The organism is Kitasatospora sp. NPDC001159 (assembly GCF_053598235.1).
Map to the genome: position 1 here is coordinate 1 of NZ_JBSFJV010000056.1, position 55,768 is coordinate 55,768.

The 55,768-nt window shown below is 72.9% G+C and carries 51 protein-coding genes and 2 pseudogenes; 24 read left to right on the top strand and 29 right to left on the bottom strand.

All coding sequences use genetic code 11. From position 1 onward, the window contains the following. Positions 1-396: 396 nt before the first annotated feature. On the top strand, positions 397-774 hold the full coding sequence (locus ACWC9T_RS25640; RefSeq protein WP_449823389.1) for a hypothetical protein: 378 nt from the start codon (positions 397-399) through the stop codon (positions 772-774). A 7-nt stretch (positions 775-781) separates the two neighbouring features. On the opposite strand, the gene ACWC9T_RS25645 is transcribed toward ACWC9T_RS25640, so the two are convergent. The 5 genes from ACWC9T_RS25645 to sigK all read right to left on the bottom strand — a co-directional run bounded on the left by ACWC9T_RS25645 (position 782) and on the right by sigK (position 5,862). After that, positions 782-994, bottom strand: a complete 213-nt coding sequence (locus tag ACWC9T_RS25645; RefSeq protein ID WP_449823390.1) for a hypothetical protein — start codon at positions 992-994, stop codon at positions 782-784. Between the two features lie 211 nt (positions 995-1,205). Next, a complete protein-coding gene (locus ACWC9T_RS25650) occupies positions 1,206-2,525 on the bottom strand; it encodes a cryptochrome/photolyase family protein (RefSeq protein ID WP_449823391.1) in 1,320 nt (439 codons plus the stop codon). Between the two features lie 182 nt (positions 2,526-2,707). Continuing rightward, the gene (locus tag ACWC9T_RS25655) at positions 2,708-4,201 is read right to left on the bottom strand and encodes an SDR family oxidoreductase (RefSeq protein WP_449823392.1); all 1,494 of its coding nucleotides are present in this window, start codon (positions 4,199-4,201) and stop codon (positions 2,708-2,710) included. Positions 4,202-4,291: 90 nt separating this feature from the next. Next, positions 4,292-5,272 (bottom strand): MerR family transcriptional regulator, encoded by a 981-nt coding sequence (locus ACWC9T_RS25660; RefSeq protein WP_449823393.1) that lies wholly within the window; start codon positions 5,270-5,272, stop codon positions 4,292-4,294. Further along, positions 5,269-5,862: an ECF RNA polymerase sigma factor SigK gene (gene sigK, locus ACWC9T_RS25665; RefSeq protein ID WP_449823439.1), complete on the bottom strand. Its 594-nt coding sequence runs from the start codon at positions 5,860-5,862 to the stop codon at positions 5,269-5,271. The genes ACWC9T_RS25660 and sigK overlap by 4 nt, the downstream gene beginning before the upstream one ends. A 327-nt stretch (positions 5,863-6,189) precedes the next feature. Here sigK and ACWC9T_RS25670 point away from each other — a divergent pair, with 327 nt between their 5' ends. The 7 genes from ACWC9T_RS25670 to ACWC9T_RS25700 all read left to right on the top strand — a co-directional run bounded on the left by ACWC9T_RS25670 (position 6,190) and on the right by ACWC9T_RS25700 (position 12,140). Then, positions 6,190-7,740: an MFS transporter gene (locus tag ACWC9T_RS25670; RefSeq protein ID WP_449823394.1), complete on the top strand. Its 1,551-nt coding sequence runs from the start codon at positions 6,190-6,192 to the stop codon at positions 7,738-7,740. Positions 7,741-7,873: 133 nt separating this feature from the next. Then, a complete protein-coding gene (locus ACWC9T_RS25675) occupies positions 7,874-8,023 on the top strand; it encodes a hypothetical protein (protein WP_449823395.1) in 150 nt (49 codons plus the stop codon). 99 nt (positions 8,024-8,122) lie between these two features. Next, a complete protein-coding gene (locus tag ACWC9T_RS25680; protein WP_449823396.1) occupies positions 8,123-8,512 on the top strand; it encodes an SCO5389 family protein in 390 nt (129 codons plus the stop codon). A gap of 195 nt (positions 8,513-8,707) precedes the next feature. Next, complete coding sequence (locus ACWC9T_RS25685) at positions 8,708-9,748, top strand: LLM class flavin-dependent oxidoreductase (RefSeq protein WP_449823397.1); 1,041 nt, start codon at positions 8,708-8,710, stop codon at positions 9,746-9,748. A gap of 62 nt (positions 9,749-9,810) precedes the next feature. Next, positions 9,811-10,533 carry a hypothetical protein gene (locus tag ACWC9T_RS25690; RefSeq protein WP_449823398.1) on the top strand — a complete coding sequence of 241 codons (723 nt, stop codon included), beginning with the start codon at positions 9,811-9,813 and terminating at the stop codon, positions 10,531-10,533. 79 nt (positions 10,534-10,612) lie between these two features. Then, complete coding sequence (locus tag ACWC9T_RS25695; RefSeq protein ID WP_449823399.1) at positions 10,613-11,107, top strand: hypothetical protein; 495 nt, start codon at positions 10,613-10,615, stop codon at positions 11,105-11,107. A 25-nt stretch (positions 11,108-11,132) separates the two neighbouring features. Further along, entirely contained in the window at positions 11,133-12,140 is a 1,008-nt protein-coding gene (locus tag ACWC9T_RS25700; RefSeq protein ID WP_449823400.1) for an NADP-dependent oxidoreductase, read from the top strand. 161 nt (positions 12,141-12,301) lie between these two features. On the opposite strand, the gene ACWC9T_RS25705 is transcribed toward ACWC9T_RS25700, so the two are convergent. The 3 genes from ACWC9T_RS25705 to ACWC9T_RS25715 all read right to left on the bottom strand — a co-directional run bounded on the left by ACWC9T_RS25705 (position 12,302) and on the right by ACWC9T_RS25715 (position 15,850). Next, positions 12,302-14,377 carry a HEAT repeat domain-containing protein gene (locus ACWC9T_RS25705; RefSeq protein ID WP_449823401.1) on the bottom strand — a complete coding sequence of 692 codons (2,076 nt, stop codon included), beginning with the start codon at positions 14,375-14,377 and terminating at the stop codon, positions 12,302-12,304. Between the two features lie 229 nt (positions 14,378-14,606). Beyond that, complete coding sequence (locus ACWC9T_RS25710) at positions 14,607-15,191, bottom strand: hypothetical protein (protein WP_449823402.1); 585 nt, start codon at positions 15,189-15,191, stop codon at positions 14,607-14,609. An 86-nt stretch (positions 15,192-15,277) separates the two neighbouring features. Further along, positions 15,278-15,850, bottom strand: coding sequence for a TetR/AcrR family transcriptional regulator (locus ACWC9T_RS25715; RefSeq protein WP_449823403.1), 573 nt, complete (start codon positions 15,848-15,850; stop codon positions 15,278-15,280). A gap of 143 nt (positions 15,851-15,993) precedes the next feature. Here ACWC9T_RS25715 and ACWC9T_RS25720 point away from each other — a divergent pair, with 143 nt between their 5' ends. Further along, on the top strand, positions 15,994-16,731 hold the full coding sequence (locus ACWC9T_RS25720) for an SDR family oxidoreductase (protein WP_449823404.1): 738 nt from the start codon (positions 15,994-15,996) through the stop codon (positions 16,729-16,731). A 209-nt stretch (positions 16,732-16,940) separates the two neighbouring features. Here ACWC9T_RS25720 and ACWC9T_RS25725 read toward each other — a convergent pair whose 3' ends face one another. Then, complete coding sequence (locus ACWC9T_RS25725) at positions 16,941-17,720, bottom strand: class I SAM-dependent methyltransferase (RefSeq protein WP_449823405.1); 780 nt, start codon at positions 17,718-17,720, stop codon at positions 16,941-16,943. Between the two features lie 248 nt (positions 17,721-17,968). On the opposite strand from ACWC9T_RS25725, the gene ACWC9T_RS25730 reads away from it, so the two are divergent. After that, positions 17,969-18,685: a hypothetical protein gene (locus ACWC9T_RS25730; RefSeq protein WP_449823406.1), complete on the top strand. Its 717-nt coding sequence runs from the start codon at positions 17,969-17,971 to the stop codon at positions 18,683-18,685. Between the two features lie 91 nt (positions 18,686-18,776). On the opposite strand, the pseudogene ACWC9T_RS25735 reads toward ACWC9T_RS25730, so the two are convergent. The 3 genes and pseudogenes from ACWC9T_RS25735 to ACWC9T_RS25745 form a co-directional block, all read right to left on the bottom strand. Further along, positions 18,777-19,011 (bottom strand): annotated as a pseudogene (locus ACWC9T_RS25735) (DNA-binding response regulator); the annotation flags it as partial. A 551-nt stretch (positions 19,012-19,562) separates the two neighbouring features. Next, on the bottom strand, positions 19,563-20,099 hold the full coding sequence (locus ACWC9T_RS25740; RefSeq protein WP_449823407.1) for an N-acetyltransferase family protein: 537 nt from the start codon (positions 20,097-20,099) through the stop codon (positions 19,563-19,565). 4 nt (positions 20,100-20,103) lie between these two features. Next, positions 20,104-21,039, bottom strand: a complete 936-nt coding sequence (locus ACWC9T_RS25745; protein ID WP_449823408.1) for a class I SAM-dependent methyltransferase — start codon at positions 21,037-21,039, stop codon at positions 20,104-20,106. Positions 21,040-21,553: 514 nt separating this feature from the next. Here ACWC9T_RS25745 and ACWC9T_RS25750 point away from each other — a divergent pair. The 5 genes from ACWC9T_RS25750 (at position 21,554) to ACWC9T_RS25770 (ending at position 26,034) form a co-directional block, all read left to right on the top strand. Next, positions 21,554-23,107: an ATP-binding protein gene (locus tag ACWC9T_RS25750; RefSeq protein WP_449823409.1), complete on the top strand. Its 1,554-nt coding sequence runs from the start codon at positions 21,554-21,556 to the stop codon at positions 23,105-23,107. A 17-nt stretch (positions 23,108-23,124) separates the two neighbouring features. Beyond that, entirely contained in the window at positions 23,125-23,511 is a 387-nt protein-coding gene (locus ACWC9T_RS25755) for a roadblock/LC7 domain-containing protein (RefSeq protein WP_449823410.1), read from the top strand. Positions 23,512-23,574: 63 nt separating this feature from the next. Continuing rightward, positions 23,575-23,934 (top strand): DUF742 domain-containing protein, encoded by a 360-nt coding sequence (locus ACWC9T_RS25760; RefSeq protein ID WP_449823411.1) that lies wholly within the window; start codon positions 23,575-23,577, stop codon positions 23,932-23,934. After that, positions 23,915-24,532: a GTP-binding protein gene (locus ACWC9T_RS25765; RefSeq protein ID WP_449823412.1), complete on the top strand. Its 618-nt coding sequence runs from the start codon at positions 23,915-23,917 to the stop codon at positions 24,530-24,532. The genes ACWC9T_RS25760 and ACWC9T_RS25765 overlap by 20 nt, the downstream gene beginning before the upstream one ends. Before the next feature lie 41 nt (positions 24,533-24,573). Then, positions 24,574-26,034, top strand: a complete 1,461-nt coding sequence (locus ACWC9T_RS25770; RefSeq protein ID WP_449823413.1) for a cytochrome P450 — start codon at positions 24,574-24,576, stop codon at positions 26,032-26,034. 47 nt (positions 26,035-26,081) lie between these two features. On the opposite strand, the gene ACWC9T_RS25775 is transcribed toward ACWC9T_RS25770, so the two are convergent. Continuing rightward, positions 26,082-27,725, bottom strand: a complete 1,644-nt coding sequence (locus ACWC9T_RS25775; protein WP_449823414.1) for a purple acid phosphatase family protein — start codon at positions 27,723-27,725, stop codon at positions 26,082-26,084. Between the two features lie 234 nt (positions 27,726-27,959). Next, positions 27,960-28,601: a DUF4360 domain-containing protein gene (locus ACWC9T_RS25780; protein ID WP_449823415.1), complete on the bottom strand. Its 642-nt coding sequence runs from the start codon at positions 28,599-28,601 to the stop codon at positions 27,960-27,962. A 257-nt stretch (positions 28,602-28,858) separates the two neighbouring features. Here ACWC9T_RS25780 and ACWC9T_RS25785 point away from each other — a divergent pair, with 257 nt between their 5' ends. Next, positions 28,859-30,040: a CapA family protein gene (locus ACWC9T_RS25785; protein ID WP_449823416.1), complete on the top strand. Its 1,182-nt coding sequence runs from the start codon at positions 28,859-28,861 to the stop codon at positions 30,038-30,040. A gap of 64 nt (positions 30,041-30,104) precedes the next feature. Here ACWC9T_RS25785 and ACWC9T_RS25790 read toward each other — a convergent pair whose 3' ends face one another. Continuing rightward, positions 30,105-30,953, bottom strand: a complete 849-nt coding sequence (locus ACWC9T_RS25790) for an SAM-dependent methyltransferase (RefSeq protein WP_449823417.1) — start codon at positions 30,951-30,953, stop codon at positions 30,105-30,107. Between the two features lie 59 nt (positions 30,954-31,012). After that, complete coding sequence (locus ACWC9T_RS25795) at positions 31,013-32,371, bottom strand: MFS transporter (RefSeq protein WP_449823418.1); 1,359 nt, start codon at positions 32,369-32,371, stop codon at positions 31,013-31,015. 146 nt (positions 32,372-32,517) lie between these two features. On the opposite strand from ACWC9T_RS25795, the gene ACWC9T_RS25800 reads away from it, so the two are divergent. Both ACWC9T_RS25800 and ACWC9T_RS25805 read left to right on the top strand, forming a co-directional pair. Then, entirely contained in the window at positions 32,518-34,143 is a 1,626-nt protein-coding gene (locus ACWC9T_RS25800; protein ID WP_449823419.1) for an alpha/beta hydrolase, read from the top strand. A 93-nt stretch (positions 34,144-34,236) separates the two neighbouring features. Next, positions 34,237-36,816 (top strand): SCO7613 C-terminal domain-containing membrane protein, encoded by a 2,580-nt coding sequence (locus tag ACWC9T_RS25805; RefSeq protein WP_449823420.1) that lies wholly within the window; start codon positions 34,237-34,239, stop codon positions 36,814-36,816. 537 nt (positions 36,817-37,353) lie between these two features. On the opposite strand, the gene ACWC9T_RS25810 is transcribed toward ACWC9T_RS25805, so the two are convergent. The 5 genes from ACWC9T_RS25810 to ACWC9T_RS25830 form a co-directional block, all read right to left on the bottom strand. Then, a complete protein-coding gene (locus ACWC9T_RS25810) occupies positions 37,354-37,884 on the bottom strand; it encodes a hypothetical protein (protein ID WP_449823421.1) in 531 nt (176 codons plus the stop codon). An 80-nt stretch (positions 37,885-37,964) separates the two neighbouring features. Then, the gene (locus ACWC9T_RS25815) at positions 37,965-38,315 is read right to left on the bottom strand and encodes a 5-carboxymethyl-2-hydroxymuconate Delta-isomerase (protein ID WP_449823422.1); all 351 of its coding nucleotides are present in this window, start codon (positions 38,313-38,315) and stop codon (positions 37,965-37,967) included. 138 nt (positions 38,316-38,453) lie between these two features. Beyond that, the gene (locus tag ACWC9T_RS25820) at positions 38,454-38,855 is read right to left on the bottom strand and encodes a ribonuclease domain-containing protein (RefSeq protein ID WP_449823423.1); all 402 of its coding nucleotides are present in this window, start codon (positions 38,853-38,855) and stop codon (positions 38,454-38,456) included. Positions 38,856-38,963: 108 nt separating this feature from the next. Further along, a complete protein-coding gene (locus ACWC9T_RS25825) occupies positions 38,964-40,079 on the bottom strand; it encodes a DUF6183 family protein (protein WP_449823424.1) in 1,116 nt (371 codons plus the stop codon). Positions 40,080-40,119: 40 nt separating this feature from the next. Next, positions 40,120-41,190, bottom strand: coding sequence for a phosphatidylinositol-specific phospholipase C domain-containing protein (locus tag ACWC9T_RS25830; RefSeq protein WP_449823425.1), 1,071 nt, complete (start codon positions 41,188-41,190; stop codon positions 40,120-40,122). Between the two features lie 257 nt (positions 41,191-41,447). Between ACWC9T_RS25830 and ACWC9T_RS25835 the strand changes: the two genes are divergently transcribed. Beyond that, positions 41,448-42,098, top strand: a complete 651-nt coding sequence (locus ACWC9T_RS25835; RefSeq protein ID WP_449823426.1) for a dihydrofolate reductase family protein — start codon at positions 41,448-41,450, stop codon at positions 42,096-42,098. A gap of 72 nt (positions 42,099-42,170) precedes the next feature. Here ACWC9T_RS25835 and ACWC9T_RS25840 read toward each other — a convergent pair whose 3' ends face one another. Both ACWC9T_RS25840 and ACWC9T_RS25845 read right to left on the bottom strand, forming a co-directional pair. Beyond that, on the bottom strand, positions 42,171-43,049 hold the full coding sequence (locus ACWC9T_RS25840) for a geranyl diphosphate 2-C-methyltransferase (RefSeq protein WP_449823427.1): 879 nt from the start codon (positions 43,047-43,049) through the stop codon (positions 42,171-42,173). A gap of 60 nt (positions 43,050-43,109) precedes the next feature. After that, positions 43,110-44,327, bottom strand: a complete 1,218-nt coding sequence (locus tag ACWC9T_RS25845) for a family 2 encapsulin nanocompartment cargo protein terpene cyclase (protein WP_449823428.1) — start codon at positions 44,325-44,327, stop codon at positions 43,110-43,112. Positions 44,328-44,880: 553 nt separating this feature from the next. Between ACWC9T_RS25845 and ACWC9T_RS25850 the strand changes: the two genes are divergently transcribed. Beyond that, positions 44,881-46,206 (top strand): radical SAM protein, encoded by a 1,326-nt coding sequence (locus ACWC9T_RS25850; protein ID WP_449823429.1) that lies wholly within the window; start codon positions 44,881-44,883, stop codon positions 46,204-46,206. 95 nt (positions 46,207-46,301) lie between these two features. Here the strand turns inward: ACWC9T_RS25850 and ACWC9T_RS25855 are convergent, their stop codons facing one another. After that, entirely contained in the window at positions 46,302-47,105 is an 804-nt protein-coding gene (locus ACWC9T_RS25855; protein ID WP_449823430.1) for a thioesterase family protein, read from the bottom strand. A 300-nt stretch (positions 47,106-47,405) separates the two neighbouring features. On the opposite strand from ACWC9T_RS25855, the gene ACWC9T_RS25860 reads away from it, so the two are divergent. The 3 genes from ACWC9T_RS25860 (at position 47,406) to ACWC9T_RS25870 (ending at position 50,438) form a co-directional block, all read left to right on the top strand. Beyond that, on the top strand, positions 47,406-48,953 hold the full coding sequence (locus tag ACWC9T_RS25860; RefSeq protein WP_449823431.1) for a Na+/H+ antiporter: 1,548 nt from the start codon (positions 47,406-47,408) through the stop codon (positions 48,951-48,953). 107 nt (positions 48,954-49,060) lie between these two features. Continuing rightward, a complete protein-coding gene (locus ACWC9T_RS25865; protein WP_449823432.1) occupies positions 49,061-49,789 on the top strand; it encodes a hypothetical protein in 729 nt (242 codons plus the stop codon). A gap of 76 nt (positions 49,790-49,865) precedes the next feature. Next, positions 49,866-50,438 (top strand): hypothetical protein, encoded by a 573-nt coding sequence (locus tag ACWC9T_RS25870; protein ID WP_449823433.1) that lies wholly within the window; start codon positions 49,866-49,868, stop codon positions 50,436-50,438. Positions 50,439-50,513: 75 nt separating this feature from the next. On the opposite strand, the gene ACWC9T_RS25875 is transcribed toward ACWC9T_RS25870, so the two are convergent. Further along, positions 50,514-51,398, bottom strand: coding sequence for a winged helix-turn-helix transcriptional regulator (locus tag ACWC9T_RS25875; RefSeq protein WP_449823434.1), 885 nt, complete (start codon positions 51,396-51,398; stop codon positions 50,514-50,516). Positions 51,399-51,468: 70 nt separating this feature from the next. Between ACWC9T_RS25875 and ACWC9T_RS25880 the strand changes: the two genes are divergently transcribed. After that, complete coding sequence (locus tag ACWC9T_RS25880) at positions 51,469-52,743, top strand: MFS transporter (protein ID WP_449823435.1); 1,275 nt, start codon at positions 51,469-51,471, stop codon at positions 52,741-52,743. 21 nt (positions 52,744-52,764) lie between these two features. Here the strand turns inward: ACWC9T_RS25880 and ACWC9T_RS25885 are convergent. The 4 genes and pseudogenes from ACWC9T_RS25885 to ACWC9T_RS25900 form a co-directional block, all read right to left on the bottom strand. Continuing rightward, positions 52,765-53,133, bottom strand: a pseudogene (locus tag ACWC9T_RS25885) (transcriptional regulator); the annotation flags it as partial. Between the two features lie 39 nt (positions 53,134-53,172). After that, entirely contained in the window at positions 53,173-53,883 is a 711-nt protein-coding gene (locus ACWC9T_RS25890) for a hypothetical protein (protein ID WP_449823436.1), read from the bottom strand. A gap of 152 nt (positions 53,884-54,035) precedes the next feature. Further along, the gene (locus tag ACWC9T_RS25895; protein ID WP_449823437.1) at positions 54,036-54,830 is read right to left on the bottom strand and encodes a hypothetical protein; all 795 of its coding nucleotides are present in this window, start codon (positions 54,828-54,830) and stop codon (positions 54,036-54,038) included. Positions 54,831-55,342: 512 nt separating this feature from the next. Next, positions 55,343-55,597 carry a hypothetical protein gene (locus ACWC9T_RS25900; RefSeq protein ID WP_449823438.1) on the bottom strand — a complete coding sequence of 85 codons (255 nt, stop codon included), beginning with the start codon at positions 55,595-55,597 and terminating at the stop codon, positions 55,343-55,345. Between the last annotated feature and the right edge of the window lie 171 nt (positions 55,598-55,768).

A 55,768-nucleotide genomic window follows, 5' to 3' on the forward strand; every position in this document is an offset into this window, starting at 1 on the left:
TGCAACCCCGCCAGCGCCGCCTTCCACTCCTCGACCTGCCCCACCCCAAGATCAACCACTCGCCAAGTCAACCATGATCAAGTGCGGTTGCAGTACTAGGTCCGGGCCCCGGATGGGTGGTGGGGATGGCGGGGGCGGGCACGGTGTTTGAGAGTGGAGGAGCAGGCAGTCGCCTGCGGCGGTGTGACCGGCGTGTTCCCGAGTGCGGTTGTCGTGCTGGGGCCCGGTGGCCGTCTCCTGACTGGTGGCCGTCTCCCGATGTGCCTCGTGGAAGAGTGGAAGGGTTTGGCAATGAGAAGGTATTCACCCCGCGCTGTGCGCGTAGGTGTGGTTTGCGCTGTGTTGGGAGGGGTTCTGGCTTCCGCTGTACCAGCCGTCGCCGCCCCAGCCGGGCACATGATCGTTGGCGCCGCAGCGCAGGCAGAGGCACTGCCTGCTCCCGAAAATGGTGTCGCCGCGGTCCCGGCAGGTGACACGGGCTCCAGCACACGCAACATCAGTAGCACCCCGAGCGCCGCTGCCACCGTCCGCGCCACCGAGGACGCCTTCTACGCCGTTGCCCGTGCCGCGAACGTCGCCCACCATGCGGCCCTCGACGCGGCCTACTTCACGTACGACTACGGCTACTACGGCGGCGGCGGCTACTACGCCGATGACGCCTACTACGCCATTGCCCGCGCCGTGAGGGTCGCCCACCGTGCGGCCGTCGAAGCAGCAGCCTACGCCGGGGCCACAGGTAAAGCCCTCTGCCCTGCTGGACAGTCCACGTGCTGACCTTCCCTTAGAACAGGGGAACGGCGATGGGGAGCCTGGTCGGGGTGGAGCCGGCCAATCGCGCTTCGGGGAAGGCCACTCTGATTGGAGTCAGGCGACTCCTTGCGAGGCGGGGAGTGTTGGCCGCCATCACCTTGGAGTAGATCACCGGCCACTCGTCGGTGTCCCAGCCGTGCTCGGTCATGTCCGGCCAGGCGCCCGTCGCGACGTCGATGTCCACCGCGCGCAGGACCTCGACGTCGACGCCCTCGCGTTCCGTGATCCCGGTGCTGACGTCGATCAGGCCCTGGTGTGGCTGCGTTCCGGGGAGCGCTTGAGGGTGCAGTTGATGGCCAGGGCCCGTAGGTCGCGGTAGGTCGTGGCGGGGGTGTCGCCGGGCGTCATGTGCTTCCGTTCGTGTCGTTCGGCGGGGTTCGGGCGGGCGGACGGGTTCAGTCCAGCGCCCGGGCACGGCGGAGCCGGACCGTCAGGGCGTCCGGGGCGATGATCGGGTCCGGGTAGTCGGGGGCGAGCAGCCAGGGGCGGTGGACGGCCGGTCCGGGCAGGTGGGCGAGTTCCGGCAGCCACCGGCGCACATAGGTCCCGTCGGGGTCGTAACGGTCGGCCTGGCGCAGCGGATTGAGGATCCGGTTGGGCCTGGTGTCGGTGCCGGTGCCGGCGACCCACTGCCAGTTGAGCTGGTTGTTGGCGACGTCGCCGTCGACCAGCAGGGACAGGAAGTGGGCGGCGCCGATCCGCCAGTCCAGGTAGAGGGTCTTGGCGAGGAAGCTCGCCGTAAGAAGGCGGGCCCGGTTGTGCATCCAGCCCTCGTGGGCGAGCTGACGCATCCCGGCGTCGATGATCGGGTAGCCGGTGCGGCCCTGGCGCCAGGCTTCGGCCTCGTGCTCGTCGTGGTGCCAGTGGTCGTCCCTGGTGCGGTAGTCGCGGTGCGCGGCGTCGGGGCGGGCGGCGAGGACCTGGTGGTGGAAGTCGCGCCAGGCGAGCTGCCGCACGAACGCCTGCGCCCCGGTGCTGCCGCGCTGGAGGGCACGGGCCGTCAGCTCCGCGGGCGACAGGCACCCGAAGTGCAGATACGGGGAGAGCCGGGAGGTCGAGTCGGCTGCCAGGTCGTCGTGCACCTCGGCGTACTCGTCGACGTCCCAGCGGCGCCACCGCGCCCGGGCCGCAACCTCGCCGCCGCGGGGCAGGCCCGGCGAGAAGGGGCCGCTGACGACCAGGTTCTCGCTGCCGATGCCGCTCGGCGTGCGGATGACCCGGGGCGCGTCCAGCACCGTCCGGTGGGGAGTCTGCAGCCAGGCGCGGTGGTAGGGGGTGAAGATCGCGTAGTGGTCACGGCCGACCGGGGTGATCCGGCCCGGTGGGACCACCGTCACGGAGGCGTCGTGGACGTGCAGGCGGTCGCCGAACAGGGCGAGCAACCGTTCCTCGCGCCGCCGGGCGAAGCCGCTCACCCCGGCGGCGACATGCACCGTCACGGCCCTGGTCTCGGCGGCGACCCGGGCGGTCTGCTCGGCGGTTCCGCCGCGGCGTACGGTCAGCCGGGAGCCGGTGCGGCGCAGCGAGGCGTCCAGGTCGGCGAGGCAGTCGGCCAGGAAGGCCTGCCGGTTGGGCGCGGCGAAGCCCGCCGCCTCGACAGCGGGATCGACGACGAACAGAGGCACCACCTGGTCGGACGCGGTGCAAGCGGCGTGCAGGACGGGGTTGTCGTGCAGGCGCAGGTCCTGGCTGAACAAGGCGATCGAGACGGTCATGGGCGGGTCCTTCGCTGGTCCGGGCCGCACCGCGGCCCGCGCTGCTCTGCACCGAGCCTTCGGAGCCGACCGCACCGCGGATTGGTCCGGGTACGGGCAAGGACCCGAGGCAAGGAGCGTGCGGCAAGGACGCGTGCGGCCAGGGTGCGAAGGGTGTCGTTGCCGTGCCGGGCCCGTGCGGCTCACGCCGCCTGATGTGCGCGTTCCGTGATGTTGCGCGCCATGGCGTCGAACACCAGGGCGTGGAAGGGTGCCAGCGACCACCAGTAGGCGTGGCCGGCCAGTCCGTGCGGGTGGAACAGGGCGCGTTGGCGGTAGCGCGCGCCGCCGTCACCATCGGCGGTGACCCCCAGTTCGAGCCAGGCCAGGCCCGGCAGGCGCATCTCGGCCCGCAGGCGCAGCAGGCGTCCGGGCTCGATCTCCTCCACCCGCCAGAAGTCGAGGACGTCGCCGACCCGTAGCCGGTCGCGGTCGCGCCGGCCCCGGCGGAGGCCGGCGCCGCCGGCCAGGCGGTCGAGGGTGCCGCGCAACGCCCAGGCGAACGGGAGGGAGTACCAGCCGTTCTCGCCACCGAGGCCCTCGACGACCCGCCACACGGCGGCGGGATCGGCTGCCACCCGACGTTCACGGAGGTCCTGGTAGAGGCTGCCGCCGGCCCACGCAGGGTCGGTGGGCAGCGGGTCGCTGGGGGCTCCGGGGAGTGAGGCGGAGGACCAGCGGGTGGTGACCCGGGCCTCGCGGATGCAGCGCAGCGCGAGTTCGACTGCGCGGTCGAATCCGGTCAGCCCCGCTGGCGGGTCGGGGATCCAGCGGGCGATGTCGTGCTCGCCGCACACCACCTCGTGCCGCAGGGACTCCACCAGCGGGCGGGCGAGCGGGCCGGGGACGGGGGTGACCAGGCCGACCCAGTGGCTGGACAGGGCCGGGGACAGCACGGGCACGGGCACGATCAGCCGTCTGGGCAGGCCGGCCGCCCTCGCGTAGCGCTGCATCATCAGCCGGTAGGTCAGGACGTCCGGTCCGCCGATGTCGAAGGCCCGGTTGACCTGCGGCGGCAGGGCGGCGGCACCGACGAGGTAGCGGAGCACGTCGCGGACGGCGATGGGCTGGATGCGGGTGTTGACCCAGCGGGGGGTGACCATGACGGGCAGGCGTTCGGTCAGGTAGCGGAGCATCTCGAAGGAGACGGAGCCGGAGCCGATGATGACGGCGGCCCTCAGTTCGGCGGTGGGCACGCCGCCGGCGCGCAGGACGCGGCCGACCTCCGCCCGCGAGCGCAGGTGCGGCGACAGCTCGGCTTCGGGCACTCCGGCGGGCACCAGCCCGCTGAGGTAGACGATCCGGCCCACCCGGGACTGCGCGGCCGCCCGCGCGAAGGACCGGGCGGCGCGTCTGTCGGTGTCCTCGAAGCCGGGCCCGGTGCCGAGGGAGTGGACCAGGTAGTAGGCGATCTCAACGCCCTCGAAGGCGCCGTCCAGGGTCGCGGGCCGGGTGACGTCGCCGGTGGCCACCTCCACCTCGGCGCGCCACGGCTGGTCGCGCAGCCGCCCGGGGTCTCGGGCCAGACAACGCACCCGGTGTCCGGCGGAGAGCAGTTCGGGTACCAGTCGTCCACCGATGTAGCCGGTGGCTCCGGTGACCAGGCAGCGCTGCCCGGTACGGGCTCGCTCGTCCACCTTCCGCTCCTTCCGTGCGGCGGGGGTGTCCCCGCGCTCCGCCGGGCGGGGGCGCCCCGTATTCGGAGCGGGCGGGGACCGGGATTGGGTTCAGCGGAGCAGGTCCTCCAGCTGGTCGAGGGCGGTGGCGAGGTCGCGGGGCCGCAGTGCGCCGGGCGGCCAGCGGGAGCCGGACCACCCCGGTCCGGCGGCCAGGACGACGGGGCGGGTGTGCGCGCCGTGCGGGCCCCAGGTGATGCGGGCGACGCGTGCGGCCAGGGCCCGGTCGGCGGTGCGGGCGACCTGGGACCAGAGCAGGACGGCGGGCGGGCCGGTGCGGCGGACCGCCTCGACGAGCGCTTCGGGCGGCAGGGCGGGGCCGAACATGCGGAACGGCAGGCCGCGGCTGGCGAGCCCCGCGGCGACCGCCTCCAGTGGGAGGGCGTGCAGTTCGGTGGGCATGCCGGCGAGCAGCGCGGCCGGACCGCGTGCCGGGTCCGGCTGGTCGGCTGCCCGGCGCAGGGCGGCAGCGACGTGCCAGGACAGCAGGTGCTCCACCTCCACGTAGCGTTCGCCCTCGGCCGCCCATTTGCGCCCGGCTGCCCGCAGCGCCGGGGTCATGACCTCCGTCCAGGCGATGACCGGGCCGAGGTCCTCGACGCTGCGGCGCAGGATGCGTGCGACTTCGGGGGCGTCCAGGCGTACGGAGGCCCGGGCCAGTCCCCGGCACTCGGGGCGGACGGTGCCCACGGCGAGGGTGTGGCCGCCGGAACCGGGCGCCGCCCCGACGCCGGCCGGGGGCGTGTCCGGGGAGGCGGCCAGAGCGCTGCGGGCGGCTTCGGCCGGCGTCACCCCGCGGCCGGTGAGACGGCACATCTCCTCCAGGACAGCCACGTCGTGCGACTCCCACCGACGGTGCCGCCCGGGGGCATGGTGGGCCGGGCCGATGCCGTAACGGCGTTCCCAGGAACGGATGGTGGTGGGTGAGACCCCGAGCCGGCGGGCCAGGGCCCCGGTGGTCAGTCCGGGCTGAGCGGGCGCGGTCGGAGCGTTCGGGCCGGTCGGACTGTTCGGGGAGGTCGGGGCGGTCACGGCCGCGAGCCTACGACCTGGCGGCGGGGCCCGGCCCGCTGACGCGCGTACGGGCGGGGCGGCGCCTCGGGGATGTCGCCGAGTTGGTCGCGTAGGCGCAGCAGGCCGTCGCGGATGCGGGTCTTGACGGTACCCAGGGGTGCTCCGATCACAGCGGCCGCCTGGGCCTGGGTGCAGCCCCCGAAGTAGACCAGCAGCAGGCACTCGCGCTGGACGTCGGTCAGTGCGGCCAGGGCCCGCCGGACGCGGTCGCGGTCGAGGCTGCCCTCGACCCGGTCGGCGACCTCGTCGAATTCCGGGGTGTAGGCGCGCACGGCGACGGTGCGGTCGCGGTCGGCCGCGGCCTGGGCGGAGCGGACGCGGTCGACCGCGCGCCGGTGGGCCAGGGTGAGCATCCAGGGCAGGACTTCGCCGCGCTCGGGGCGGTAGCGCGGGGCTTCCCGCCACACCTGCCAGAACGTCTCCTGGACGACCTCCTCGGCCTGCGCGTGGTCGCGCAGCACGCGCAGGATCACCCCCAGGACGGCGCCGGCGGTGGCGCTGTAGAGGGCCTCGAAGGCCGGTTCGTCGGCGCGGGCGACGCGGGCCATCAGCGCACGCAGCCGGGCCCGCCCGCCGTCGGCGTTCTCGGGGACGGTGGGCCGGGCGAGCGGCCGGTCGGTGGTTGCCTGCACAATTCGACCGTCGCGCAGCCGCGGCACGGAGGCCACTCGCATCGTTTTCGCAGCGTTTCCTCAGCTGGTGGCCGCTGCGAGAGGGCGCCGCGGCCCGTACCTTGGAGCGATTGTCCGGAAATCACCGCTTGTCCGTAATGAACGGTTGTGTTCACTATCTCCCGGGACTACCGTCAGTGATGGTGCACGAACCCGTCCGTTGCCCAGCCCGTCATTCGCTCCCGAGCCATTGGGGAACCTGCCATGGCCACCTCGCGCGCCCTGGCCACGGCTCCGCCCGCGACCGCACGTCGGGGCCAGCACCCAGGGATTGCCCTCACCGTCATCGCGGCCACCCAGCTCATGGTCGTTCTCGACATCACGATCGTGAACATCGCGCTGCCCCACATTCAGCAGGCGCTGAAGTTCAACACCACCGACCTGTCCTGGGTCATCAACGCCTACACGCTGACCTTCGGCGGCCTGCTGCTGCTCGGCGGGCGGGCGGGCGACATCCTCGGCCGCCGGCGGGTGTTCATCGTCGGCGTCCTGGTCTTCGGCCTCGCCTCGCTGCTCGGCGGGGTCGCGCAGAACTCCGCCTGGCTGCTGGCCGCGCGGGCCCTGCAGGGAGTCGGCGGAGCGATCGCCTCGCCGACCGCGCTGGCGCTGATCGCCACCAACTTCAGGGAGGGCCCCGAGCGCAACCGGGCCTTCGGGGTCTTCTCCGCCGTCGCGGGCGCGGGCGGCGCGATCGGCGTGCTGCTCGGCGGCATGCTGACCTCCTGGCTGTCCTGGCGCTGGGTGTTCTTCGTCAACGTGCCGATCGGCATCGCGATCGCCCTACTGGCGCCGCTGTACATCAACGAGTCCGAACGCCACCCCGGGCACTTCGACCTGACCGGCGCGTTCACCGCCACGGCGGGCATGGTCTCACTGGTGTATGGGTTCATCCGCACCTCCGACCACGGCTGGACCGACCCCGTCACCCTGACCGCCTTCGGCCTCGCGCTGGTGCTGCTGGCGGCGTTCGTGGCGAACGAGCGGCGCGCACGGCAGCCGATCACGCCCCTCCACCTGCTGCGCGACCGCAACCGCTCCGGCGCGTACGGGCTGATGCTCTGCGTGGCCGCAACGATGTTCAGCATCTTCTTCTTCATCACCCTGTTCCTGCAGGAGATCCTCGGCTTCAGCCCACTGCGGGCTGGCTTCGCCTTCCTCCCGATCAGCGTGGCCGTCATCGCCGCCGCCCAGTTCGCCGCCCGCAACCAACTGCGCTTCGGACCCAAGCCGTTCCTGGCCACCGGCTCGGTCCTGGTCCTCGCCGGAGTCACCTGGGCGAGCCGGATCGACATCAACAACACCTACGCGCCCGGCATCCTCGGGCCGACGCTGCTGTTCGGCTTCGGGATGGGCTCGATCTTCGTGCCGGTGATACTCACCGTCGTATCCCAGGTCGCCACACACGAGACCGGCGCGGCCACCGGCATGCTCAACACCACCCAGCAGGTGGGCGGTTCACTGGGCCTGTCGATCCTGGTCACGGTGTACGGCACGGCCAGCCGCAACGAGGCCCAGCAGCAGGTCGGGAAGTTCCTCCAGCAGGCCACCCCGCAGCAGGCCCTCCAGTTCAAGGCGACCGGCAAGCTGCCCGCACCGTACTCCTCGGAGGTGCTGGTGCACGGCATCTCCCGCGCCTTCCAGACGGGCCTCGTCTTCGCAGCAATGGCTGTCGTCATCACGATGTTTGTGATCAGAGTCCGCACGTTGCCGGCTCCCATCGGCCGGTCAGAGCACGATGCGGAAAGAGACGCGTAGTCCGGTCTTCCGCCTCCGTCTCGATCTCGGGGCGCCCAAGCCAGGCGGAACCTGGCCGTGGACCTGAAGGACGCCGGCTGCCGGGCACGGTTCCTGATCCGCGCGGGACGGGAAGTACCCGCAAGCGTTCGACGTGATCCTCGCCGACGCCGGGATCGAGACCGTGCTCACCGGCGTCAGCCTGGTGTTCGCGGCGCCCGCGGTGGTGACCGCGGCGTCCGTCATCGAGGGTCCGCGGCAACCGGTGCCGCCGCACGTCAGCCCTTCGGGGGGCGGCACTTGACAGGTCGTCGGTCATCCAGGAGAGTCCTTATGCAAATGGTTTTCATCTTCGCTAATTACCCCCAGTGCGCACCAGCACGCTCCGCGAAAGAGGACACCCATGTCGCTCAACGTCTCCCCCGCCCTCCTCGACCAGGCCCGCACCGGCCACGTGAACGAGGCCGACTTCCTCGACACCGTCCGCAGCTCACTCCCTTACGCCTACCAGGTCGTCGCCGGGCTCAGCACCGAACTGGCCGCCGGAGAAGCCGAGTTCACCACCGACAACACCACGCCCAGCGACGAGGAGCGCGCCCAGCTGCTGCGCGCGCTGGCCAGCAACGCCATCCGGGGCAGCCTGGAGGACCACTTCGGGGTCAAGCTCGCCTTCGTCAACTGCCACCGCGTCGGCGCCTTCCGGCCCGGCGCCGAGGACAGCGAGGCGTACCGCGAGTTCACCTCGCTGCACAACCAGATCCGCAACCAGAGCCCGGAGCTGCGCAGCTGCTGAGCCCCCGGCGGTCACGGCGGGCCCCCGCCCCACCGGCGGGGGCCCGCCCCGCGCGGCCCGGTGTAACGCCCCGTTGCAGTCCGGTGTCCGGGTCGCGCGTCGATCTTGTGGCACCGCGCACGGTCTGCGTACGTTCGACGGGCACCACCCGACCGGCCCTCCCCGGGCCGCCCGATCCCACGCGGAGCCGCCACCATGCCGCCCTCCTCCCGCCCGCTGCAAAAACTCGGCTTCCTGACCATCGGGCTCTTCGACGAGGCCGACCCGCGCCGGGGCCACGAGTCCACCCTGGAGCTGATCACCCTCGGCGAGCAGCTCGGCTTCGACAGCACCTGGCTGCGCCACCGCCACCTCCAGTACGGGATCTCCTCCCCCGTCGCCGTCCTCGCCGCCGCCACCCAACGCACCAGCCGCATCCAACTCGGCACCGCCGTCACCCCGCTCGGCTGGGAGAACCCGTTGCGCCTCGCCGAGGACCTCGCCACCGTCGACCTGCTCTCCGGCGGCCGGCTCAACCCCGGCTTCAGCGTCGGCCCGCCCGTCCACTACGAGCAGGTGCGCGGCGCCCTCTACCCCGACACCGGCGAGGACGAGGACTTCGGCTACCGCCGGGCCGAACGGCTGCTCGCCCTGGTCCGCGGCGAGGACGCCTCCGACTTCGCCGGCACCGAGGGCATCGAGGAGTACTCGCGCCGGGTCCAGCCGCACTCCCCCGGCCTGGCCGACCGACTCTGGTACGGCGCCGGCAGCCTGCGCTCGGCACGGTGGGCCGGCGAGCAGGGGCTCAACCTGCTCACCAGCAGCGTGGTCAAGCCCGAACAGACGGACTCCGCACCGGACTTCGCCGAGATCCAGGCCGAGCAGATCCGCACCTTCCGCGCCCTGCACCCTGACGGCGAACGCGCCCGGGTCTCCCAGGGGCTGGTGCTCATCCCCACCGACAGCGCGACCCCCGAGCAGCGGGCCAAGTACCAGGCCTACGCCCTTGCCCGCACCCCGCGCGCCCTCACCCCGCAGGGCCCGAACCGGCTGCTCTTCGCGCCCGACCTGGTCGGCAACTCCGAGGAGCTCGTCGAGCGGCTGTACGCCCACGCCGGGTTCCGGGAGGTGGACGAGGTCGCCGTCGCACTGCCGTTCACCTTCGAGCACGAGGACTACGTGCAGATCCTCACCGACCTCGCCGCTCGACTCGGGCCCGCCCTCGGGTGGGCACCGTCAGCAGTCGGGCAGGGCTGAGCGGCTGACCCGTCGGTGCGGCGGAGGGGAGCCGCACCGGCGGGTCCCCTACCGTCGCGGGCATGCATCTGTTGCGTCCGCCGGAGACGCTCCACGACACCCCCGGTACCCGGCTGAGCCACGGCGGGCTGCTGGACACCCCGGCGGGGCTGTTCACCGTGCTGGCCCTGGAACACCGCCCGGTGCCACCGGTCGCCGGGGCCGCCCTGCCCTGGCTGGTCTACCTCACCCTGCCGGGGAACTCCCATGGCATCCTCGCCCTGCCCGACATCCGCAACGACCGCGAGTACGGCGTCGAGTTCGTGATCTGCCGGTTCGGACCGGTGTCCGACCGGGACGGCCTGGCGCTGGTGATCCGGCACGCCTTCCTGCCGCGCCAGGTAGGACTGTTCCTGGACGCCCCGGCCGTGCCGTCGGTGCAGGCCGTGCTGCTCGCCGAACCCGCCGGGATCGGCGCGGCCGGGTCGGGGGGCGTGCGGGTCTGGCACAGCGGCGTCCTGCAGGTCGGCGGCCTGCTGCACACCCACCTGGAGGCCACCGCCGAGCGCCCCGGGCTGCTGGCCGGGCCCGACTGGGACGTCTCCCCGAACAGGCCCCCCGGCACCCCGCGGCCGATGGAGGTCCGGGCCGAGCCCGTCGGCAGCTACCGGGGCGGCACCGGTCAGACGGGCGAGCAGCACTCCGGCGTCGACGCACTGCTCACCGTCCCCGAGTCCGACCTGCGGCTCAGCTGGACCTGCCACCCGCTCGGAATCACCAGCACCTCGGTGATTCCCGTGAGTTGATCCGCAACCGGTCCGGTCGCCGTCGCGTCCCGAGCGGATGCCAACGGCCGAACGGCCGGACAACACTCCGGGGCAAACCATGACCGGGCCGCACGGCGCCGTCCCCGTACCACCGCCCCTGCAGCCCTGCCCGAACTGCGGGCTCGCCGACCACGTCCTCAGTGTTCCGGCCATCTACCGCTCCGGGCGGACCACCGAGACCGTCCGGTCCCGCAGCCACGACCATCGCAGCGAGACCCGCGTGGCCGTCAGCGACCTCGCCCGAGCACTGGCCCCGGCCCCGGACCGGCAGCCGGGACGCGTGCCGATCGTCCTGGGCGTCTTCGCCCTCTTGGGGGCCCTCGCGGCATTCCTCCTCGCCACCGGCGAGGACCAGTTCGAGGCCCACCGGGTCCGGCTCTCCGGCGAAACCGTCTCCGACGACTCCTCCTCCAACGTCGCAACGGGTCTGGACGGCCAGCGTGGAAGCGGCCGCCGCAGCGGCGCCGCCGCTACGCGTGGTCGACGGGGAGCCCCGACAAGGCCTGGTCAGATGACTAAGCGCTTGCTTACACTCGACTCCTTGCCCTGCTGAACCCGAGTACGCCCCAGGAGACGCCATGACCGGAGTGAACCGCCAGATCCGCCTTGCCCACCGGCCGGTCGGGGAGGTCCGGGCGGAGGACTGGGCGCACGGCGAGGAGCCCGTGGGCGTACCAGGCGACCGCGAGTTCCTGGGCCGGACCCGGTACATCTCGCTCGACCCGGCCATGCGGGGCTGGCTGGATGACCGCCCCTCGTACCTGCCACCGGTGGGCCTCGACGAGGTGATGCGCGCCAACTCGGTGGTCGAGGTCGTCGCGTCCAACCACCAGAAGTTCCAGGTCGGCGACCATGTCGTGGGCGCCTTCGGCGTCCAGGAGTACGCGGTGTCGGACGGCAAGGGAGCGCTCAAGGTGGATCCCGCGCTCGCGCCGCTGTCGACCTACCTCGGGGCGCTCGGGATGCCCGGGATGACGGCCTACTTCGGGCTGCTGGAGGTCGGGGCGCTCAAGGAGGGCGAGACCGTGGTGGTCTCCGGCGCCGCCGGGGCCGTCGGCACCCTGGTCGGGCAGATCGCCAAGGTCAAGGGCTGCCGGGTGGTCGGGATCGCGGGCGGGCCGGAGAAGTGCGCGCTGCTGACCGACGAGCTCGGCTTCGACGCGGCGATCGACTACCGGGCCGAGGACGTCCGCAAGGCGCTGCGCACCCACGCCCCGGACGGCATCGACGTCTACTTCGACAACGTCGGCGGCCCGATCCTGGACGCCGCGCTGACCCGTCTGGCGATGCACGCCCGGGTGGTGATTTGCGGCGCGATCAGCCAGTACAACAACGAGAGCGCCGTGCAGGGCCCGTCCAACTACCTATCGCTGCTGGTGCGGCGGGCCCGCATGGAGGGCTTCGTGGTCTTCGACTACGTCCGCCAGTACCCGACGGCGGCCGCCGAGATCGCGGACTGGATCGGCGACGGCCGGATCAAGGTCAAGGAGCACCTGGTCGAGGGCACCGTGGACGACTTCCCGGAGACCCTCGGGATGCTGTTCCGCGGCGAGAACACCGGCAAGCTGGTGCTGCGCCTGGCGTGAGAACTCGGCGCCGCCCTCCAGGAGGGTTCGCACGGTGGCGGCGTCCCCGGCGGTGACGGCTTCGGTCAGCTCCATCCGGCGCACGCCATCCGGGAACGGGCCGGGACGGCGATCGATCGATCGATCAATCGACCGATCGATCGATCGCTTCGGCCCACCTTTCAGATGCCGGCCAGGACAGCTCGCAGCCGCTCGTCCTCGCGGATGATGCCGTTCGCGAGGACGTAGGTCACGAGGCGCCGGTCCCCCTCCGCGAGTTCGGCGACGCGCAGCCGCTGGTGGGTGCTCAGGGCGGTGGCGCCGAGCGTCCGGAGGGCCTCGCAGGCGCCCTCGACGTCCGCTCCGGTTTCGGCGGCGTGGAGGGCCGCCTCGGCGAGCCGGCCGAGGTCGACGGTGTCGGGGTCGGCGACGTCCAGCAGGGCGAGGGCGGCGGCGGGAGCCTTCTCCGGGTCGGCGAGCAGGTGTTCCAGACGCGGGACCAGGGGCCGGGCGGCCGCGCCGAGGCGCCTGGTCGCGCGGAGCGTACGGACGACGGTCCAGCGGTACCAGAGCTGGTTTCCGGCTGTGCGGTCCAGGACGGAGGCGAGGATCGTGACGGCCTCCTCGGCGTCGCCGTCGATCTGCCAGAGGGCGGTGGCGATCGCGATGTCGAGGTCCAGCTGCGGGGTGGTCGGCTCGGCGTCCTCGCTGACCGCCGCGCGCAGCGCGGGGAGCAGCCCCGCGGCGACCGCGCCCAGGTCGGCGGCGGCCTGGGCCGCCTCGACGGCGTCACGCGGAACGGCCAGTCCCTCGGTGGCGGCGCGGAGCAGGACGTCAGTCTCGCCGGTGAGGTTGTGGTGGGCGCGGGCCGCGAGGAACCCGGTGGCGGCCCGCAGTACGGTGCCGGCCCGCTCGCGGTCGGCCTGCGGACTGTCGGCGGCGACGGCCGCGATGGCGGAGGCCGCGTACTCGAAGCGCGGCAGTACGGCGAACAGCTCGGGCAGGGCGGCGGCGGCCTGGGGGCCCCACTGGCGCAGGAGGTGGACGAGGTCGGCGGTCTCGTTGCTGCCGAGCCCGTCGACGGCCAGCCGCTCCCGGACGGCGGCGAGCAGCTCCGGGTCGCAGGGGAAGGCGGGGGCGTGGAAGCCGCCCGCCGCGTCGAGCGCGTGCGGGCGGCGGTGGAGGTCCCGGGCCAGCAGCGGGGCGGCCTGGCAGGGCGCGACCCGGACGAGCACGGCCAGCGCCCGGTCGGCCGCCTCGTCGTCCGGCTGGGCGGCGAGTTCGGCGAGGACGGGCGCGGCCTCGCCGACAGCCGGGCCGAGCTTGGTGAGGACGGTCACCGCGAGGTCCTCGGCGGCGAGCGCGGCGATGGCCGGGGCCAGCCGCTGCGGGGCGCTGCGGGAGAGGTAGCAGGCGTGGTCGGCCGCCGAGATCGCCTCGGCCCGTACCTCGGGGCGCCCGTCCCGCAGGGCGGCGTCCAGCACGGCGAAGGCGCTCTCGCGGTCGGCCTCGGTGTCGCGGCCCAGCAGGCTGTCGACGACGGTGTACAGCCCCTGACGGCTGTGCACGCCGTAGCGGTCGACGGTGAGTCCGCGCACGGGCAGCAGGTCGAGGACGGCGTCGTGGTGGGCGTCGGTCCACGGTTCTCCGGCGTCCAGGGTGGCGTAGATCGCGGCCAGTCGCAGCGGCGCGGGCGTGGACCCGCCGAGCAGCGCCCGGGCCTCGGTGGCGGCGGTGGAGAGGTCCACCCGGCCGAGGGCGATGAGCAGTTCGGCCCGGACGCCGGGATCGGCCTCCGCCGCCCAGCGGCCCCACAGGGCGGCGGGGGCGGCCTCGGCGTCCCGGGTGCGGCCGAGCGTCCAGGCGGCGAGCGACCGGACGTCCACCTCCTGGTGCGCCAACATCGTTATCAGCACCGGGATTTGGTCGGCCACGGCGGCCCGGACGACGTCCGGCGCGATCTCCCACTCGTCGTCACTCTCGGCCAGGCCACCCAGCAGGCAGAGGATTTCCGCCGCCCCGTGCTCGGCGGCGGCGGCGATCCGGGCGAGATAGGGGACGGCGTCCACACTGGCGGAGTACACCGTGCCCTGGTGGAGGATGCACGAGTACAGCTCGGAGATCGCCTCCTCGGCGTCCCCACCGCCCTCGGCCAGGGCACGCAGCAGGTCGGGCAGGTCCTCGGCGGGACCGTAGGCGTGTGAGACGGAGGCCCAGGGGTGGGCGTCGAGGCCGGCGAGGGCGTCAGCGAGATCCATGGGCGTGATCTTCACAGCCGGTGCTGACAAGCCCCGTCGGCGGCCCGTCGCCAGGGGCCCGTGCCTCGGGGTGTTCCGGGTAGCGGCGCCGGTGGTCGACCGGCTGCAGGTCCTGCCAGCGGTTGCGGTGGACGCCGTGGCCATCGGGTTCGAGCACCGCCGAGCCGGGCGTGGCGGCGAGCTCACGGGCGTCCGGCCTGGGCCCCTCGCGCCCGGATGACCGGACGCCTCAGCCGCGAGGCGGCAGGACCTCGATGATCTCGGCGATTCCGATGGGAGGCCGGGCCTCGTGCATCGTGATCACGTCACCGGGCTCCAGGTGCCGCCACTGCTCGGGCCGCAGAGGAGCGAGCCGAACAACCGCCGTCTCGCCAGGGCCGAGTTCCGGCGCGAACTCCACCCAGAGTCGTGCGATGTCCAACGCTCGTTGTCCGTCTGCGGTGCGGCTACCGATGTCCCACAGAGGCCTGAGCCGGCCGTCCCCGGAGAAGGCACTCCGGCGGCCACCCTCGTTGGCTCCCAACAGATTCAGCGTCGCGCGGATGGTGCCGTGCTCGACTTCCCAGCCCCGCCACTCGCACCAACGGCGGCTGCGGTCCAGCATCATCTGCCGGGAGGCCTCGGCGAGCATCTCCCAGAAGGCGATGGACACGGGGTGGACGTCCGCGATCTCCAGGAGCACGTCGAGCGCCATCTCCCATTCCTGGAAGCCGATCTCCTCGCGAACATCTCCGACCGTCTGGCCGTTCTCTGCCACGGCGTCCTCGGGCAGCAGGTCAACAGCCCGCCGAAGGAGCGTGAATGCGTCATCCATGCGGTGGATTGTGGCCTGGTCCCGGGCGCCTTGTCACAGGCGGCGCGGCGAACCTCAACGCGCCGGGCCGCTTCAGCTTCGTGTCCTCACGGGCGGACCGTGAGGCCGTCCAGGGTGAGGTCGAGCAGGCGCTCTGCCTGCTGTCGGTGTTCGGCGCCCGCCGAGGTGAGGGCGATGCCTTCGAGGGCGGCGCCGATGTCGGTGGGCCTGATGTCGGTACGGATCGTCCCGGCGGCCGCGCACGCGTCCATGAGTGAGGCGATGGCGTCCTGGATCATTTGCCGGCTGTGACCGTAGGGGTTGCCCCCCGTCGCGGCGATGGCGCGCAGGGCGTCGATCATGCCGTACTTGGCGGTGACGTAGTCCAGGAAGAGACGTGTCCACGCGCGCAGGGCCTCGTCAGGTGATTTCTGTGCGAGCAGGGCGGGGGCCGCGTCGCACAGCTGGGCCAGCTCGTTGCGGTAGACCGCCTCGACCAGAGCCTCCCGGGTGGGGAAGTTGCGGTACAGGGTCGCGCTGCCCACGCCCGCGTCCTTGGCGATGCGCTCCATCTGGGCGTCCAGCCCCTGCGTCGTGAACACGCGCACGGCAGCGGCGAGGATCTTTTCCCTGTTGCGCCGTGCGTCGGCCCGCAACGGTCGGTGTGCTTCGTCGGCCATCGGTGCCCGCCGTCCCCTCTCAGGTGCCCTTCGACATTGCCAAACGGAGGCGTCCCCACTTAGCCTGAACTAAGTGGGCGCGCCCCCGGTTTCACTCTAGGTCAACGCACTCGCGTGCGCACACCCAGGAAAGGAAGCTGACCATGTCAGGCATCCAGGGCAAGGTCATCGCGATCACAGGCGCCAGCAGCGGCATCGGTGAGGCGACCGCGGCCTACCTCGCCGGAAAGGGCGCCCGGCTCGTGCTCGGTGCCCGCAGGGAGGACCGACTGAACACGGTCGTGGACCGCATCACGGCCAACGGCGGCACCGCCACCGGCGTCATCGTCGACGTCACGCGCCGCGAGGACCTCCAGCGCCTGACGGACACGGCCGTCGACCGCTTCGGCCGGCTCGACGTCCTCGTCTCCAACGCGGGCACCATGGCCGTCTCGCCGTTCGACGACCTGCGCCAGGACGACTGGGACGCCATGGTCGCCACCCACGTCACCGGCCTGCTCAACGGCATCGGGGCGGCCCTGCCCGTCTTCCGCCGGCAGTGCTCCGGCCACTTCGTCAACGTCGGCTCCACCGCGGCCTACGTCGTCAAGCCCCCGCAGGCCGTCTACGCGGCCACCAAAACGGCCGTGAAGGTACTCACCGAAGGTCTGCGCCAGGAATCGGGGCCCGACCTGCGCGTCACCCTCGTCTCGCCCGGCTTCACCAACACCGAGGGCATAGGCAAGGGGGCCAGCCCCGAGGTCGCGGCCGCGATGACCCGGCAGCGCGACGAGATCGCCATGCCGCCCTCCGCCATCGCCTCCGCCATCGGCTACGCGATCGAGCAGCCCGACGGCATCGACGTCAGCGAGATCGTCGTCCGGCCCACCGCACAGGCCTGACAACGCTGCGGGAGCCACTCGCACCACACGCCGTGGCCGCAGGCTCCGCCCGGGGCCACCGGGTGGTCGCACGGTGGCCCGCCACCGCGCGCACGGGGCCGAACTGCGCCGCCACCAGGCGGAGCTGGCCAAGGCGAGCCGACCGAAGAGCGGATCCGGCCGGATCGTGGCGGCCGCCGAGCCTCGCGCTCGGGCCGGAACCTGATGCCTCACCGCCCCCGGACGCGCAGCACGCCGGTCATCATCGGCAGGGTGAACTCGCCGTGGGCGGTCTCCGGTCGACCCGCGAGGAACTCGCGGATCCGGCCCAGCGCGGCCTCCCGTTCCGGCTCCGGCATGACCAGCATGCCCGCACGCGTCCCGAGGGTCTCGACCAGGGAGTCGGCGGTGCGGCGCTGTCCGTGCGGGAACAGGGCCTGCTCCGGCGAGCCGAAGCGGGCCGCCGCACCGTTCTTCGGAAGGTGGGCGCCGGCCGTCTCGGCCCGCCAACTCGCGGGCGTGTCACGCGGACCGATGGCCGCGCTCCCGCTGACCCGCGCGAGCCCGGCGACCCACTCGGCCCGGTCGTCCATGACATTCCACAGGCCGGCCAGGACGCCGCCGGGGGCGAGCACCCTGGCGATCTCCGGTCCCGCGACGGCCATGTCGAACCAGTGCATGGCGTTGCCGCTCAGCACGGCGTCGACGGAGGCGTCCGGCAGCGGGATCGCCTCGGCACTGCCCGACAGGGCACGGACGGCCGGCAGCGAGCAGCGCAGCTCGGTCAGCATCGCCGGGTCGGGCTCGACGGCGATGACCTCGACGCCCATCGCGATCAGCGTGGCGGTCAGCTTTCCGGTTCCGGCACCGAGGTCGAGCACGCGCGGGCCGGGCGCGGGGTCGAGCGCCCAACGCACCGCGTCCTGCGCGTAGTCCGGACGGTGCTCCGCGTACGCGGCCGCCGCCGCTCCGAACGACGAGGCGTGAAGTAGCCGTTGATCGTTATCCACACAGTCACGCTAGCGGCGCCGCCGACGGTCGACCACCCCCTTCGGTACTTCGGTGACGGCCACCCGGATGACGCAACCGCCCGCACGGTGCCGCCCGGGTCGTAGCAGTCCGGTGACATGGAACGTTCAATTCCGTCAATTGTTCGTACTACCTTCGATTCTGCACGCCGCCCCACGGCTTCCCGGTCCCCGTCCGAGAGGGAGCAGGCAACGCGCACCCTCACCCGTACTGCGCTCAGGAGAACCGCATGCCCCTCTCGACGACCCGCCGCACGACCGCTGCCCGCACCCTGGCCGGCACCGTCCTGACCGCCGCACTGCTGGTGCCCGCCGCGACGGCTTGCAGCTCCACGTCCGACGCGCCCAAGAGCACCGCATCAGCGCCCGTGCCCGCGCCCGCCACGACCACGCCAGCCACCACGCCGGCCGCGCCCGACACCCACGACACCACCGCCCCGGCCGCCACGCCCAGCGCGCACAACACCGCCGCACCCACCACGACGCCCAGCCCCCACAACGCCACCAAGCCGGCGGCCACGACCAAGCCGGCGGCCCCGGCCCGCACCCAGACCCTGGTGGACGGCAGCACGGCCGAGATCCGTGACCTCGGCGCCCAGCGCTTCCAGGCCGAGATCGTAAACGCCGGTCAGGTCCTCGCCACGCTGGAGACGAACGGCACGGACGCCGGGCTCGACGCCAACGACATGTTCGTCGTGCTCTCGATGGACGGAACGGTCCACTCCTGGATGGGCGGAGGGCACCAAGGACCGGGCACCTTCAACCTCGCCGGCGGCTGGACGGCCAAGGTCACGAAGGTCGGCGACCTCCGGTACCTCGCGGAGATCACCGGCCACGACAACGAGGTGGACGGCACGCTGGAGGCGAACCAGCACGACGCCGGCGGAGTCGCCAACGGCGTCTACCTCGTGCTCACCGCCGGCGGTGAGATCAGCGCGCACATGTGAACGCCCCAGCCTAAAGCGGAACCTTCTTGCCAACACTTCAACAGAAACCGGCAAAGTGCAGAGATCACTCAACAGCACTCAACTCCCAACGGTTCACCACCCCCGCACCCCAGCGGGAGGCGTTGAGGATGTCGCGCTCGCGGGCGGTGAGCGGTGAGGCGCCAGCGGCGAGGGTGGCGGCGGCGAGTTCCGGGTCCACCCCCCCGCTCCCCGGCCGCGCCCCGGCGGATGGCGTCGGCCAGCACCTCCGCCGGGGCGTCCCTGACCACGAAGCCGAGCGCGCCCGTCTCCATGGCGCGGCGCACGTAGCCGGCGCGGCCGAAGGTGGCGGCGCGGGCCAGTTCACCGTTCGCAGTCGAAGTCGGTCACCCTCGTGTCCACCCTCGTGTCCCCCTCTCAGAGCGTGGCGACCAGCGTACGCAGCTGCCTTCCGTTGATCACCACGGCCACACCCAGCAGCGCGAGGCCGCACAGGCCCTGTTCGATCTTCATCCAGACCGGGAAGGCGCCCGGCACGGCGATGATCGCGACGATCGCTGATCATCACGGCCGAGAGGATCCGTAGCCGCCGGAAGGCGCCGCGGGAGCCCCCGGCCACGCGGACGGCGAGCAGCAGGGTGAGGGCGGCGCTCGCCACGACGATCGTGCCGCGGATCCACACCGCCGGGGTCACGACGTCGGTGTGGGAGCGGAGGACGAAGGCGACCGCCAGCGTCAGCACGCTGAGGCCGAGGTAGGCGGTCACGAGCCGCCGCACGGTGCGGAAGGCCTGACGGGTGTCGGGGTGGTGCAGGTCGGTGGAGGTCATGCCCTCATCGTGGCCGCCGGCCCGGCCCGCCCGGCAGTGTGCCGGCACACCTCCGCACCATGACAATTGTCAGCCCCCGGCTCGGGCCAGCTCGGGGTCCAGCAGGCGCACCATGTGCAGCTTGGCGACCGCCTGTCCGTCGACCATGACGGCCCGCGGTTCCCGGCCCCACACCTCGAAGCCGCAGGAGGTGTAGAGCCGCACCGCCGGTTCGTTGCCCTCCGAGACGGTCAGCAGCACCTGGCGCAGCTCGCCGTCCTCGACGGCCAGCCGCAGCACGTGCCGCACCAGGGCGCGGCCGATTCCCCGGCCGCCGGCCGCGCGGGCCACCGCCATGCCGTACAGGGTGGCCTTGTGCCGCTCCTGGCCGCGCTGTTTCACCCGGAGTCCGGCGGTGCCGAGCAGCGTGCCGCCGCCGTCGAAGGCGCCGAGCAGGGCGCCGGGCCCGTTCTCGGCCTCCGCCAGGCGCTGGAGCGTGGCGGCCATCGGTTTGGCGCACTCCTCCGCGTAGCCGGAGGTGAAGGCGCTCGGGGTCTCCCGCAGGGCGGTGAGCCGGAAGGCCCGGTACGGTTCGGCGTCCGCGGGGCCGAGGCGACGGACGGTCACGGGCTCAGCCGAGGCGGACACGGGTGCACCTCGTCAGGTAGGGCATGGCGATCTCGTCCCGGCCGGCCAGGTCGGGGTGGGTGGCGAGCAGCTGCTCGACGTCGGCCAGCAGCCGTGCGCGCTCGGCCTCGGGCAGGGCGATGACGTAGCTGCGCGAGGCGACCATGTCGATGATCCCGGCCGGGGTGGTGGGGTGCTCCCAGCGGATCTCCAGCCGTTCGGGCGGGCCGAACGGGGCCGCGAGGAGCGGCGCGGTGTCGATCTGCTGCCGGGTGGAGCGGTGCATCAGCGCGCCGAGTTCGGCGGCCCAGGTCTGGGACTCGTCCCGGACGTTCCACACCAGGGCGAGGGTTCCGCCGGGGGCGAGCACCCGGGCGATCTCCGGTACCGCCGCCGCCTGGTCGAACCAGTGCCAGGCCTGGGCGACCACGACCGTGTCCACGCTGGCGTCCGGCAGCGGGATGCGCTCGGCCGAGCCGGCCCTCACGGCCGCCTTGGGCACGGCGGCGGCGAGTTGGGCGCGCATGCCCTCGTCGGGTTCGACCGCGACCACGTCCAGGCCGGCCTCGACCAGCAGCCGGGTCAACTTGCCCGTCCCGGCGCCGAGATCGAGCACCTTGCGGGCTTCGCGCGGCACCGCGGAGCCGATCAGCGCCTGCGGGTAGCCGGGGCGCCCGTGCCGGTAGGAGGCGGCGGCGACGCCGAAGGAGCGGGCCTGCAGTCGCCCGGCCCAGCGCCGGGTCGCGCCCTGGCGGGTCATGCCGCAGGCCCGGCCGATCTCCTCCCAGGTCGCCTCCCTGCCGCGCCGCAGCTCCTCGACCAGGCCGGTGCGCCGCTCCTCCAGCGCCGCGATCACCCCCGACAGCCGTCGCAGGCCGTCCAGTCCGCCCCCGTCGGCCACGTCATCCGCCACCCGCTGACCGAGATCGTCCGTGTTCATGGCCCCGCACTCTAGGGATCGGGCACGCGAACCGTCAACACCCATTGCCCACCAAGGCAACAGATATTGCTCCATGCTGAGAGCGGACCCTGAATCCCCCACACGGGAGACGGCGAGCGGATGGAGGCGACCCCTAGCACGAAGTCGCCACCACGCGCGGCGACTTGGGCTGGAAACCCTTCACATGAGCGAATCCCGGCCGGGTTGCCGGTGCGGGCGCGCCGAGGCGAGAAGCCTGGTGGCCGGGCGGTGGCCGACCCGGACCACGACAGGCGTGCGAGGTGTCTGACATGTCCGCCGAGTTGCCACAAGTCGGTTGACGGACAGTAATTTTGAGCTTACGTCAGACTTGTCCTGAACTTGGCTATGCTGCAGCACCACGCCTCCGGAGCCGGTCGTCGCCCGTCCCCGTTCTGTTCCGATCGTTTGAGGATGCCGAATGCTTCGAGCTGGATCGTCACCCACCAGACGGCGCCCCGCGCCTCTGCTCGGCTGGCTTCTGCCCACCGCCGTCATGGCTGCGGCGGTGGGGGTCGCCGCGGTGGTGGTGTCCGTCGGAGCCCGGGCCGAGGTGCTGTGGTGCGGGGCCACCGCCACCGTCCTGGTGGCCGTGGTGACCGCCGAGTCCGCCCGCCGGGGGCGGGCTCTCGCCGAACTGCGCGACGAACACGCCCGCCGGGTGGACGAGTTGCAGCGCAAGTTGGCCGGGCAGGAGGACGAGATCGAGCGGATGGCCGCGGGCGAGCTGCGCAAGCTGGTCGGCGGCGCCCGCTACGGCTCCTCGATCGACGTGCTGCTCGAGCCCTTCCAGCGGCCGAACGCGCTGCTCTCCCGGAAGTTCCGCGAGTCGCTGGAGAGGGTGGTGCGCGGCATCGCCCAGGCCGTCGACGACGAGGTCAGCCGCCGCGACTCCGCCGAGCGCGCCTTCGTCAACCTCGCCCGCCGGGTCCAGGCGATCATCCACCGTCAGGCCAAGGACCTGCGGGAGATGGAGGACCGGCACGGCAACGACCCGGCGGTCTTCGACGACCTGCTGCGCCTGGACCACGGCAACGCCCTGGTCGGCCGCCTCGCCGACTCCATCGCCGTGCTCTCCGGCGCCCGGCCCGGCCGCCAGTGGACCCGGCCGATCGCGCTCTACAGCGTGCTGCGCGGCGGCATGTCCCGGATCCTGGAGTACCAGCGGGTCGACCTGCACCCGGTCGCCCAGATCTCGGTGACCGGCCCGGCCGTCGAACCCCTGATCCACGCGGTGGCCGAGCTGCTGGACAACGCCACCCGCTACTCCCCGCCGCACACCCACGTCCATCTGAGCGCCTCCGAGGTGCAGAGCGGGATGGCGATCGAGGTCGAGGACGGCGGCCTCGGGCTCACCGACGAGGCCCGCGTCCGCGCCGAGCGCTCGATGCGCGAGGCCATGGTCTCCAAGGACTTCGACGACCTGACCGAGTCCCCCCGGCTGGGCTTCGCCATCCTCGGCCGGCTCTGCCAGGCGTACGGCTTCCAGGTGTCGCTGCGCCGCTCCGCGTACGGCGGCGTGCGCGCGGTGCTGGTCGTACCGCAGGAACTGCTCACCACCGCTCCCCCGACCGGGCGGGCGCACGGCATCGGCGCCTTCTCCGGCCCGCGCCCGCTCCCCCCGAACCCGCCCCGGCACGCAGCCCCCTCCCGGCCCTGGGGCGCCCGGACCGCCGCGCCCTCCGCCGGGGTCGGACCGTCGTACGGCTCGACCAACCCGTGGGGGTCCCCCACCCCGGGGACCGGAGACGACGAGGTGATCGTCACCGAGCGGACGGCCAACGGCCTGCCGCAGCGCCGGCGCCACCGGCCGACCGGCCGGGCCGCCTTCGTCCCGCCCCCGCGCGCCACGGCGCAGCCCAGCGGCCCCACCGCGGGACCGGCGGCGGGCCCGGCGGCGCCGGCGCCCCGTCCGGCCAAGAAGGAGCCCGGCCTGTGGCTGGAGGCCTTCATGGACGGCTACAAGGGCACCGGCCCGTCGGCGAGTTCGGGCGGACAGACCAGTGCCGGACAGACCAGTGAAGAGACGGCAGGGAAAGGCGAGCAGTGATTCCGCACCGCAGCAACATGGACTGGATCCTCAACGACCTCGCACACAGCGTCCCGTACGTGCGCCACGTCATCGTGCTGTCCGCCGACGGCCTGCGGATCGCCCAGTACGGCGCCGACCCGGACACCGCCGACCGCCTCGCCGCCGCCTGCGCCGGGCTGCAGAGCCTGGCCGCCGCGGTCGGGCACGAGTTCCCGCACGGCAACGGCTCGATGCGGCTGGTCGTCATCGAGGTCGACGGCGGCTACTTCTACCTGATGTCGGCCGGCGACCGCGCCTACCTCGCGGTGCTCGCCGACGAGGGTGTGGACGCCGGGCTGGTGAGCCACCAGATGCGCGACCTGGTGGACCGGATCGGCGAGCACCTGTCCACGCCCCCGCGCAACCCCGAGGCGGTCGCGTGAACCGGCCGGTGAGCTCGCACGGCGCCCCGGCGGGCACATGAACGAGCACAGTGAGGCAGTGACATGACGGCCGACCAGGGCGGCTGGGACGGACCCGAGCCCGATCGCCTGTACGTGATCACGCGGGGCCGCAGCGGCCCCTCCGGGCCGGGCGTCTTCGACCTGGTCACCCTGATCGTCTCCCGGACGGAGCCGACGCCCGCCATGCAGCCCGAGCACGCAGCCATCCTGCGGCTGTGCCGCTCCCCGCTCTCGGTGGCGGAGGTCTCCGCCTACCTCGAACTGCCCACGAGCGTGGTCATCGTCCTGCTGGCGGACCTGCTCGACGACGGGCACATCGAGGCCCGCGCCGCGATCCCGGCGGCGGAACTCCCCGACCGTGCCCTGTTGGAGGCGGTGATCCATGGACTTCAGCGGCTCTGACACGGTCGTCGGTCCGGCGGGTGCGGACCTGCTGCCCGACAGTGTCACCACGGCGGTCAAGGTGGTGATCGTCGGCGGCTTCGGTGTCGGCAAGACCACGCTGGTGGGCTCGGTCAGCGAGATCCGCCCGCTGACCACCGAGGAGACCATGACCCAGGCCGGGATCGGTGTGGACGACCCCACCGGGGTCGAACGCAAGACCTCGACCACGGTGGCCATGGACTTCGGCCGGATCAGCATCAGCGACAAGCTCGTGCTGTACGTCTTCGGCACCCCCGGCCAGGAACGGTTCTGGTTCCTCTGGAACGGCCTGTTCGAGGGGGCGCTCGGCGCCGTGGTGCTGGTCGACACCCGTCGGCTGGAGGTCAGCTTCGAAGTGATCGGGCGGCTGGAGGACCGCGGCGTGCCCTTCGTGGTGGCCGTCAACGGCTTCCCGGAGGCGCCGAGTTATGCGCTCGACGAGCTGCGCCAGGCGCTCGACCTGCCGGCCGAGGTGCCGATCGTCGCCTGCGACGCGCGCAGCCGCGAGTCCAGCCGGGACACCCTGATGGCGTTGATGCACTACCTGTACGAACTCGCCGCCCCACCCGTCCGCTGACTCCCCCCGACTCCCTTCCGTACCTCGTGACCGGAGAATCTGTGACCACCCCGTTCCCCGACGACGCCGCCCACGTCCCACCGCCCGGCTGCCCGGCCCACGGGCGGGACATCGAGCCGATCGGCCCCGGCGGCCTGCGGCGCCTGTACGGCCCGGAGGCCGAGACCGACCCGGCGGGCCTGTACGAGAAGCTGCGCGCCGAGTACGGCGAGGTGGCGCCGGTGCTGCTGCACGGCGACCACCGGGCCTGGCTGATCCTCGGTCACGGCGCCAACATCACCGCGATGCGCACCCCCTTGCTGTTCTCGCGCGACTCCCGGCTCTGGAGCGCCTTCCGCAAGGGCGAGGTCCCGGCGGACTCCCCGCTGCTGCCGGTGATCGCCTGGCAGCCGATCTGCGTGTTCGCGGACGGCGAGGAGCACCGGCGGCTGCGCGGCGCCGTGCTGGACGGCCTGAACGGCTTCGACCGGCGCGGCGTCCGCCGCCACGTCCGGCGCTTCACCACCGACCTGGTCCAGGCGGTCGGCACGACCGGCCGGGCCGAACTGATCTCCCAGTTCGCCGAGCGCCTGCCGATGCTGGTCATGACCAAGCTGCTCGGCATGCCGGACGAGTACGGGCCGCAGCTGGTGGACGCCGCCCGGGACCTGGTGAAGGGCACCGAGACGGCGGTCGCCAGCAACGAGTACGTGGTGGCCGGCCTGCGCCGGACCATCGCCCTCAAGCGCGACCAACCCGGCGACGACCTGACCAGCCACCTGCTGGCGCACCCGGCCGGGCTGACCGAGGACGAGGTGATGGAGCACCTCCGGGCCGTGCTGCTCGCCGCCAACGAGAGTACCGTCAACCTGATCGCCGACTCGTTGAAGATGGTGCTCACCGACCCGCGCTTCCGCGCCCACCTGTCCGGCGGCCAGATGACCCTGGGCGAGGCGCTGGACCAGGTGCTATGGGACTCCCCGCCGATGTCGCTGGTGGCCGGGCGCTGCGCCACGGCCGACACCGAGCTCGGCGGGCAGCAGATCAAGGCCGGGGACCTCCTGCTGCTCGGCCTCGCGGCGGGCAACGTCGACCCGGTGGTCCGGCCCGACCTGACCACCCCGCTGTACGGCAACCGCTCGCACCTGTCCTTCGGCGCCGGGCCGCACGAGTGCCCCGGACAGGACATCGGGCGGCACATCGCCGAGGCCGGCATCGACATCCTGCTCACCCTGCTGCCGGACCTCCGACTGGCCGTCTCCGAGGACGAGTTGACCTGGAGCTCGGCCTGGATCTCCCGCCATCTGACGGCGCTGCCGGTGGAGTTCACCCCGCGCGAGATCGAGCCGGACCCGGAGTCGGTGGCGGAGGCCGAGCTGGCGGCCGAGGAGCGGGCGGCGCGCGCGGCGGAGGCGCTCCAGGCCGCCCAGCGGGCGGCGGCCCCGTCGGCTCCGCCGGCGACGGCCGTTCCGGCGCAGCGGCGCAGCTGGTGGGACGTGCTGACCGGCCTCTTCCGGCGCTGAAACCGGCCGGGGCGGGCGGGGGTTGACCACCTCCGCCCGCCCCGGGCTCAGTCGTCGTCCCCGCCGTCGCCGTCGGTGCGGCGGCGGTGCAGGGTGAAGGTGTCCACCGGGGTAAGGTCCCCGTGCGGGCCGTCGAAGGTGTAGTAGGTGACCCGCATCGTGGTGGTGCCGCCGCGCCGGTCGCCGGGGTCGACCTCGAAGGCGGCGAAACCGTGGGTGTGGGTGCGGTCCTGGTAGGCGGCCCAGGGGGCGTCCTCGGTGAGCCAGACCGACTCCCGGTACGGGGCGCCCGGGGCCGGCTTGTCCTCCAGGCCGATCACCACCCGGCCCTGGGGGCGCTCGAACAGGTCGTCCTGGGTGGTGGCGGCGTTGCCACCGGCGCCAATGACCATGTGGACGGTGCCGCGGCCGGTGTCGGCGAGGTGCGGGTCGGTGCCGGTGGGCACCGGGGTGCGGGTGTCGTTGGGCAGGGTCCCGCGCACGGGGTGGGAGCGTTCGTAGTAGTGCTCGTGGCCGCTGACCACGAGGTCGACCCCGTAGGCGTCGAACAGCGGGCCCCAGGCCTCGCGTATGCCGAGGTCGCTGCCGGAACCGTGCTTGGAGCTGGAGATCATCGGGTGGTGCATGCAGACCACGATCCAGTCGATCGCCCGGTTGCTCCGCGCCGTGCGCAACTCCCGTTCCAGCCAGCGCTGCTGGGCGCCGCCCGAGTAGCCGCGCAGATAGGTCTCGCCGGAGTTCTGGATGGCCACGTCGTCGTTGGCGAGGCTGATGAAGCGCACCGAGCCGACCGTGAAGGCGTACCACATGCCGCGGGTCTGCTCGTCGCGGTCGGCGGTGGAGTCGGGCAGGTCGAAGTAGGTCTGGTAGCCGAGGGCGCCGATCGGACCGTTGCCGCTCTCGTTCTCGTGGTTCCCTGCGCAGGGCATCCACGGGCGCAGCCGGGTCGAGCGGCTGTTGTTGATGAACCAGTCGGCCCAGGTGGCGGTGCGGCTCTGGCCGTGGCGGCCACTGTAGGAGGCGTAGCAGAGGTCGCCGTTGACCAGGTTGAACAGCGGGCCGACGCGCTCGACGGCGGCGACGATGTCGGCTGCGTGCGGGGAGCCGATCTGGCTGCTCATGTACACCGGGTACTTGCCGAGCGGCGAGGGCATGCCGTCGGGGAAGACGACTTGGCGGCGGAGGTTGGGGGTGGCCTGGTCGCCGAAGCTGGTGAAGGTGAAGGGGACTCGGCCGCGCGGGGCGGTGGTGAAGCTTCCGGTCTCGGGGCTCGCGCCGTCGTGGCCCGCGGTGTACAGGTAGGTGGTCGCCGGGCGCAGACCGGTGAGGCGGGCGTGGTGGACGTACACCTCGTCCTTGCCGAGGGCGTCCCGGTAGGTGCGGGTCTCGGCCTCGACGACCCGGCCGTGGCCGCCGCCGGGCGAGCCGAGTCGGACCTGCGGGCGGCGGACGGACTGCGGGGTGATCCAGGAGACGGTCATCTCGGTGGCCGGGTCGGTGCCGAACTGCAGGTGCGTGCCGCTCACGCTGGGCGCCCCGATCCGGTGCGGGGTGGCCTGCAGCAGCGGACTCGCGGGTCCGTCGTCCGGTGCGTCGGCGGCCGCGGCCGACTGCGCGGCGGCTCCGCCCGCGACCAGGGCGGCGCCGGCCGCCGACGTGCCCTTGAGGATGGACCTGCGTGCGATTGTCATGCCGCTCCGTCTGCCGAGTGGGGGTTCGGGACCCGTAGCACTGTAGCGACATGGGCATGCAAAGGCTATCAATTTTCTGACGGGCACTCATGTCGCCACGTGCGCGGGCGGGTGGGACCGCGCCGCGCCACCGACGGACACGCCCCGGCCCCGGCGGCCGGGGCTCCGCCGGGGCCGGGGCGGGCCCAGTGGTCAGTGGTCAGGGGTCGAAGGCAGGAGGTCGGAGACCAGGCGTCAGGGGCACTGCTTCCAGGCGAGGTGGTAGACGGTGTTGATGCTGCCGTCCGTCGAGTCCATCGTCATGAAGCTGGTGGTGCGGGCCGGGTCCGAGGTGCCGGCGCCGACGCGCAGTTCGGTGTTGACGTTGAAGTTGCGCTCCTCTCCGCAGGGGGCGAAGACCAGGGCGGCGACGTCGACGGTGTCGGTGGCCTGCCAGTTGTCGTCGGTCGGGCCGTCGAAGCGGTGGCTCTGGTAGGCGGTCTCGGGCTGGCCCTGGAAGTAGTAGCTGGCCCGCTCGACGCCGGTGGCTCCCTTCTCCAGGTGGGCGAAGCCGCGGTAGTCGGCGGAGGCGATGGCGTAGGTGAAGCCCTGGGGGACGTGCACGCGCAGGTTGAGCTGACAGTTCTTGCGGAAGTCGGTCGGCCTGGAGCCCACTCCCACCTGGGCGAGGTAGCTGCTGTAGGTCACGGTGAAGGCGGTGTTGTCCGGCGACACGGCCACCGCCGCCGTGCCCGCCGGACACCCGGAGCCGTTGACCGTCGCGACGTCGATGACGATCCGGTCCGGCGGGGTCGGGAGCGAGTCGCCGCCGAAGGCCGAGGTGCCGACCAGCGAGGCGGTGACGGCGGTCGCGACGGCCAGTGTGCGGAGCAGCATGGACTTCCCCTTCGATCGTCCACGGAGCCGAGGGCGGCGCGGTGTCGGGCCGAGCGCAGCGCGCGCCATCCTCGTCGGACTTGACGTGGATATGTCAGCACATCGAGCGCGCCGTGTACAGGGGGTGACATATGGTCACCGAATCCGGGCTGGCGGCCCCCCGGGTGACCTGCGGGCGTGGAGGTGGCGGCCGGGCGGACGCGGGCCCGCATAGTCGGAGGGTTGGTCAGCCCTTCCGATCGTGAGACGAGCCGACGATGCCCCTGCCCCGCCGACGGACCGTCGCCACGGCCCTCGCCCTGCTGCTCGCCCTCCCGGGTTGCGGCGCTCCGCACGCACCTGAGCCGCCCGTACCCACCTCCGATGCCGCCACACCGACCCCGACCGGGCCGAAGGCGTTCACCCTGGTCGCCACCGGCGACGTACTGCCGCACACCGAGATCATCCAGCAGGCCAAGGAGGACGCCGGCGGCGCCGGCTACGACTTCACCGCCATGCTGGCCGGCGTCAAACCGCTGATCAGCGGTGCGGACCTGGCGATCTGCCACATGGAGACCGTCTACGGCGCCGACGGCGGCCCGTACACCGGGTACCCGACCTTCAAGTCCCCGCCGCAGGTCGCCAAGGCGCTCAGGGAGACCGGGTACAGGTCCTGCGACACCGCGTCCAACCACACCCTGGACGACGGCGCAGCCGGCATCCGCCGCACCCTCGACGCCATGGACTCCGTCGGCCTCGCCCACACCGGCTCCGCCCGCACCGCCGAGGACGCCGGTCGGCCCGCGCTGCTGCGGGTCGGCGGCGCGACGGTGGCCCAACTCGCCTACACCTACGGCACCAACGGCATCCCGCTGCCCAAGGACGAGCCCTGGGCCGTCAACCTGATCGACCGGGACCGGATCCTGGCCGACGCCCGCGCCGCCCGGGAGAACGGCGCGGACCTGGTGGTGGTCAGCGTCCACTGGGGCACCGAGTGGCAGGACACCCCGAACGAGCAGCAGCTCACCCTGGCCCGCGAGCTGTCCGCCGCCGGGCAAGGCCCGGGCCGGCCCGACATCGACCTGATCCTCGGCACCCACGCCCACATCCCGCAGGCCTACGAGAAGATCAACGACACCTGGACGGTCTACGGCCTCGGCGACCAGCTCGCCGGGCACATGTTCACCTACGACGGCGCCGAGGACCCGCGCGGCAACTGGAGCTCCGTCGCCCGCTTCACCGTCAGCCCGCCGGCCGGGCCCGGGCAGCGGTGGGCGGTGAGCCGGGCCGAGTTCGCCCCGCAGATCACCGATCTGGGCCCGCCCTACCGGGTGCTCGACCTGCGCGAGGCCGTCCGCCGCAACCCCGGCCGCGCCGACTGGGCCCGCGCGCTGGAGCACATCCGTACGGTGGTGCTCAGCCGCGGCGCCGGGTCGGCGGGGCTCACCATGGCGCCGTAGCCCGTCGCAGCGGCTCGGGCGTGCCTTGCGGATCTCCGGCGGGTCCGCGACGCCGGGGCACGCCCTACGGCTTGCGGGCCAGGCCGCCGTACACCGAGACCTCGGAGTCGGCCACGGTCGAGGGCTCGCCGAGCTCCGGGTGCCACCGGTTGATCAGGACCACGCCCGGGTCGTCCAGCTCCAGCCCCGTGAAGAATCGTTCCACCGCCGCACGCGAGCGTACATGGACCTCGATCCCGGCCTCCGCGTAGCGGCGGGAACCGACCGCGACCTGGTCGGGCGCATTGTCGGCGGTGCCGGCGCTCAGTGCCAGGAAGCTGCCGGAGGGCAGGGCGGTTAGGAGCTTGCGAACGGGCGGGTGCGCGGCCTCGTCGGAGAGGAAGTGCACGATGTTGATCAGCGTCAGCGCGACCGGCTCGGTCAGGTCCAGCGTGGCCGCCACCGCCGGGTCGGCCAGGAACTGATCCGGCTCGCGCAGGTCGCCCTCGACGTAGGCGGTTCGGCCCTCGGGCGTGCTGGTGAGCAGCGCGCGCGAGTGGGCCAGCACGATCGGGTCGTTGTCCACGTAGACCACCCGGCAGGACGGGTCGACCGACTGGGCTATCTCGTGCAGGTTGGGCGCGGTCGGGATGCCGGTGCCGACGTCCAGGAACTGCCGCACGCCGTGCTTCCCGGCCAGCCGGCGGACCATCCGGTGCATCACGGCGCGGGCCGCGGCGGCGCCGTCGCGGGCGCCGGGCAGGTCGGCGAGCAGCCGGTCGGCGACCTCGCGGTCCGCCGGGAAGTTGGTCTTGCCGCCGAGCAGGTAGTCGTAGACCCGGGCCGAGTGTGCCTGGTCGGTCCGCAGGTCCACCTGCCGCGGCTGGTCGAACTCAGCCTCCGTCAGCCAGCTGTCCGGTCCGTTGCTGTCCACTGTCGCCCTCCCCGTTCGGCGTTTGTCCGGCCCACTCAACCACACGACGTGATTGCCCGTCAGGCGGTTCCCGGTGTCCGCTGAACGTCGGCTTCCGCCTCCCTGACGGCGGAAGCGAACGAGCGCACCCGCATGGCCGTCAGGAGTGCGAACGCCGGTCCCATGGTGCAGACCGTGACGTAGAAGGGGATCACGCCGAGCCCGTTGTGGTGGCCCAACCACTCGGCGAGCAGCGGGAAGGTGCCGCCGAACGCGGCGATGGTGGCCGCGTTGACCACGCCGAGGCCGACCGCCCTGACCTCGGTCGGGAACAGCAGGCCGGTGAACACGTTGAGCGTCCCGAGCACGGTCGCCACCAGCATCCCCAGCAGCACCGCCACCAGCTGGAACGGCAGCCAGCCCCCGCGCAGCCCGGCCAGCAAGAACCCGACCAGCGGGATCGGCAGGCCGAAGCCGAGCCGGGCGACCGGCATCAGACCGAAGCGGTCGGCGGCCGCGCCGGTGAGCAGCATGGTGACCAGCACCACGCCGAGCACCACGGTCATGAAGGAGGCCGCCTGCTCCTTGTCGATCACGTGGTAGGCGGCGGCGTACTGCGGCAGGTAGACCAGCGCGAAGTAGTAACCGACCGTGCCGCCGAGGGTGTTGAGGAAGACGGTGAGCACTGCCCAGCGGTGCTCACGGAGCGTCCGCAGGAACGGCGGGCGGCCGCCCTGCTGCGCCTGCGCCCGCGCCCGGGCGCGGTGGAACTCGGCGCTCTCGGGTGCCATCCGCCGTACCCACACCGCGCCCAGTCCGAGCAGTGCGGCGGCCACGAAGCCCCAGCGCCAACCGCCGTGCTCCAGACCGGACTTGCCGATGGTGTGGATCAGCAGGGTGAGCACGCCGAAGGAGAGCAGCGAGCCGAGGATGATCCCGCCGTAGGAAACCGAGCTGAACGCGAAGCGGTGCCGCGGCGGGGCGGTCTCGGTCACGTAGGCGGCGACGCTGGGCGCCTCGCCGCCGAAGGCGAGCCCCTGCACCACCCGCGCGACGACCGCCAGCACCGCCGCCCAGGCTCCGATCGCCTGCTGCCCCGGCAGCGCGCCGATGCCCAGGCTCGCGACGGCGATCACCGCCATGCCGAGGCTGAGCGCGAACCGCCGCCCCCGGGTGTCGCTGAGCCGCCCGATCAGGTAGGAGCCGACCGGCCGGGCCACGAAGCCCACCGCGAAGGTGGCGTACGCGCCGAGCACCCCGCTGACCCCGCCCTTGCCGTGGCCGAAGAGGTCGGCGGCGAAGTAGGGTGCGAGCACGGCGTAGATGTTCCAGTCGAAGGACTCGACCACCGACCCCACCGTCGCCGCCGCCAACTCCCGCCGCCTTCCACCGGCTTGTGACTCGTCACGGGCGGGAGCGGTATCGATGCGATCTGTCATGGCGTCAGCATGGCACCGCTGGACGAGTGGCGGAATCGGGTGCGGCGGGCTCGTTCGGGCCGTCGCGGGGCGGGGGCTAGGCGCGGGCACGGGATACCCATGTGACTAGTGTGACTGGCTGGTGATATTTGTGTGCGGTGCATTCGATGATCATCCGGACCTCGCGGCGCGCCCTGCCCGTCGCCGTCTCCGCCGCCACCGCCGTCGCCCTACTGGCGGCCTGCACCAGCGGGACCTCCTCCACCTCCGCCGGCGCTTCGACGTCCGCTTCTGCCACCTCTGAGGCCACCGCGACTCCCACCGCCACACCGACCCCGACGGTCAAGCCCACCGGCGCCAACGACCCTGCGCTGAGGACCTTCTACGGCCAGCAGCTGGCCTGGGCGCCGTGCCAGGACAAGGGCGACCAGGCGGACGACGACCAGGCCGACACCTCGGCGCTGCAGTGCGCGACCCTCAAGGTCCCGCTCGACTACACCGCCCCGGGCACCGGCACCCTGGACGTCGCTGTCGTCCGCAACCCCGCGACCAAGCCGGACCAGCGCATCGGCTCGCTGGTCCTCAACCCGGGCGGCCCGGGCGGCTCCGGCGTCGCGATGGTCAAGGGTGGCCCAAAGCGCTTCGACGGCCCGCTGCACGACCGCTTCGACATCGTCGGCTTCGACCCACGCGGCGTCGCCGGCACCAGCCCGCTCAAGTGCCTCGACGACAAGACCCGGGACGGCTGGCTCAGCACCGACGAGCCCGGCCCCGACCACGGCAAGCAGCTCGCCGACGCCTGCCAGGCCAAGTACGCCCAGGTGCTGCCCTTCGTCAGCACCCGCAACACCGCCCGCGACATGGACGTCCTGCGCGCCGCCCTCGGCGACCAGAAGCTCAGCTACCTCGGCATGTCCTACGGCACCTACCTCGGCTCGCTCTACGCCGAGGAGTTCCCCGACCGGGCCGGCCGACTCGTCCTGGACGGTGCCACCTCGCCCTCCACCTCCCTGATCCAGCACAACATCGAGCAGCAGGCCGGCTTCGAGCGCTCGCTGAAGGCCTTCGCCGCCGACTGCGCCGCCAAGAACCCGTGCCCGCTCGGCAAGGACCCCGACCAGGCGGTACAGAAGCTCGCCGACTTCCTCGACGGACTCAAGGACAAGCCGCTCAAGACCACCAGGGGCCGCACCCTCACCTCCACCACGGCCTGGACCGGCGTGATCAGCCGCCTCTACGGCGGCGAGAAGGCCTGGAGCGGCCTGCGCAACGCCCTCGGCTGGGCCATGGTCCGCGGCCAGGCAGACGACCTGCTCGCCCTCGCCGACGGCTACAACGGCCGCGACAAGGACGGCCGTTACGAGCCCTCGGCGGACGCCTACACCGCCATCCACTGCGCCGACGGCGCCACCGACGTGCCGTCCGGCGACCAGCTGCGGACCGCCCTCACCGACCTCGCCGCCAACGCCCCGCTGGTCAGCAAGCACGACCCGATGGCCGCCCTGTTCGACCCGGACTGCCGCATCTGGCCGTTCCGCTCGACCGAGAAACCGCACGCCATCAAGTCCGCCGCGGCCACCCCGATCGTGGTCGTCGGCTCCACCGGCGACCCGGCCACGCCGTACGCCTGGTCCGAGAAGCTCACCGGCGAGCTCGGCAACGCCGTCCTGCTCACCCGCGAGGGCGAGGGGCACGTGGCGTACGACCGGAGCGCGTGCATCCGCGAGGCGGTGAACGCCTACCTGGTGGACGGCACCGTGCCGGCGGCCGGGACGCGCTGCAAGACGGACTGACCTCCGAACGCCGGGGCTGATCGGCGGGTGCGGAAGCGCAATTGAGTACGGCTACTCATGTGCGCCCCCGGCCCCGCCGCCAGACTCGCCACCATGACCAGCAAAATCCCGCCCTTTCCCGGGCTGCCGCCGCAGGGACCGCCCGGGTGCCCCGACTGCGGCGCGGTGCTCGATGCGCCCGTGCCCGCCCACTGCTTCCGCTGCCGACTGCCGCTGAGCGGCGAGGTCGCTGGTCGACTGTGGCAGGTGGAACGGGAGTTGGAGGCTATCGAGCAGCGGCGGCTCACGCTGCTGCGGATGCGGTCGGAGCTGCTCGACCAGCTGCGCGGCCAGCGGCTGGAGCCGAAGGCGACGCAGCCGCAGCCCGCGGTGGCGCCGGTGCGGGGTGCGGGGCAGCCCGCGTCGCAGGAGGTGTCCGGGCGGTCGGCGCAGACCGTGCTGCTGGTGCTGGGCGCGGTACTGGTGAGCATCGCCGCGCTGGTGTTCACCGTGGTGAGCTGGGGTCGGCTCGGGATCGGCGGGCGGGCCACCGTGCTGCTCTCGTTCACGGTCTGCGCGCTGGCCGCCCCACTGCCGCTGCGGCACCGTCGACTGCACGCCACCGCCGAGACCTTCGCGGCCATCGGTCTGATCCTGGTGCTGTTGGACTGCCTCAGCCTGCGGTACCTCTGGGTGGCCGGGTCCGACTTTGTCTCCTCCCCCGGCTACTGGGCCGCCGCCACCGCCCTGGTGGCCGTCGGCTCGGTCGCGTACGGGTGGGCGCTGCGGATGCGGGTCCCGTTGCTCGCCGGGTTCCTGCTCGCGCTGCTGCCCGGGCTCCTGATCGTCTCCGCTGCCGAACTGGACGGCCTCACCCCGCCCGCCACCGCGATGGTCGCCACCGCCGCACTGGACTACGCGCTGCTGCGGGCGCTCGCCGAACGCCCCGAATGGCGCGCCCGGCTGCGGGCCGACAAGCTGCTCCCGGCCGCCGCGGTGATCACCACCTGCTGGGCCGTCATCGGTGCCGCGCTCGCCCTGGACGCCTCGCTGGACGCCGGGCTCGACCTCGGCCTCACGGCCGACGACGACCGTGTCACGGCCTCCCTCCGGGCCTGGCTGCCACTCGGTCTCCTCAGCCTGCTCACCCTCGCCGTCGCCCTGCCGCACCCCCGGCTCGGCTACCCCGGGCTGAGCACCACCGCCCGCCGTTTCGCCGCCGCCCTGGCGGGCTCAGGCGCCCTGGCCGCCGCCGGTGGGACGCTCTCCGCCCGGCTGCCCGACGGCTGGGGCGCGGTCGGCTACGCGGCCCCGGCCGCGCTGCTCACCGTCGCGGCCACCGCCCGCTGGCGGCAGGGCCGGCGCGAGGGGCGGGTGATCCCGGTGGGGCTGCTGCTGGTCGCGGGCGGCCTCGGCTCGGCGCTCGCCCTGGTGTCGGCTGTGCGGCTGGTGCCCGCCGTGGTCACACCCGCCGGGCACCTGCCCGCAGCCTGGGTGAACGGCTCCGCGCCGACCTGGAGTTGGCCGGTCCCGGTGACCGCGCTGACGGTGCTGTGGCTGCTGCTCGCGGCGGCCGGGGCGGTCAGGGCTCTCGGTCTCGCCTCGGCCGGCGCCGACGCGGCGCTGTCGGCCTCGACCGCGGTCGGACTGGCCCTGCTGCCGGTGGCGTTCGGGCTGCCCTACCCGATGGCAGTGGGTACGGCCACTGCCCTGGCGCTGGTGGGCGGGTGGTACCTCTCCGCCCGGCCGGAGCTGACGGCCGGCGTGCTCACCTCCTGGAGCCTCGCCCTGCTCTGGGCGCTGGCCGACCGACCGGCCACCATCGCGGTCCTGGCGCTGGGCGCCGCGCTGGCCGTCGCACTGACCGTCCGCGGGCGTCCGGCCCCCGCCGTCACCGCCGCGCTCGCCGTCGCGGCGCTCGGCGCCGAGGCCGCCGCCGTCGCCGCCACGGCCGGCCTGGCGCTGCCCGACACCCTGCTCGCCGTCCTCGCGGTCGGCCTCGCCACCGCTCCGGTGGCGGCACGCCTCACCGCCCAGCCCGTCGCGCCGGCCGTCGAGTTCACGGGGTACGGCCTCACGGTCCTCGCCCTGCTGCTGACCACGGACCGCCCCGGTCGGCTCTCCTTCGACCTGGCGGTCACCGGCGTCGCCGCCCTCGGCCTCGCACTGCGGGCGGACCGTCGCCGGATCGCCCCGGTGGTCGGCGTCGCGATGCTGATCGGCGCCTCCTGGATCCGGCTGGCGCAGTGGGAGGTCCGCACCCCCGAGGCGTACACCCTCGTTCTCGCGGCCGCCGCCCTCGTCCTCGGCCACCTGTGGCGCCGCCGGTTCCCCGGAACCGGCTCCTGGCCCGCCCACGGCCCGGGCCTGGCCGTCGGGCTGCTGCCCAGTCTCCCGGCACTGGTCGCGGACGGGCACTGGCTGCGCCCGCTGCTGCTCGGCTGCGCGGCGCTCGCCGCCACCGTGCTGGGCGTGCGGCTGCGGCTGCAGAGCCCGGTCGTCCTCGGCGGCGCCACCCTGCTCACGGTCGCCGTCCACGAGCTCGCCCCTACCGTGGTCCAGGTGTTCGGCCTGCTCCCCCGCTGGGTCCCGCTGGCCGCCGCCGGTCTGCTGCTGCTCGCCCTCGGCGCGACCTACGAGCAGCGCCTGCGCGACGCCCGCCGCCTCCACGGCGCGCTGCGGCGGTACTCCTGACCGCAGGCCGACGCCCCCTGCCCCCTCCTCCGAGCGGGGCACGGGGTGTCGGCACACCGCTGGCGTGAAGCCGCCGACGCCCTTCCCGGACGTACTGTCAGCAGCCCTGGCTTTCCCCCGTGTGTCCTGTCAGTTCCAGCCCGTGTCGGGTGTTCGGCGACGGTGCCACCGGAAGTCCCCTCCTGCGTCTCCCGGTAGACCGCCCCCGTGCGGGTGTCCGGCTCGCACGCTTCCAACGCTGCGCATCCCCCAGCTCACCAGGTTGGTGTCGGCGAACCCCCGCTGCGGTGACGATCATAATCGCCAGACGGCGTGACGTGCACCCCTCGGACCCGGCCTGACCGGCGAACAGTCAGGCTTCTCCTCATCAGGGAGCGACGTCGGCTATCGGTTTCTGCGGCGCGGAGCTGCCGATGGGCGGCCGCGACGGCGAGCATCCAGGCCACCTCCTCGCACGGGGTGCGGCCGCCGGTGGTGGCGTCGAGCGCAGCCGGCGGGGGCGGGGCGGGTGTCGGAGGGGTGGTGCGGTACTCCCGGTCATTCTCCGCCGGTCGGGCCCGCCTCCTGCCCGGCGGCGTCCTGTTCGAGCTTGCGGAGGTTGTCGGCGAGGGAGAGCAGGACCCGCAGGCTGCCGTCGGAGAGCGCGGAGGCGCGCTTGACCAGGTTGACCACCCCGTCGTTGCCGAGGGCCTGCTTCAGGTCGCGGACCCGCTCCAGTTGGTCGAGCTGTTCGTCGACCAGGGCGGCCTTGGCGTCGTCCAGGAAGTAGCCCGCTCCCGCGCTGATGCCGAAGCCCCGGCCCAGCCAGTCCAGCGTGTCCACGGTGGGGTTGGAGGCCTGGCCCTTCTGGTTCAGGCCGAGGTGCAGGTTGCGGATGGTGTCGCGGGAGATGACGTCCCGTCCCGCCATGCGGTTGATCCGCTCGGCCAACTCCCGGTATGCCGGCGGGCGTCCGCCGGACCTGGCCGCCTCCCGGGCCATCAGCCGCTCCAGCCTGGCGGCGATCGCCGAGGCGCGGCCCGCCGGTTGGTCCGACCCGCCCCCGGCGCCGTGTGCTGCTATCGTCACCTTCGTCCCCCTCCTCAAGGCGCAGCCACGATACCGTCGGTACTCCACCGATCGGTCGCGGGGCGCGGTGTCCGGCGTGGTCAGCGGCCGGGGTGGCGGACGAAACGGTAGGCGTCGCGGTCGAGTTCGGTCACCTGCACGCCGATCGCGGCGGGGACGGTGATGGCGACCCGCAGGACCGCGAGCAACCGGGCGGTCAGTTCGGCGCGTTGCTCGGCGGTGCGGCCGGCCAGGATCTCGACCTCGACCAGGATCACGGTCTCACCGCTGGTGCCGTCACCGACCGCGTGGCCCCCGGCGGGGCGGAAGACGGTCTTGCACTTGGCCGCCGTGGTGTCGATCACCTCGGTGATCGCCTGGTGCAGCTGGGCGGCCAGGCCTGCCCGGTCGAGGGCGAGTTCGGCCGAGTGGTCGACCAGGATCTGCGGCACCGGTTCCTCCCCCCCCCCCGGGGGCGCGGACGGGCGCCGCTGACCCTACCTGTCCAGCCGCCGGGCCCACGGACGGCAGCGGGCCCCGGCCTTGCCGGCCGGGGCCCCAGGGCCTGCCTTCGGGGCACAAGGGGGTCGTCAGCAGCCGAAGTTGATCAGACGGAAGGTCGCGTAGTGGTCGCCGGTGTAGTAGTCCTCGTGGTAGCGCTGGCCGGTGACGATCCGGCGGGCGCCGCGGGTGGGCGCACCCGGGGTCACCACGGTGTACTCGTGGTAGTAGCCGTAGCGCTGGGAGGGCAGCACCTTCTCCTTGTTGGTGAACACCACGCCGTCCTGGCGGTACGGGAACGGCCCTCCCTGGGCGATCAGGTTGAGCGTGGTCCGGGCCTGGGACGGCAGGGCGGACAGGCACACCTGGCCGCTCACCGCGGCGTGCGCCTCGGTGGCGACGACGACGGGCGCGAGGGCAACCAGGGCGACGGTGGCGGTGGCGGTGGCGGTGGCGGCAGCACGCTTCCACGCGCGTAGAGTTCGGGTCATGCCAACCAGGATGGCGAGCCCCGGGGCCCGCCGGAAGCCCCGTTCGGAGTCTTCACCTCCGGTCAACTCGCCGTATCCGTTGAGGCCTTGAGCAGGTCAGCGGACCGCTCAGCCGCCGTCGTAGTCGGTGGCGGCCAGCACCGCCAGCCGACGGCGCCCCGCATCGAGCGTGACGAAGCCGAGGTCCATGTCGTCCCAGTTGAACCACTCGCCGGCCGCCATGAAGCCGTACCAGGCGCAGTCTCCGGCTCGTCGCGCCACCTCTGCCGCCGAGGAGCCCGGGCCCGCGCCCGCCAGGGCCGCGAACGAGCGCCAGGCCGCCAGCCGTCCGTAGGCGCCGTACCACCAGTCGTCCTCGCGGCCGCCCCCGGTCGAGGCGGCGATGAAGAGCTGGCGCCAGGCCTCCGCGGCCGTGGTCGGGACGACCGTCGGCTGTTCGACACAGTCCAGCGGCAGCGCGGCCAGCGTCCCGGGGAGGGTCTCGGGCGCGACCGGCCCATCGGCGTGGAACACCGCCGCCTCCACCCGCCCGTTGTACCGCCCGGCCCAGCGCTCCACGGCGGCGGTCAGCCCGGGCTCGTCCTCCCCCACCTCGACCGGGACGTCGGCGGAGCCGGCGAGCGGCGCGCCCTTCGGCAGCCCGTACGCGCGGCCGTACCCGACCCCGCCGCGCCAGTAACGCGGCAGCACAGGCGTGCCCTCCAGCGGGTCGAGCGTCCAGGGCAGCCAGGCCAGCGGATGCTCCGCCCAGTACGGCGAGGCCTCCGCCCAGGCCCGCGCCTCGGGAAGCTTCGCGACCGGCGCGCCGCGCAGCACCAGCTCGTGCAGCAGACAGGCCCGCAGTTCCTCCGGCGCGGTCCCGTCATCGGGGGCGGCCGCGAACACCCCGGCCAGCGCGGCCGGCCGCTGATGCTCGGCCAGCACGGCGGCGGCCCGGCGGACCGGGCGGCCGCTGCGTGTCCGGGTGGCCAGGCCCAGCCGGAGCGCACGCTCGACGTGCGCGCGCCCGGGCCGGGTGGCCACGTCCCAGAGGATCCGGTCGAAGAGGTACTGGTGCTCTGCACCCGCCCGGCCGGAGCCGTAGCGGGTGTGCAGCGCGGCGCCGAACTCCGCGAGGTACGCCGTGTCGCCGCCCGCCAGGTGCGCGTCGAGGAGGCGGCACACCTCGCCCACCTCGTGCGACCCGGCCAGGCCGTCCACCAGTTGTTCGATCGTCTTCGCCATGAGGGCGAAGCCTAGCGGCAGGCCCTGGGCGCGCCCGGCGTCAGCCGCGCGGCAGCACCAGGGACTGCACCGTCGGGAGCTTGCGCCAGTCGCTGGACACGATGCTGGCGTGCGCCCGGGCCAACTGCTCGGTGCGGGCGCGTGCCTGGTCGGCGGTCGGGTCGGTGGCGCTGATCTGCGGCGCGACGTTCTGGGCGTCCGTCATCACCAGCAGGTAGTGCGAGCGGTCGTACCAGGCGGTGTCGATGCCGTTGAGGTAGGTCGCGGCATCGCCGTCGAAGACCACGAACCACGGGCGGATCCCGGCGTCCGCGCCGGTGTACTTGCCGCGCGGATCGCCGGCCGTCGCGCCGTGCACGGCCGGGAAGAGCTGGGCCTGTCCGATCCGGCCGGCCGCCGCCAGGTCGCGCAGGTGCCGCCCGTACTCGACGTCGGTGTGCAGGGTGTCGAAGGGGTTGTTCTCCTCGACCGTGCCCGGGATCGCGTAGAGCAGCACCCGCCCGGCGAGCGCCGACCGGCTCGGCCAGTTGCCCGCCCGCACCGCCTCGTCGGCGCTGGCGTACGAGCCGCCGCCGGGCTTGGCCAGCAGGTCGGCCGGGCGCAGCACCGCGTCGCCGAGGTGGGCGGCGATCAGGGAGTCCAGCTCGTCCGGGCCCATTCCGAGGTTGGCGGCGAAGCCGCCCTTCAGCTCCAGCTTGACCACCAGCGGTCCGGCGCCCGGGTGGGCGCCGAGCCAGACCCGGATGTCGTCGAGGCAGTGCTCCAGGTTCTTGTTGGCGCCGCCGGTGTAGAGCTGGTCCGGGGTGTCGGCGGCGGTGCAGTTGTTGGAGTTGCCGAGCGGGTTGGAGTGGCTGACCTTCCACTCCTGGGTGATGACGTCGGTCCAGAGGTCCAGCTCGATCATCCCGGTGCCGGTGTCAAGCCCCTGGGCGAGGTACGGGTAGGCAGCCGGGTCGTAGGTGTTGTGGAGGCCGGCGGTGGTGGCCGAGCCGAACGGCAGGTCGCCCGTGCCGGACTCGGCGGCGCCCGCCGCGCCGGTCGGGAGCACGGCCGAGGCGGCGGCGAGCAGGCCGGCCGCCAGGAGGCCGGCCAGGGTACGGCGTACGGTCATCGGAATCGTTCCCCCCGGGTCGGTTGTGTCGGCCGCCCGTGGCGGGCCGCCGGAGGAAGCATCGCCCGCCGGGGCGTGCTCCTCGTGAAGAAGGCACGACAATAGCGTGACGGCTTCACCACCTCCGCCTCGACCTCGGCCCTCCACACCCGCCGCGCCACGCCCCGATGATGACGGAGCGTCATGGCGTCGGACCTGCGCGCTAGCGTGGCCCGCGAGCAGCGCACTGACGAGCGCCGAGCAGCGGAGGCAGCCCCATGTCCCTGGTCCGGGTCCACAACTTCTCGATCTCCCTCGACGGCTACGGCACCGGCGAGGGCCAGAGCCTCGACCAGCCCTTCGGCCATGCCGCCGACCGGCTGCACGGCTGGTTCTTCCGCACCCGCACCTTCCGGCGGATACACGGCCTGGAGGGCGGGGACACCGGCGTCGACGACGCGATGGCCAACGCCTGGGGCGACGGCATCGGAGCGGAGATCATGGGCCGCAACAAGTTCGGCCCGCAGCGCGGCCCCTGGCAGGACGAGGACTGGCGGGGCTGGTGGGGCCCGAACCCGCCGTTCCACACCCCGGTGTTCGTGCTCACCCACCACCCGCGCCCCAGCCTGGAGATGGAGGGCGGCACGACCTTCCACTTCATCGACGCCACCCCCGAGGAGGCGCTGCGGCAGGCGCGGGAGGCGGCCGACGGCCGGGACGTGCGGATCGGCGGCGGCCCGAGCACCGTGCGGGCCTTCCTGGAGGCAGACCTGATCGACCACCTGCACGTGGTCGTGGTGCCGATCGTGCTCGGCCGGGGCGAATCGCTCTGGGCCGGTCTCGAAGGGCTGGACCAGCGCTTCGACAGCGAGGCGGTGAGCAGCCCGAGCGGCGTCACCCACCTCACCTTCACCCGCCGGCAGGACTGATCGGCAGGACTGACGGGAAACGGGTGGCCTCCCCGCACCCTCGGGGAGGCCCCTCGCCCGCTCCGGACCGGATCAGACCCGGTCGGCGGCGATCAGCACGTACTGGAAGGAGCCGTCCTTGTAGGACTCGATGAACGCCTCCTCGATGCCGGTGACCAGCGAGGTGGTGTTCCGCAGCTCCCAGTAGGGCAGGGTGTCCGGGGTCAGGTCGATGACGGCCTGCGGCACCAGGCGGTTGTCGGCCATGGCCCGCAGGTACTCCCGGCGGGAGTGGATGTTGCACTCGAAGTGCGCGTTGATCTGCGAGACCCACTTCGACGGCTGGCCGTACTTCGGGTTCCAGCAGCCGGTGATGGTCACGTAGCGGCCGCCGACCGACAGCACCCGGGAGTGCTCGGCGAACAGGTCGTGCAGGTCGACGTACATGCTGGACTCGTTGTTCCAGGAACCGGCCGCCGAGCCGCTCTCGAGGGGCATGTCGAGCATGTTGGCGACCCGCGAGCGGACGAACTCGCCCATGCCCAGCTCGGCGGCGCGCTTGTTGCCGAATTCGGCCTGCTGGGTGGAGAGGGTCAGGCCCTCGACCCGGCAGCCGAAGCGCTGGTGGGCCATCACCATCGAGCCCCCGCGGCCGCAGCCGGCGTCGACCAGGGTCGAGTCGGCCCTGATGTCGCCGAGGTGGTCGAGCAGCACGTCGGCCTGGGCGGACTCCAGGCGGTGCAGCTCGGCGATAACCTTCTTCTCGCGCTCGCTGTCGGCCGGGTCGCCGATCGCCGCCCGGTCGATCTCGCCGATGCCGTAGTGGTGGTGGTACAGGCCGTCGACGTCGCCCAGGCGCAGGTTGACCGGGCGGGCCTCGTGGTCCCAGTAGCGCGCGATGTCGCCCTGGTAGGGATTCGCCGGGCCGGGGATGGCGCCGCTGGGGGTGGTGATGTCGCCGGTCAGGGGCATGGGTCAACTCCATTGTTCTTACGGGTGGTTACCGAAAACGGGGACTGCCGGAAACGGTGGCTACCAGAAATCGGGCAACGTGTAGCGGTGAGTGTTGGTCTGGTGCCAGTAGTGGTTGCCGTCGAGCCACGCGGCGACACCGCGCAGGAAACGTACGAGAGTCGGCACCGGGCAGGCGACGGCCAGCGCGGCCGCCTCGGCCTCGAAGGCGTGCATCAGCTCGTTGTGGACCTCGATCGCCTTCAGGTAGCCCTCCTGGCGCGAGACGCCCTCGCGCTCGGAGATCACCACGGGCAGGTTCAGGTGCATCCCGGGGCTGGAAAGCTCCTTGGTGTACGAGTACAGGTCGTTGACGATGGTGGTGGCGTTGCCGGCCAGCGCGATCACCCGTTGCGTGGCGGGCAGCGCGTGCAGCTCGACGGGCAGCTCGTAGCCGCCGACGGTGTCGGTGATGGTCGGGCAGGGGCGGAAGTTGTTGAACTGGCGCATGGCCAGGTACTCCCACACCTCCGGTACGTGGTCGGTCTCCGACCAGGCCGCCTCGGCCAGGTATCCCATGTGCAGCCGCGCCATGTCGTGCCGGAAGCGGTCCGCCTGGGAGGGCGTGGAGGCACTGACGAAGTAGTCCATCGCCGAGCGGTACGAGCGCCGGGGCGCGTCCTCGGAGAGCGAGGCCTCCCAGGCCGGGTGGTACTCCGGCGTGGTGTGCAGTGGGTCGAGCGCGGTGTGCGCCAGCAGCAGGCGGCTGCCCAGGCCGATCGGCGAGCCGCCGAGGTCCTCGCAGTAGCAGTCGTCCACCGCGTTCTCGGCGACCATCAGGCGGGCCGCGAGCATCAGGTGGTCGATGCTCGGCGCGTCCGGGTGGCAGGCCACCATGTAGCGACCGGTGGAGAACCCGTCGAAGTCCTTCTCCCACTCCGGCGGGTAGAGCTCGACCTCGTCGATCGCCCAGGCCTTGATCTCCAGGCTGAGCGCCTCCACCCGGGCGCGGTCGGGCTCGGCGATCGGGTGGTGGTAGAGGCCGGGGACGGGGTCGCCCAGCTTGGGCTTGCCGCCACTCGGCGCCTCGGCGGCCGGCGCCAGGCTGGGCGGCCCGGACACGAGCGGCACCTGGACCTCGGGGGCCTTCGCCTCGGGCCGGGCGGTCTCGGGGACAGCAACCGCCGCGGCCGTCACGACCGGAGCCTCCGCAGCCCGGACCTGCGGCCTCAACTGCAGCCCGGAGGTGCCCAGTCCGCTGGGGCCGCGCAGGATCCGCTCGATCGCGGTGGCATTCATGCGCCCACCACCGGAACGAGGGGGTCCGCGGATGGTGAGTCCGATCTGGTGCGCAGGGGCATCGAGCCTCCTCTGAGAAAGGATCGCAGAATGTGACGGGACGTCATCTTGTCTGCCGCGAAGGGGAACTCCACGCCGCGGGCCCGCCTCGCTCGATCCCCAACCGTAGGCGCGAAGGCGCGTTCCGGATCACAACGGACGATCTTCTACACCCGATAAGGTGAACGTTCATGCCGACGGCGTGTGGACGCGGCCTTGTCATGCATCGAAACGCCCCGCGCCTTGGCCTTCCCGGCCGAACGGGTCTTCGCTGACCGCCCTCATCCCGCGTCAACCGACTGCGTTCACCCGTGTCCTGGACCCGTCGCCCCCGACGATTCGTGGACCAGGTCCGGCCCCACCGGCTGATCCGGCCCGGCCCGGCGGCCGACTCCGGCCGCCGGGCGGACGAGTTAATCCTCCTCGGTGCGGCCGGTCACGGCTACGCGCGTAAGAGGGAGAACAATGAGCTGGGCGCCGTGGAGGACACGGGGCCAGGAAGGAAGAGCAGCGCATGGAGAGCCAGGCCCGCAGCCGCACCGAACTCGTCGAGGACCTCATGGAGCGCTTCCCCGACGTGCCCCGGGAGGCGGTGATCAAGGAGGACCTTTTGCGCGGCGGCATGGCCTTCGACGAGTCGGCCCTCAGCGGCAGCTCCGGGGCCGACGGGGGCGGCGAGGTCAAGCCGAAGTCGTACTTCATCTTCTCCTTCGACCACCGCACGCTGCCCGAGTTGGGCGCGGCCGCGCTCAACCGGCCGCCGGAGGAGGTGGTGCTGACCGGCGGGCCGTACGGGCTGCGCCGCACGGTGGTGTCGGTGCGGGTCAACCCGGACTCGCCGTACCGGGTCGGCGCGGGTGAGGACGGCACGCTCGGCCTCTACCTGGACGGCACGCGGATCGCCGACGTCGGCCTGCCGCCGATGCCGGACTACTACCGGCACGCCCTGGCGAACGGGAAGTCGGTGATGGAGGTCGCGCCGACCATCCAGTGGGGCTACCTGATCTACCTCACGGTGTTCCGGGTCTGCCAGTACTTCGGTGCCAAGGAGGAGTGCCAGTACTGCGACATCAACCACAACTGGCGCCAGCACAAGGCCGCCGGCCGCCCGTACACCGGGGTCAAGCCGGTCGAGGAGGTGCTGGAGGCGCTGGAGCTGATCGACAGGTACGACACCGCCCGCGCCTCCCAGGCGTACACCCTCACCGGCGGCGCGATCACCTCGCAGGTCGGCGGCCGGGACGAGGCCGACTTCTACGGGCAGTACGCCAAGGCCATCGAGGAACGCTTCCCCGGCCGCTGGATCGGCAAGGTGGTCGCGCAGGCGCTGCCGCGCGACGACGTGCAGCGCTTCCACGACTACGGCGTGCGGATCTACCACCCCAACTTCGAGGTGTGGGACAAGCGACTGTTCGAGCTCTACTGCCCCGGCAAGGAGCGCTACGTCGGCCGGGACGAGTGGCACCGCCGTATCCTCGACTCCACCGAGGTGTTCGGCGCGGAGAACGTGATCCCCAACTTCGTGGCGGGCGTGGAGATGGCCGAGCCGTTCGGCTTCACCACGGTCGACGAGGCGATCGCCTCCACCCGCGAGGGCCTGCGATTCTTCATGTCGCACGGCGTCGTCCCGCGCTTCACCACTTGGTGCCCCGAGCCCACCACCCCGCTCGGCAAGGCCAATCCGCAGGGCGCGCCGCTGGAGTACCACATCCGGCTGCTGCAGACCTACCGGGCCACCCTGGAGGAGTTCGGCCTCTCCTCCCCGCCCGGCTACGGCCCGGCCGGGGCCGGCAAGGCGGTCTTCTCGGTCAGCTCCTTCATGGACTCGCTGCCCGGCTGAGTGCACACCTCGACGGCGCCGCCCCGTGGGAGGGGTGGCGCCGCCGGGCTGTCAGCGGGTCAGGGACCGAGTTGCTCGGTGGCGAGCGCGGTGCCCTAACTGCCGCTCAGCGGACGAACGGTGAGGATCTGCTCGGCCCGGCCGACCGGGCCGTGGACGTCGTGCAGCACGGTGCTGGTGACGCCGTGCCCGGCCGGGCCGAAGGTGACGCTGGTGTCCAGGCCGGTCCAGCGGCCCCCGGGGCGGCGGTGGAAGTGGATCGTCAGATCGGTGTTGGGGAACATCCACTCGGTGGGGTCCTGCCGGACGGCGATGCCGTTGGCGGTGTCCACCAGGGCGATGAAGGAGGCGTGCGGGCTGCTGGACTCCCCCGCGACCAGCTCCAGCGGGGTGGAGATCCAGGCGGCCGCGCGGCCGGGAGCCGTGGAGCGGCGGCGGACGTCGATCGAGGCGATGTAGCCCCCGCCCCACCACCCGCTCATCGCCCAGGGGTCGAACTCCTCCGGCGCGGGCAGCCGTTCGTCGTGGGTCCCGGAGACGGCGGTGGTGTCCAGCTCGGCCAGGTACCAGGCCCGGGCCCGGACCACCGCGCGGCCGCCGATCGTCGCCACCGCCTCGACCAGCTCGATGGTGCGACCCGGCCGGACGGTCTCCACCGTGATCTCGCACTCGTCGAGGGCGATCAGGCCGAGTATGTCGTAGCTGATCCGGGCCAGCGCCAGCCCGTCGGCGGGGCGGTCGGCCCGGTAGCGGTCGATCGCGTGGGCGATCAGGCCGCCGACCGGGCTGAAGTGCTGCTCGTCGGGGTGCCAGGCCCCCTGCGCGTGGGCGGTCGGCTTGTAGCGTTGCTCGCCGGTGCGGTGGTAGTAGCTGTCGGGCGCGGCGGTGGGGGTGGTCAAGGTGCGCTTCTCCTCGGGCCGGATCGCGGGGTGCCGGGCGGGCGCCGCAGGACTCCGGCGTCCGCGATCACGATCGTATGAGGCCGAACCGCCCCGGGGGCTGTGATGCGCCCCACACCGGCCGCGCCGTACGCCTCCGAGGCTCAGTGCACGGCGAGCAGGTAGCGATCGGAGAGGTCGATGGCGCAAAAATGCCGATAAGATGACGCTCGGTGTGCCGGGAAGTCTGGTCGGCTCGGGGGACGACTGCGGCGATCGGGCTTCGGCGACCCCGAAGGTTACGATGGGTCGTTTCTGCAGATGCACGCCGTGGGGATCGTTCTCGTCCTGGTCGTCCTCGCCACCAGTGTGGCCACCTTCGCCCGGCGATGGCGGGTGCCCGCGCCCTCGTTGCTGGTGCTGGCCGGGCTCGGCGTCGCGCTGATCCCCGGGGTGCCCGCGCTGCACGTACCGCCGCAGGTCATCGGCATGGTGGTGCTGCCCCCGCTGCTCTACTCCTCTGCCGAGGAGCTGTCGCTGCGCGACCTGCGGACGGTCTGGCGGCCGGTCACCATCCTCTCCTTCGGCCTGGTCTTCGCGTCCGCCGCCGCCGTCGGCTTCGCGGCCGTCGCCGTCGCCGGGCTGCCGCCCGCGATGGCCTTCGTGCTCGGCGCCGTGCTCTCCAGCACCGACCCGGTGGCGGTCACCGCGCTCGGCCGCCGGCTCGCCCTGCCCGGGCGGGTCCAGGTGCTGGTGCAGGCGGAGAGCCTCTTCAACGACGCCACCTCCCTGGTGCTCTTCAAGGTCGCAGTCGGCGTCGCGGTGGCGGTCGGCGGGACGGTCGACCTGCCCGCCGCGGGCGGCGAACTGGTGCTGCTCGGCGGGGGCGGCAGCGTGGTCGGCGCGGCCGTCGCCGGGCTGGTCTGGCTGCTGCGCCGCCGCACCACCGACCCGGTGCTGGAGACGGTGATAGCGCTGGTCACCCCGTACGCGGCCTACGTGCTGGCGGAGTCCGCGCACACCTCGGGCGTCACCTCGGTGGTGGTCGCCGGGGTGCTGCTCGGCCGCTCCACCCACCGGCTCACCGACGCGCACATCCGGCTGCAGGTGCACGCCGTGTACGCGGTGGTGGTGTTCCTGCTGGAGAGCGTCGTCTTCTCCATCGTCGGTCTGGAACTGCCCACCCTGGTCCGGGACCTGCCGGCCGGCACCGGCTGGTGGCCGCTGCAGTCGGTAGCGATCGCCGCGGTGCTGATCGCCGTCCGGGTGCTCTGGACCCTGCCGCTCACCCGGGCCGTCAAGCCCAACCGAGGGCGGCTCTCCTGGCGGGTGGCCGGGGTGGTCACCTGGGCCGGTACCCGGGGCGTCATGCCGCTGGCCGCCGCGCTGTCCATCCCGCTGTTCACCGAGGGCGGCGCCGGGCTCGCCGGACGGCCGCTGGTGCTGGTGCTCACCGTCTCGAACGTCGTGCTCACCCTGGTCGTCCAGGGCCTGACCCTCGCCGCCGTGGTCAACCTTTCCGGGCTCGCCCTCGAACCCGAGCACACCGCGCGCGAGGAGGACGACGCCCGCGACGAACTCAACCGCACCGCCCTCGACCACGTCGAGGGCCTGGCCGAGTTGGAGGCCGTCCCGGACACCGCCGTCGACCGCGTCCGCCGCGCCCTGACCGCCCGACTCGACCGCACCCCCGAGGCGCCCGACGGCACCACCGCCGACGACGCCTACCGCCAACTGCGGCACGAGGTCATCGCCGTGCAGAACACCCGGCTGCACCGCCTCTACGAGGAGCACCGGATCAGCGACACCACGCTGCGGGTACTCCAGCGCGACCTCGACCTGGAGCAGGCGGCGCTGGGGCGGAACTGATCGGGCGTCGGTCCGCCGTCCCGCAGGCCGTACCCCGGCCTTCCGGCTGTCCGAGGCTGCCGTCACACTGACGCGAGCACGAACAGGCACCACCGAACGGGGGCACGATGGCGAAGAGCCACACCGCCAATCAGAAGAGCGGCAAGAAGAAGAAGAGACCACTCGCCTCGGGTGTGGCCCGGCCGGCCAAGCCCGTCCGCAAGCGCCCGCGCAAGGACGCTCCACTCGCGCCGCGCACGGTGCGTCGGACGGCGGTCCTGGTCGGGGTGCTCGCACCACTACTGATCATCGGGCTGCTCGGGCTCGCCACCGACCCTGACTACCAGGTCGCCTGCACGGTCCTCGCCATCCTGGTCCTGATGGCGTCCGTCGTGGGACTGATGCTGATCCGGAGCACCGGATGGGTGGTCTGGCCGGCAGTCCTGCTGGGCGTGCTGCTCCTGGTGATCCCCACGGCCGCCATCCGCGCGCAGCTGATCGCCCATCGCGGAGTGGAGACCAGGGTGGTCATCACCTCGGCCCACAGCGGCAAGGACAAGATGGGCAAGGTGAGCTGGACCTGCGGCATCCGGCGTGAGGACAACCAGCCCCTGCCGCACGGCACGATCGGGGGCATCGGCTGCTCGGGCGGCTCCGTCGGCACCACCGCGACCGTCCTGGTCGACCCGGACGGCTGGGCCCCGCCGGCCACCCGGGACGAGGACCTCTCCTTCCGCGGCGCCGGTGTCTACGTCACGGGCGCCGTCGCCGTCCTGTGGGCCGCGCTCACCTTCGGCGCCGCGCACCGCACCCTGCAGGGGAAGGGCGGGCGGGGCGGCCGGAAGGGCCGCAAGTAACGGAGACGGCCGTTGACGAACCCTTTACGTGTAGAACTGCCTGTTCAGGACCGGCGCGTGGGGCTAATGTGCCGCCGTGAACGAACTGGTGTTCCGGGGGAAGGACCTGTTCCGGCCCTCATGGTCGCATTTCTCGGTGCTGCTCCTCGTGTTCGCCGCCCAGGTGGCCGTCGGCGTCCTGAAGCTCGGCGTGGCGGCGATGTTCTGGATGGTCGGCGGAACCCTCGTGCTGGTCATCCCGGCCTTCCTGGTGGCCTGGCGGTCCTGGAGCAGGGTCGGGGCCGACGGCGTCACCATCTGCTGGGGCATCGGGAGCGGCCGCACCTACCCGTGGTCGGAGGTCCGGTGGATCGACGTGCGGGAGACCAAGGGCAACGGCACCCGCTCCTACGCGGCGCGGATCTTCCTGCTGAACGGACGCCGCCGCTCGCTGCCGGGCCTGCAGACCAGCACGCTGTACCCGATCGAGGAGTTCGAGGCGAACTTCCAACGGGTGCTCAGCTGGTGGGAGTTGAGCACGCCCGATGCCGCCAGGCGGGTCAGGCCGGGCAAGCAGGCCCGGGACTGGATCACGCCCCAGGTGGCCGGCGCGCTGCTCGCCGTCATCTTCATCGCCGTCACGTTCGTCGTCATCGCGGCGCGGCAGTGAGGATGCGCTGAGCCGACCTGACCAGAACTGTGGTGATCGGGTGCGTCACCGACCGGGCCGGGGACGCACCCGCCGTCATGTCGCCGCCAGGCCGTCGAGCAGGGCGAGGGCGTCCTCGACCGAGCCCGCCGGGTCGGTGACGGGGTAGAGCATGCCCCGCACGGTGCGGGTCGAGTCGAGGACCAGGGTGAGCCGCTTGAGCCGGTCGACGCCGGCGGCGCGGAAGGTGGGCAGCCGCAGCGAGGCCGCCAGCTCCAGCCCGGCGTCCGACAGCAGCGGGAACGGGATCCGCGCGTGCTCGGCGAACGCCGCCAGCTGATCCGGGCGTTGGGTGCTGACGCCGTAGACGGCGGCGTCGCGGGCGGCGAACTCGTGCATCCGGTCTCGGTAGGTGCAGGACTCCAGGGTGCAGCCGGCCGCGCCCGGAATCTCGCCCCAGCCGGGCGGGTGGCCCATGACACCCGGTGCGAAGGCGCCCGGGAAGCAGTACAGCACTGTCCAGGTACGGTCCGCGGCGACCGGGTCGACCAGGCCGCCGGAGGCGGCCGCGAGCTCCAGGGCGGGCAGCTGGTGGCCCGTCAGCGCCATGACCCGGCGGGCCTCGGCCGAGTCAGCAGTGCTGGTGCCGGTGAGCGAGCCGTCGCCCAGGATGTGCCGCCCGCCCCAGTCCTGCAGGGCGACCAGCACCGGCAGCAGGCCGCGCCCGGTTTCGGTCAGGTGGTACTCGTAGCGTGGCGGGTGCGGGTGGTAGAGCCGCTTCTCCAGCACACCGTCGGCGACCAGCGCCTTGAGGCGCTCGGTGAGCACCTTCCGACTGATGCCCAGCCCGTTCTGCAGCGCGTCGAACTGGTGCGTGCCGCCGGCGACGTCCCTGATCAGGAGCAGGGTCCAGGTGTCCCCGACCACGCTCAGGGCCTGTGAAATCGCGCAGTCGGGGTCAGCCGCTTCGGTGTGCCGCATGAACATTGATTATAGTGAGTTTCTAAAAGGAACTTAGTCGGGGTGAATCGGTGGCGGCGAAGGGGTGGACGTGACGGCTGAAACGGTGGACACGGCGAGAACGGTGGACGCGGCACGGCCCGGCGGGCGGCGCGACGGCCGGGCGGGGGCGTTCTGGCGCTACTGGACCGCCTCGACGGTCAGCCGGCTCGGGGACCAGGTGACGACGGTGGCCCTGCCGCTGATCGCCGTGGTCACCCTGCACGCGTCGGCGTTCGAGGTCGGCCTGATCACGGGTGCCTCCTACGTCGCCTGGCTGCTGATCGGACTGCCGGCCGGCGTGCTGGTCCGGCGGCTGCCGCTGCGCGGCACCCAGGTCGCGATGGACCTGGTCCGCGGCGTCGCGGTGGCCTCGGTGCCGGTGGCCGCCGCCCTCGGGGTGCTGGGGCTGCCGCAGCTTGTGGTGGTGGCGCTGCTGGTCGGCTTCGCGAGCGTGGTCTTCGACGTCGGCAACTCCACCTTCCTGCCCACGGTCGTCCCCAAGGAGCAGCTGACCTCCCGGAACAGCCTGGTCTCCGGCAGCATCGCCGCCACCGACCTGGCCGGGCCCTCGCTGGGCGGTGTGCTGGTGCAGCTGGTCGGCGGCGCGGCCTCGATGCTGCTCGACTCGGTCAGCTACCTGGCCTCGGCGGCGCTGCTGGGCAGCCTGCCGCGCATCGAACAGCCGGCTGCCGGACCGGCGGGCGGCGCCGGGATGCGTGAGCAGATCCGCGAGGGCTGGCAGTTCGTCACCCGACACCCGGTGATCAGGCCCTGTGTGGCCGGCGCCACCGCGGTGAACTTCGTCTGTGGCGGGCTGATGGCACTCACCCCGGTGTTCCTGGTCCGCACCCTGGACGCGCCGGCCGCCGCGGTCGGCGCCCTGATGGCCACCGGCGGCCTCGGCAGCCTGCTCGGCGCCGCCGTCACGCCCCGGCTGGTGGCCAGGATCGGCGGTGCCCGCGCGGTCTGCTGGGCCGCGGTGGTCGCCACCGCCTTCGCGCTGCTGCTCCCGGTGGCCGGATCGGGCTGGGGGGCTCTGGTCTTCGCCGTCGGCAACGCCGGGTTCGCGGCCGGGGTCGTGGTCTTCAGCATCGTGACCCGCACCCACCGGCAGACCCAGACCCCGCCGGAGCTGCTGTCCCGGGTGATGGCCACGGTCCGCTTCGTCTCCTGGGGCGCGATCCCGGTCGGCGCCCTCGCCGCCGGCGCCGCGGCCGCTGTATGCGGACCGCGCACGGCCCTGCTGCTGTTCGCGCTGAGCAGCCTGGCCAGCCCCGCGATCCTGCTGGCGAGCCTGGTCCGCCGGATGCGCGAGCTGGCCTGAGCTACGGGAGTCCGGGCGGTTTCACAGGTCGGCGGGCGGCAGGCCCAGGAGGTCCTGCCAGGCCCGCTGGCCGGCCGGGGTCACGGCGAGGGCGCGACCGGTGCCGATCCGGGTGAGCCAGCCAGCGGTCAGGGCGTGGTCGCACAGCGCGGCGCCCACCGCGCCGCCGAGGTGCGGGCGGCGCTCGGTCCAGTCCAGGCAGGCGCGCACCGGCGGGCGGCGCGAGCCGCTCGGCAGCGTGATGCCGAGCTCGGTCAGCCAGGCGCGGCCGGCGGCGGTCAGGCCCGGGTCGGGGCCCCAGTCCAGCAGGCCGCGCCCGACCAGCGCGTCGGTGACCGCCAGGGCGAGGGATCCGGCCAGATGGTCATAGCAGAGCCGGGCCCGGGCCATGGGTTTGGTCGGATCCGGCAAGGACCCGCAAGACACGCCCTACAGTCCGCTCGGCCAGTTGTAGCCGCTCGGCACGGTGACGGTGGCGTTCTCGGCCGCCGTGCCGTACACCAGGGCGATCTCGTCGTGGGCGTGCAGCAGGATCGCCGCCGGGTCGCCGCCCACCGGCTTGCCGTCGACGTACGCGGTCAGCGCGTGGGTGGCGTCGGTGTGCAGCCCGCCGAGGTGGTCGGCGGAGGCAGAGACCTGCCATTCGGTCAGGAACTGGCCGAGGCTGAAGTCGGCGTTGACCGGCGACTCGACGTGGATCACGCCGGTGGTGTCGTGGGTGTGCAGCGGACTGATCCGCTGCGCGCTCTCGTCGATGCCGATCAGCGCGGGCACCGCCACGGGTTGTCCGTCGGCGTACACGTCGAGGTGCGCGTGGATGTGCAGGGCCGTGCCCTCCGCGCCGAGCATCGGCAGGCCGGCCGCCTTCACGGCCGCCGTGACGTCGGCGGGCGCGTCCCAGGGCGGCGGGGTGGTCCGGCCCTCGGCGGTGGTACGCGGGTGCGAGGGGACACCGGAGGGCGGGGACGAGCCCTGGTTCGTCGCGATCACGACGGCGATCCCGCCGACCACGACGGCCAGCACCAGGCCGATCACTCCGCCCACCAGCCACCGCCGGCGCCGCGCGCGACGGACCTCCGCGGCCCGGAGCGCGGCGGCGCGGGCCCGTCGTCCGGACAGTCCCGGGTTCTGCGCTGACATCGGTGCGCGCCTCCTCGATCGAGGTAGCTGCCCTTTCAGCCTGGCAGAGTCCGCTCCTCCCGGCGCGTCGAGCCCGGTGGCTGCCGGAGAACGTCGCGGCCCCGGCCCCCCGGGAGGGGGCGGGGCCGCGACGTGTCCGGCTCAGGCCTGGGTCAGCGCTGGCCCGGGTAGCCCTGCTGGCCCGGGTAGGGCACGTTCGGGACCTGCGGCGGGTACGGCTGGCCCTGCGGCGGGTAGGGCTGGCCCTGCGGCGGCACCTGGCCGCCCGGCTGCGGCGGGTACGGCTGCCCCTGCGGGGCCGGGTAGCCCTGCGGCGCCGGGTACGGGTTGGCCGGCGGCTGCGGGTAGGGCTGCTGCTGCGGGTAGGGCTGGCCCTGCGGCGCCGGGTACGGGCTGGCCGGCGGCTGCGGCGCCGCGTACCCCTGCTGCTGCGGGATCACCGGCTGGCCCGGCATGGGCTGGCCCGGCATCGGGTAGCCCTGGCCCTGCGGCGTGTCGAACGGCTGCGAGCTCGGGTCGATCGACCCGGGCGGGAAGGCCGCGCTCAGCTGGTCCATCTCGGCCCGCCAGATGCGGTGGATGTTCAGGCGCCTCGGCTTGGCGTCACCCGGCATCTGAACGTACATCGAGCTCCAGATGCTGGCCCGCTTGACCCGGCTGACCGGGAAAGCGTGCCGCGGGAAGGCCGCGACCACCTCGCCCGGGCGGTTGGTCCACCGGCTCGCCGTGTTGATCACCACGTGGCTGTTGGTGAGCGTCAGGAAGTAGTACCTGCGGGTCAGCACGATGATCAGGCCGACGAACGGGATCTCACCCAACGCCGCGGCAAGCCACGGGCTGGGCCCGCTCTCCGCGTGCACGCAGGCGATGAAGGTCTCCCCGGGAGGCGCCACCTGCGCGAGCTTCTCGATGACCTGGGCCTTCTGCTTGGCCCGGAGGAATGCCATGTCTTCTCTACCTCTTACCCCGTCTTGTCCGCCGACTCTCTGCAGCGGGAAACCGGCTGAGGTTAGCAGGTGGTGATGACACTTCGAACACCACCGTGTGCGGGGACGACCACGCCCCGCCGGGCCAAAACCCGACGGGGCCAAGTCAGCATTCGAACCACCCAAACGTGCCGGGGTCCAGGGGCGTTCAACGATGACCGCGCATCAGCGGACCATGGTGACGGTGAAGCCCTGCGGGGCCCGCAGGTGGATCGCGCCGGTGTGGTCGGTCTCCACCCCGATCGGCAGGCCGGCCACCGTCAGCCCGCTGGTCCGCAGCGACTCGTAGCGGACAAGCCCGTCCTCGGCGGCTTCCCCCGGCCGCTGCGCGTCCTCGGGTACACCTCGCTGCTCGGCTTCGCGCTGCTCTACCTGCCGCCGTTCCTGCTGCAGTTGGCAAGCAGCTTCAAGACCGACCCGGACGCGGCCGCGAACCCGATGGCGCTGCTGCCGGACGGCGGCACCCTCGTCTCCTACCGACGGCTGTTCGGTCTGGCGGAGGGCGTGGAGAACGGGGCCCGGGTCAACGCGGTGTCCTGGAGCGGGGCGTGGAGCTCGACCCGGCCGCGACGGAGATGGCTGCGGTGGCCGTCGGCGAACTCCAGCCGGAAGCTGCGGTCCGCCGGGGCGTCCACGACCACCGCGCTCTCGACCGTGCCGCAGGAGGAGCCGCGGTACACCCGCACCCGGTCGCCGACGTGGAACTCCGGCGACTCAAAGACGATCACCGCACTCGCCTTCCCTCGTGCCTCATGGACCTATACGGTCCGCAGCGGCCCGTTGACTCGGCAGCCGGCGGCAGTCACACGGCCGCTATCGTCCAGCGCCCGGCCGGGCCGTCGCCTGAGTACCGGTACTCACCGCTGCACCTAACTAATACCCCATCATGGGGGTGGGGA

Bases quoted from the DNA above. Each gene is read 5' to 3' on its own strand.
- ACWC9T_RS25640 (WP_449823389.1), top strand. From the start codon at position 397: ATGATCGTTGGCGCCGCAGCGCAGGCAGAGGCACTGCCTGCTCCCGAA.
- ACWC9T_RS25650 (WP_449823391.1), bottom strand. From the start codon at position 2,525: ATGACCGTCTCGATCGCCTTGTTCAGCCAGGACCTGCGCCTGCACGAC.
- sigK (WP_449823439.1), bottom strand. From the start codon at position 5,862: ATGGCCCGCGTCGCCCGCGCCGACGAACCGGCCTTCGAGGCCCTCTAC.
- ACWC9T_RS25670 (WP_449823394.1), top strand. From the start codon at position 6,190: ATGGCCACCTCGCGCGCCCTGGCCACGGCTCCGCCCGCGACCGCACGT.
- ACWC9T_RS25680 (WP_449823396.1), top strand. From the start codon at position 8,123: ATGTCGCTCAACGTCTCCCCCGCCCTCCTCGACCAGGCCCGCACCGGC.
- ACWC9T_RS25685 (WP_449823397.1), top strand. From the start codon at position 8,708: ATGCCGCCCTCCTCCCGCCCGCTGCAAAAACTCGGCTTCCTGACCATC.
- ACWC9T_RS25690 (WP_449823398.1), top strand. From the start codon at position 9,811: ATGCATCTGTTGCGTCCGCCGGAGACGCTCCACGACACCCCCGGTACC.
- ACWC9T_RS25695 (WP_449823399.1), top strand. From the start codon at position 10,613: ATGACCGGGCCGCACGGCGCCGTCCCCGTACCACCGCCCCTGCAGCCC.
- ACWC9T_RS25700 (WP_449823400.1), top strand. From the start codon at position 11,133: ATGACCGGAGTGAACCGCCAGATCCGCCTTGCCCACCGGCCGGTCGGG.
- ACWC9T_RS25705 (WP_449823401.1), bottom strand. From the start codon at position 14,377: ATGGATCTCGCTGACGCCCTCGCCGGCCTCGACGCCCACCCCTGGGCC.
- ACWC9T_RS25710 (WP_449823402.1), bottom strand. From the start codon at position 15,191: ATGGATGACGCATTCACGCTCCTTCGGCGGGCTGTTGACCTGCTGCCC.
- ACWC9T_RS25715 (WP_449823403.1), bottom strand. From the start codon at position 15,850: ATGGCCGACGAAGCACACCGACCGTTGCGGGCCGACGCACGGCGCAAC.
- ACWC9T_RS25720 (WP_449823404.1), top strand. From the start codon at position 15,994: ATGTCAGGCATCCAGGGCAAGGTCATCGCGATCACAGGCGCCAGCAGC.
- ACWC9T_RS25730 (WP_449823406.1), top strand. From the start codon at position 17,969: ATGCCCCTCTCGACGACCCGCCGCACGACCGCTGCCCGCACCCTGGCC.
- ACWC9T_RS25745 (WP_449823408.1), bottom strand. From the start codon at position 21,039: ATGAACACGGACGATCTCGGTCAGCGGGTGGCGGATGACGTGGCCGAC.
- ACWC9T_RS25750 (WP_449823409.1), top strand. From the start codon at position 21,554: ATGGCTGCGGCGGTGGGGGTCGCCGCGGTGGTGGTGTCCGTCGGAGCC.
- ACWC9T_RS25755 (WP_449823410.1), top strand. From the start codon at position 23,125: ATGGACTGGATCCTCAACGACCTCGCACACAGCGTCCCGTACGTGCGC.
- ACWC9T_RS25760 (WP_449823411.1), top strand. From the start codon at position 23,575: ATGACGGCCGACCAGGGCGGCTGGGACGGACCCGAGCCCGATCGCCTG.
- ACWC9T_RS25765 (WP_449823412.1), top strand. From the start codon at position 23,915: ATGGACTTCAGCGGCTCTGACACGGTCGTCGGTCCGGCGGGTGCGGAC.
- ACWC9T_RS25775 (WP_449823414.1), bottom strand. From the start codon at position 27,725: ATGACAATCGCACGCAGGTCCATCCTCAAGGGCACGTCGGCGGCCGGC.
- ACWC9T_RS25780 (WP_449823415.1), bottom strand. From the start codon at position 28,601: ATGCTGCTCCGCACACTGGCCGTCGCGACCGCCGTCACCGCCTCGCTG.
- ACWC9T_RS25785 (WP_449823416.1), top strand. From the start codon at position 28,859: ATGCCCCTGCCCCGCCGACGGACCGTCGCCACGGCCCTCGCCCTGCTG.
- ACWC9T_RS25795 (WP_449823418.1), bottom strand. From the start codon at position 32,371: ATGACAGATCGCATCGATACCGCTCCCGCCCGTGACGAGTCACAAGCC.
- ACWC9T_RS25800 (WP_449823419.1), top strand. From the start codon at position 32,518: ATGATCATCCGGACCTCGCGGCGCGCCCTGCCCGTCGCCGTCTCCGCC.
- ACWC9T_RS25805 (WP_449823420.1), top strand. From the start codon at position 34,237: ATGACCAGCAAAATCCCGCCCTTTCCCGGGCTGCCGCCGCAGGGACCG.
- ACWC9T_RS25820 (WP_449823423.1), bottom strand. From the start codon at position 38,855: ATGACCCGAACTCTACGCGCGTGGAAGCGTGCTGCCGCCACCGCCACC.
- ACWC9T_RS25825 (WP_449823424.1), bottom strand. From the start codon at position 40,079: ATGGCGAAGACGATCGAACAACTGGTGGACGGCCTGGCCGGGTCGCAC.
- ACWC9T_RS25830 (WP_449823425.1), bottom strand. From the start codon at position 41,190: ATGACCGTACGCCGTACCCTGGCCGGCCTCCTGGCGGCCGGCCTGCTC.
- ACWC9T_RS25835 (WP_449823426.1), top strand. From the start codon at position 41,448: ATGTCCCTGGTCCGGGTCCACAACTTCTCGATCTCCCTCGACGGCTAC.
- ACWC9T_RS25840 (WP_449823427.1), bottom strand. From the start codon at position 43,049: ATGCCCCTGACCGGCGACATCACCACCCCCAGCGGCGCCATCCCCGGC.
- ACWC9T_RS25845 (WP_449823428.1), bottom strand. From the start codon at position 44,327: ATGAATGCCACCGCGATCGAGCGGATCCTGCGCGGCCCCAGCGGACTG.
- ACWC9T_RS25850 (WP_449823429.1), top strand. From the start codon at position 44,881: ATGGAGAGCCAGGCCCGCAGCCGCACCGAACTCGTCGAGGACCTCATG.
- ACWC9T_RS25860 (WP_449823431.1), top strand. From the start codon at position 47,406: ATGCACGCCGTGGGGATCGTTCTCGTCCTGGTCGTCCTCGCCACCAGT.
- ACWC9T_RS25865 (WP_449823432.1), top strand. From the start codon at position 49,061: ATGGCGAAGAGCCACACCGCCAATCAGAAGAGCGGCAAGAAGAAGAAG.
- ACWC9T_RS25875 (WP_449823434.1), bottom strand. From the start codon at position 51,398: ATGCGGCACACCGAAGCGGCTGACCCCGACTGCGCGATTTCACAGGCC.
- ACWC9T_RS25890 (WP_449823436.1), bottom strand. From the start codon at position 53,883: ATGTCAGCGCAGAACCCGGGACTGTCCGGACGACGGGCCCGCGCCGCC.
- ACWC9T_RS25895 (WP_449823437.1), bottom strand. From the start codon at position 54,830: ATGGCATTCCTCCGGGCCAAGCAGAAGGCCCAGGTCATCGAGAAGCTC.